The sequence below is a fragment of the Bryocella elongata genome (genome assembly GCF_900108185.1).
In the GTDB taxonomy this organism is placed as follows: domain Bacteria; phylum Acidobacteriota; class Terriglobia; order Terriglobales; family Acidobacteriaceae; genus Granulicella; species Granulicella elongata.
Genome location: NZ_FNVA01000003.1, coordinates 403699 through 460466, shown reverse-complemented (window position 1 = coordinate 460466; position 56768 = coordinate 403699). Strand labels below are relative to the sequence as shown.

Annotated in this window: 52 protein-coding genes and 1 other RNA gene (2 of these 53 only partly in view); 29 read left to right on the top strand and 24 right to left on the bottom strand. The window is 64.4% G+C overall.

Going from position 1 to position 56768, the window contains the following annotated elements; genetic code table 11:
* The 3 genes from C4S68_RS11120 to C4S68_RS11110 all read right to left on the bottom strand — a co-directional run.
* On the bottom strand, nt 1-447 hold the 5' portion of the coding sequence (locus tag C4S68_RS11120) for an RNA polymerase sigma factor (protein WP_103933116.1). Its footprint begins 78 nt before the window's first position; the window shows 447 of its 525 coding nt (coding positions 1-447); its start codon is at nt 445-447; the stop codon falls past the left edge of the window.
* Nucleotides 448-636: 189 nt separating this feature from the next.
* Complete coding sequence (locus C4S68_RS11115; protein ID WP_146072112.1) at nt 637-1476, bottom strand: hypothetical protein; 840 nt, start codon at nt 1474-1476, stop codon at nt 637-639.
* A gap of 116 nt (nt 1477-1592) precedes the next feature.
* Nucleotides 1593-2252, bottom strand: coding sequence for a hypothetical protein (locus C4S68_RS11110; RefSeq protein WP_103933114.1), 660 nt, complete (start codon nt 2250-2252; stop codon nt 1593-1595).
* A gap of 74 nt (nt 2253-2326) precedes the next feature.
* On the opposite strand from C4S68_RS11110, the gene prmC reads away from it, so the two are divergent.
* A complete protein-coding gene (gene prmC / locus C4S68_RS11105; RefSeq protein WP_103933113.1) occupies nt 2327-3178 on the top strand; it encodes a peptide chain release factor N(5)-glutamine methyltransferase in 852 nt (283 codons plus the stop codon).
* Here the strand turns inward: prmC and C4S68_RS11100 are convergent.
* From C4S68_RS11100 to glyA, 3 genes are all read right to left on the bottom strand, one after another.
* Nucleotides 3136-3663 (bottom strand): DUF4126 domain-containing protein, encoded by a 528-nt coding sequence (locus C4S68_RS11100; RefSeq protein WP_200821530.1) that lies wholly within the window; start codon nt 3661-3663, stop codon nt 3136-3138. The two genes, prmC and C4S68_RS11100, sit on opposite strands and share 43 nt — an antisense overlap.
* A gap of 214 nt (nt 3664-3877) precedes the next feature.
* Nucleotides 3878-4108 carry a hypothetical protein gene (locus C4S68_RS11095; protein WP_103933112.1) on the bottom strand — a complete coding sequence of 77 codons (231 nt, stop codon included), beginning with the start codon at nt 4106-4108 and terminating at the stop codon, nt 3878-3880.
* Between the two features lie 181 nt (nt 4109-4289).
* Nucleotides 4290-5552: a serine hydroxymethyltransferase gene (gene glyA / locus C4S68_RS11090; RefSeq protein WP_103933111.1), complete on the bottom strand. Its 1263-nt coding sequence runs from the start codon at nt 5550-5552 to the stop codon at nt 4290-4292.
* A 210-nt stretch (nt 5553-5762) separates the two neighbouring features.
* Between glyA and C4S68_RS11085 the strand changes: the two genes are divergently transcribed.
* The gene (locus C4S68_RS11085) at nt 5763-6146 is read left to right on the top strand and encodes a hypothetical protein (protein ID WP_103933110.1); all 384 of its coding nucleotides are present in this window, start codon (nt 5763-5765) and stop codon (nt 6144-6146) included.
* A 323-nt stretch (nt 6147-6469) separates the two neighbouring features.
* Here C4S68_RS11085 and C4S68_RS11080 read toward each other — a convergent pair whose 3' ends face one another.
* The 3 genes from C4S68_RS11080 to C4S68_RS11070 form a co-directional block, all read right to left on the bottom strand.
* Nucleotides 6470-7720, bottom strand: a complete 1251-nt coding sequence (locus C4S68_RS11080; protein ID WP_103933109.1) for an alpha/beta fold hydrolase — start codon at nt 7718-7720, stop codon at nt 6470-6472.
* A 134-nt stretch (nt 7721-7854) separates the two neighbouring features.
* Nucleotides 7855-9048 (bottom strand): alanine racemase, encoded by a 1194-nt coding sequence (gene alr / locus C4S68_RS11075; protein WP_103933108.1) that lies wholly within the window; start codon nt 9046-9048, stop codon nt 7855-7857.
* A 113-nt stretch (nt 9049-9161) separates the two neighbouring features.
* Nucleotides 9162-9818: a DUF882 domain-containing protein gene (locus C4S68_RS11070; protein WP_235011523.1), complete on the bottom strand. Its 657-nt coding sequence runs from the start codon at nt 9816-9818 to the stop codon at nt 9162-9164.
* Nucleotides 9819-10136: 318 nt separating this feature from the next.
* On the opposite strand from C4S68_RS11070, the gene C4S68_RS11065 reads away from it, so the two are divergent.
* Both C4S68_RS11065 and C4S68_RS11060 read left to right on the top strand, forming a co-directional pair.
* Complete coding sequence (locus C4S68_RS11065; protein WP_103933106.1) at nt 10137-11348, top strand: hypothetical protein; 1212 nt, start codon at nt 10137-10139, stop codon at nt 11346-11348.
* On the top strand, nt 11348-13003 hold the full coding sequence (locus C4S68_RS11060) for a hypothetical protein (RefSeq protein WP_103933105.1): 1656 nt from the start codon (nt 11348-11350) through the stop codon (nt 13001-13003). The genes C4S68_RS11065 and C4S68_RS11060 overlap by 1 nt, the downstream gene beginning before the upstream one ends.
* Before the next feature lie 141 nt (nt 13004-13144).
* Here the strand turns inward: C4S68_RS11060 and C4S68_RS11055 are convergent, their stop codons facing one another.
* Entirely contained in the window at nt 13145-15241 is a 2097-nt protein-coding gene (locus tag C4S68_RS11055) for an ATP-dependent DNA ligase (protein ID WP_103933104.1), read from the bottom strand.
* Between the two features lie 166 nt (nt 15242-15407).
* Here C4S68_RS11055 and C4S68_RS11050 point away from each other — a divergent pair, with 166 nt between their 5' ends.
* The 7 genes from C4S68_RS11050 to C4S68_RS11020 all read left to right on the top strand — a co-directional run bounded on the left by C4S68_RS11050 (nt 15408) and on the right by C4S68_RS11020 (nt 21550).
* Complete coding sequence (locus tag C4S68_RS11050) at nt 15408-16352, top strand: ATP-grasp fold amidoligase family protein (protein ID WP_103933103.1); 945 nt, start codon at nt 15408-15410, stop codon at nt 16350-16352.
* Nucleotides 16353-16394: 42 nt separating this feature from the next.
* Complete coding sequence (locus C4S68_RS11045; protein ID WP_146072111.1) at nt 16395-17309, top strand: glycosyltransferase family A protein; 915 nt, start codon at nt 16395-16397, stop codon at nt 17307-17309.
* A gap of 168 nt (nt 17310-17477) precedes the next feature.
* Nucleotides 17478-18599: a carboxypeptidase-like regulatory domain-containing protein gene (locus C4S68_RS11040; protein ID WP_103933101.1), complete on the top strand. Its 1122-nt coding sequence runs from the start codon at nt 17478-17480 to the stop codon at nt 18597-18599.
* A 62-nt stretch (nt 18600-18661) separates the two neighbouring features.
* On the top strand, nt 18662-19045 hold the full coding sequence (locus C4S68_RS11035; protein WP_146072110.1) for a hypothetical protein: 384 nt from the start codon (nt 18662-18664) through the stop codon (nt 19043-19045).
* 232 nt (nt 19046-19277) lie between these two features.
* Nucleotides 19278-20342, top strand: a complete 1065-nt coding sequence (gene prfA, locus C4S68_RS11030; RefSeq protein WP_103933099.1) for a peptide chain release factor 1 — start codon at nt 19278-19280, stop codon at nt 20340-20342.
* 169 nt (nt 20343-20511) lie between these two features.
* Nucleotides 20512-20919: a hypothetical protein gene (locus C4S68_RS11025; protein WP_103933098.1), complete on the top strand. Its 408-nt coding sequence runs from the start codon at nt 20512-20514 to the stop codon at nt 20917-20919.
* Between the two features lie 226 nt (nt 20920-21145).
* Complete coding sequence (locus tag C4S68_RS11020; protein WP_103933097.1) at nt 21146-21550, top strand: hypothetical protein; 405 nt, start codon at nt 21146-21148, stop codon at nt 21548-21550.
* A gap of 62 nt (nt 21551-21612) precedes the next feature.
* Here C4S68_RS11020 and C4S68_RS11015 read toward each other — a convergent pair whose 3' ends face one another.
* Nucleotides 21613-22185, bottom strand: a complete 573-nt coding sequence (locus C4S68_RS11015) for a DUF1003 domain-containing protein (RefSeq protein WP_103933096.1) — start codon at nt 22183-22185, stop codon at nt 21613-21615.
* Between the two features lie 135 nt (nt 22186-22320).
* On the opposite strand from C4S68_RS11015, the gene C4S68_RS11010 reads away from it, so the two are divergent.
* Nucleotides 22321-24498 carry a S9 family peptidase gene (locus C4S68_RS11010; RefSeq protein WP_160115104.1) on the top strand — a complete coding sequence of 726 codons (2178 nt, stop codon included), beginning with the start codon at nt 22321-22323 and terminating at the stop codon, nt 24496-24498.
* An 83-nt stretch (nt 24499-24581) separates the two neighbouring features.
* Complete coding sequence (locus C4S68_RS11005; RefSeq protein WP_103933094.1) at nt 24582-25514, top strand: hypothetical protein; 933 nt, start codon at nt 24582-24584, stop codon at nt 25512-25514.
* A 73-nt stretch (nt 25515-25587) separates the two neighbouring features.
* On the opposite strand, the gene yiaK is transcribed toward C4S68_RS11005, so the two are convergent.
* A complete protein-coding gene (gene yiaK / locus C4S68_RS11000; protein ID WP_103933313.1) occupies nt 25588-26607 on the bottom strand; it encodes a 3-dehydro-L-gulonate 2-dehydrogenase in 1020 nt (339 codons plus the stop codon).
* A gap of 246 nt (nt 26608-26853) precedes the next feature.
* Between yiaK and C4S68_RS10995 the strand changes: the two genes are divergently transcribed.
* From C4S68_RS10995 to prpC, 3 genes are all read left to right on the top strand, one after another.
* Nucleotides 26854-28335 carry a metallophosphoesterase gene (locus C4S68_RS10995; RefSeq protein ID WP_103933093.1) on the top strand — a complete coding sequence of 494 codons (1482 nt, stop codon included), beginning with the start codon at nt 26854-26856 and terminating at the stop codon, nt 28333-28335.
* 61 nt (nt 28336-28396) lie between these two features.
* Nucleotides 28397-29323: a methylisocitrate lyase gene (gene prpB, locus C4S68_RS10990; RefSeq protein WP_235011522.1), complete on the top strand. Its 927-nt coding sequence runs from the start codon at nt 28397-28399 to the stop codon at nt 29321-29323.
* 97 nt (nt 29324-29420) lie between these two features.
* Complete coding sequence (gene prpC / locus C4S68_RS10985) at nt 29421-30611, top strand: bifunctional 2-methylcitrate synthase/citrate synthase (protein WP_103933091.1); 1191 nt, start codon at nt 29421-29423, stop codon at nt 30609-30611.
* A gap of 288 nt (nt 30612-30899) precedes the next feature.
* Here the strand turns inward: prpC and C4S68_RS10975 are convergent, their stop codons facing one another.
* The 4 genes from C4S68_RS10975 to C4S68_RS10960 all read right to left on the bottom strand — a co-directional run bounded on the left by C4S68_RS10975 (nt 30900) and on the right by C4S68_RS10960 (nt 34010).
* Complete coding sequence (locus C4S68_RS10975) at nt 30900-31232, bottom strand: hypothetical protein (protein WP_103933089.1); 333 nt, start codon at nt 31230-31232, stop codon at nt 30900-30902.
* 208 nt (nt 31233-31440) lie between these two features.
* A complete protein-coding gene (locus C4S68_RS10970) occupies nt 31441-31866 on the bottom strand; it encodes an OsmC family protein (RefSeq protein WP_103933088.1) in 426 nt (141 codons plus the stop codon).
* A gap of 208 nt (nt 31867-32074) precedes the next feature.
* Nucleotides 32075-33382 (bottom strand): NCS2 family permease, encoded by a 1308-nt coding sequence (locus C4S68_RS10965; RefSeq protein WP_103933087.1) that lies wholly within the window; start codon nt 33380-33382, stop codon nt 32075-32077.
* Nucleotides 33366-34010, bottom strand: a complete 645-nt coding sequence (locus tag C4S68_RS10960) for a hypothetical protein (RefSeq protein WP_103933086.1) — start codon at nt 34008-34010, stop codon at nt 33366-33368. The genes C4S68_RS10965 and C4S68_RS10960 overlap by 17 nt, the downstream gene beginning before the upstream one ends.
* 287 nt (nt 34011-34297) lie before the next feature.
* On the opposite strand from C4S68_RS10960, the gene C4S68_RS10955 reads away from it, so the two are divergent.
* Complete coding sequence (locus C4S68_RS10955; RefSeq protein ID WP_103933085.1) at nt 34298-34822, top strand: cupin domain-containing protein; 525 nt, start codon at nt 34298-34300, stop codon at nt 34820-34822.
* Between the two features lie 267 nt (nt 34823-35089).
* On the opposite strand, the gene C4S68_RS10950 is transcribed toward C4S68_RS10955, so the two are convergent.
* Both C4S68_RS10950 and C4S68_RS10945 read right to left on the bottom strand, forming a co-directional pair.
* Nucleotides 35090-35545, bottom strand: coding sequence for a nucleoside deaminase (locus C4S68_RS10950; protein WP_103933084.1), 456 nt, complete (start codon nt 35543-35545; stop codon nt 35090-35092).
* A gap of 9 nt (nt 35546-35554) precedes the next feature.
* A complete protein-coding gene (locus C4S68_RS10945) occupies nt 35555-37009 on the bottom strand; it encodes a bifunctional 2-methylcitrate dehydratase/aconitate hydratase (protein WP_103933083.1) in 1455 nt (484 codons plus the stop codon).
* Between the two features lie 69 nt (nt 37010-37078).
* Between C4S68_RS10945 and C4S68_RS10940 the strand changes: the two genes are divergently transcribed.
* Nucleotides 37079-38254, top strand: a complete 1176-nt coding sequence (locus C4S68_RS10940) for an AAA family ATPase (protein ID WP_103933082.1) — start codon at nt 37079-37081, stop codon at nt 38252-38254.
* A 19-nt stretch (nt 38255-38273) separates the two neighbouring features.
* On the opposite strand, the gene C4S68_RS10935 is transcribed toward C4S68_RS10940, so the two are convergent.
* On the bottom strand, nt 38274-39251 hold the full coding sequence (locus tag C4S68_RS10935) for a cation diffusion facilitator family transporter (protein ID WP_200821529.1): 978 nt from the start codon (nt 39249-39251) through the stop codon (nt 38274-38276).
* A gap of 169 nt (nt 39252-39420) precedes the next feature.
* On the opposite strand from C4S68_RS10935, the gene C4S68_RS10930 reads away from it, so the two are divergent.
* Nucleotides 39421-40152 carry an MBL fold metallo-hydrolase gene (locus tag C4S68_RS10930; RefSeq protein ID WP_103933081.1) on the top strand — a complete coding sequence of 244 codons (732 nt, stop codon included), beginning with the start codon at nt 39421-39423 and terminating at the stop codon, nt 40150-40152.
* Between the two features lie 4 nt (nt 40153-40156).
* On the opposite strand, the gene C4S68_RS10925 is transcribed toward C4S68_RS10930, so the two are convergent.
* The 3 genes from C4S68_RS10925 to rnpB form a co-directional block, all read right to left on the bottom strand.
* Entirely contained in the window at nt 40157-40882 is a 726-nt protein-coding gene (locus C4S68_RS10925; protein WP_200821528.1) for a hypothetical protein, read from the bottom strand.
* 96 nt (nt 40883-40978) lie between these two features.
* On the bottom strand, nt 40979-42943 hold the full coding sequence (locus C4S68_RS10920; RefSeq protein WP_103933080.1) for an NHL repeat-containing protein: 1965 nt from the start codon (nt 42941-42943) through the stop codon (nt 40979-40981).
* A gap of 132 nt (nt 42944-43075) precedes the next feature.
* Nucleotides 43076-43511, bottom strand: an RNA gene (rnpB, locus tag C4S68_RS10915) — RNase P RNA component class A.
* Nucleotides 43512-43787: 276 nt separating this feature from the next.
* On the opposite strand from rnpB, the gene C4S68_RS10910 reads away from it, so the two are divergent.
* The 6 genes from C4S68_RS10910 (at nt 43788) to C4S68_RS10885 (ending at nt 50005) form a co-directional block, all read left to right on the top strand.
* Nucleotides 43788-45041 carry an EAL domain-containing protein gene (locus C4S68_RS10910; RefSeq protein ID WP_103933079.1) on the top strand — a complete coding sequence of 418 codons (1254 nt, stop codon included), beginning with the start codon at nt 43788-43790 and terminating at the stop codon, nt 45039-45041.
* Between the two features lie 177 nt (nt 45042-45218).
* The gene (locus C4S68_RS10905; RefSeq protein WP_103933078.1) at nt 45219-46445 is read left to right on the top strand and encodes an ABC transporter permease; all 1227 of its coding nucleotides are present in this window, start codon (nt 45219-45221) and stop codon (nt 46443-46445) included.
* A 70-nt stretch (nt 46446-46515) separates the two neighbouring features.
* Nucleotides 46516-46908 carry a four helix bundle protein gene (locus C4S68_RS10900; RefSeq protein ID WP_103933077.1) on the top strand — a complete coding sequence of 131 codons (393 nt, stop codon included), beginning with the start codon at nt 46516-46518 and terminating at the stop codon, nt 46906-46908.
* A gap of 72 nt (nt 46909-46980) precedes the next feature.
* A complete protein-coding gene (locus tag C4S68_RS10895) occupies nt 46981-48195 on the top strand; it encodes an ABC transporter permease (RefSeq protein ID WP_327333532.1) in 1215 nt (404 codons plus the stop codon).
* 65 nt (nt 48196-48260) lie between these two features.
* On the top strand, nt 48261-49430 hold the full coding sequence (hpnI, locus tag C4S68_RS10890) for a bacteriohopanetetrol glucosamine biosynthesis glycosyltransferase HpnI (protein ID WP_103933075.1): 1170 nt from the start codon (nt 48261-48263) through the stop codon (nt 49428-49430).
* Between the two features lie 20 nt (nt 49431-49450).
* A complete protein-coding gene (locus tag C4S68_RS10885) occupies nt 49451-50005 on the top strand; it encodes a hypothetical protein (protein ID WP_146072109.1) in 555 nt (184 codons plus the stop codon).
* A 12-nt stretch (nt 50006-50017) separates the two neighbouring features.
* On the opposite strand, the gene C4S68_RS10880 is transcribed toward C4S68_RS10885, so the two are convergent.
* Nucleotides 50018-50884: a DUF1003 domain-containing protein gene (locus C4S68_RS10880; RefSeq protein WP_103933073.1), complete on the bottom strand. Its 867-nt coding sequence runs from the start codon at nt 50882-50884 to the stop codon at nt 50018-50020.
* A 62-nt stretch (nt 50885-50946) separates the two neighbouring features.
* On the bottom strand, nt 50947-53013 hold the full coding sequence (locus C4S68_RS10875) for an ArnT family glycosyltransferase (protein WP_103933311.1): 2067 nt from the start codon (nt 53011-53013) through the stop codon (nt 50947-50949).
* 305 nt (nt 53014-53318) lie between these two features.
* Here C4S68_RS10875 and C4S68_RS10870 point away from each other — a divergent pair, with 305 nt between their 5' ends.
* The 4 genes from C4S68_RS10870 to C4S68_RS10855 all read left to right on the top strand — a co-directional run.
* Nucleotides 53319-54449 carry a Rieske 2Fe-2S domain-containing protein gene (locus C4S68_RS10870; RefSeq protein WP_103933310.1) on the top strand — a complete coding sequence of 377 codons (1131 nt, stop codon included), beginning with the start codon at nt 53319-53321 and terminating at the stop codon, nt 54447-54449.
* Nucleotides 54450-54528: 79 nt separating this feature from the next.
* On the top strand, nt 54529-55566 hold the full coding sequence (locus tag C4S68_RS10865; RefSeq protein WP_103933072.1) for an aldo/keto reductase: 1038 nt from the start codon (nt 54529-54531) through the stop codon (nt 55564-55566).
* 45 nt (nt 55567-55611) lie between these two features.
* Complete coding sequence (locus tag C4S68_RS10860; RefSeq protein WP_103933071.1) at nt 55612-56553, top strand: glycosyltransferase family 2 protein; 942 nt, start codon at nt 55612-55614, stop codon at nt 56551-56553.
* Nucleotides 56554-56606: 53 nt separating this feature from the next.
* Nucleotides 56607-56768 carry the start of a glycosyltransferase gene (locus C4S68_RS10855; RefSeq protein WP_103933070.1) on the top strand. The gene runs 795 nt beyond the window's last position, so the window shows 162 of its 957 coding nt (coding positions 1-162); it begins with the start codon at nt 56607-56609; the stop codon falls past the right edge of the window.

Genomic DNA, 56768 nt, shown 5'->3' with positions numbered 1-56768 from the left:
CGTCGCCAGGGGCTGACCCAGCAGCGACGCAATCTCTTCCGGCATCATGTCCTCCTGGTAACGAAGGACAACAGCCACACGCAAATTCTCCGGCAGGGTCCGCAGCAGCTCTTCGAGCCGCGCTTCCACCTCGGGGCCCACGCTGGCACTTCCAGCACTGGCCGACGGGCTATGCACCTCATCCATCCACTCGTCGGCGTCCGCCTCCGGCTGGCGTTTCTGCCGCCGGAGCGCGTCCGTCGCCCGATGCACGGTGACCCTGCGCAGCCAGAACCGGGCGTGATCTTCGCCGGTAATCCGCTCGCTGCCGCGGTACAACTCCAGAAAAACGTCCTGCGCGACCTCTTCGGCCGTGCCGTATTCGCCGGTGACGCGCAACGCAAGGGAGAACACCATGCGCTGGTGCGCTTCCACCAGTCTTCGAAACTCGCCACTCTCGATGGTCATTCTGCCCGCTCATCTTCCTATACGACCGCGAGGGCGGTCGCGAATGCAGAAAGTTTTCGGGGGTGGAATTCTGGCGTGGGGACTCGGGATCCCGGACGGTCGGGCGCAGTGATGCAAACGAAACCCGGGTCCGAAGATCCGGACCCGGGGCACCCAAACTGACAACTCAGAACGAAGAACCAACCAACCCTACTTCTCCAGCAGCGCCACGGCTTCCGGGATCGTCAGGTTCGACTCGAGGTAGTGGAAGTCCCGGCGGGTCAGGTCCGTGCTCTTGCTGATCGTCTTGAAGATCAGCGCGTGGCCGCGAATATCCGTATGCACCATCACGGTGCGCCAGCGGCCATCCTGGTCGGCGCGATCGCTGGCGAAGTTGCTGCCGGCGCGGATGTTGATGAGCCCCAGGCCCATCGTGACATCCTGCGCGAGCTTGCCTTCGATGTGCAGCAGGCGCATGTCGTGCGCGTCGATGGTGAGCCACCCGCTCATGCCGTGCAGGACGTGCTCTTCGATGCCTGAGGGCGAATAATCCGGGTTCGGCCGGTAATCCATGCGCCAGACGCCGTTGTTCAGTGTCACGTTTTCAAGCAGGAAGCCGCGCGGCAGGCTATCGAGCATCTGGCGGGCGTGCTGCTCGTCGTTCTTCTGGGCGGCCTCGGCGCGTTCAAAGGCGGCGGGGTCACCGGCGATGGCGTCGAGACGACGCCGTTCGGTCGCAACACGCTCCGGGCTGAGCGGCTGACCGTCTTCGGACAACAGCCGCCGGATCTTGCCCTTACCCGTCTCAACCACGCGCTCGGTCCAGAGATGGCCGCCCGTGCGGTCGGAGCGTTCATCGCTGGTGTACTCGTAGAGATCGGTGTGCGGGAGGCTTTCATGCTGCAGCATGTCGTGCAGGAGCTGCTGCGGATTCTGCGGGGAGGTGGTCTCGTCGGCATGGACTGCAAGGCGCGGCCCGGCGGTGAGTGCGGCCATCCCGGCCAGCGCCGCCAGTCCGACGACCGCCGTCCGCAGGACCCTGCCTGCCACGACTCGACCTGTCACAACCCGACCTGTACCGCCCTGAACCATGCGCAATCCCGCTCCTGCTTCTACCTGTGCGATGCAAATTGTCTGGAGTTCCGCTGCATGCAGCCGGAGTTTCTTCAGGATAGACGGTCGAGCGCGGGTTCCGCCTCCCCCGATAGAGGGTCACGGCGCGCATCCCGCCGGCGCTGTCTCCACCATGCGACCGGGGCAACGGCAAACAGCAGAGACCAGACGATGCAGCCGATGGTCCTCGAGATGTCGGCCGCGTCGCCTTGCAGACTGATCATGGAGCCGGCGACCGCCATGAGTCCGCAGAAGAGGAACAGGACGATGTCGCCCGCAAAGAGGAGCCAGTGCAGCCGCCTGCGGCCAAACAGGGCATCCAGCGCAATGCCGGCAAGCCACCACGCCGGCAGCGCGTAGAGCGGATAGACCAGAGCCCGCCAGGTCGCGAGAGCAATGGCGTCGGGGTGCCAGATCTCCGGCCAGCGCGGACCGATGGAGACCAGAGTCTCCATCCCCAGTGCAGGTGGGTTGATGTCCATCAGCGTACGGCTGCGCCAGTCCATGGCAACCTCCAGCTGCTGGGCTGCGACCTCCTGCGGCTGCACATGGAGCTGCTCGTGCTGCGCGACGGCGACGGGGCGATGGTCTTCCTGCGCGTCGGCCAGGAAGCCGAAGTAATAGAGGGTCACAGGGATCAGGGACAGAAAGACCCACAGGGCGAGATCCAGCGCGGGCAGGAGCAGAGAGAATGGAAGTCGGGGTGCCCGCATCCTTGCAGCATAGATGACGCTGCCCCCGGCCCAAACGTGGCGTCCTGATGTGACGTGGAGAACGACCGAGAGCGATGAACCTTCGCGAGACTCTAGACGAAGCAGCCAGAACGATCACCCGGCGCGACGCCGAAGTGCTGGCGCAGCATGTGCTCGCGCGGGATCGCGCCTGGCTGATGGCGCATCCGGACGCTGCGCTGGAGGAGCCGGACCTTATACGGCTGCGCGCGCTCGTCACGAGGCGAGCCGCCGAAGAGCCGCTCCAGTATCTGACCGGCGTGCAGGAGTTCTTTGGTCGCCCCTTCGAGGTGAGCGCCGATGTACTGATTCCCCGCCCCGAGACCGAGCAGCTGGTGGAAGCGGTTCTGGCGTGGGTGCGGGGCCGCTCCTTGGCGAGCCCTCAGATTCTTGACGTTGGCGCAGGGTCCGGAGCCATCGCCGTGACCCTGGCGCTCGAGCTTCCACAGGCACACGTCACCGCTGTGGATCTCTCGCCGGCCGCGCTGCGAGTGGCCCGGCGGAATGGGGAGCAACTGGGTGCGGGCGTCCGCTGGCTGGAGTCCAACCTGCTCGCTGCGCTGGGACCGGAGCCGGACGGCTTTGACATCATCGCTTCCAACCCGCCGTACATTCCGCTCAGCGATAAGCCGACGCTGGCTCACGAGGTCCTGGCGCATGAGCCACATCTCGCGCTCTTCGCCGGCGACGACGGGCTGGAGGTCTATCGGCGGCTGATTCCGCAGGCTCATCACGCGCTGCGGCGTCACGGCCTGCTCGCGATGGAGTTCGGCTTCGGCCAGCGCGAAGCCCTGCGAGAGCTCTTCGCGGCGCAGACGAGTCCCGCGGGTGACGCGTTGTGGAGCGAGCCGAAGTTTCTCGACGACTACGCCGGGATACCGCGCGTGGTGCTGGCCGAGCGGATCTGAAGCATGGTGGACGGCGGATCGACGAGCGCGTGATGCAGGTTCCAGACGACGAACACTGCGAGGCCGACCGTGAGGGCCGACTCCAGGACGCCCACAGGCCAGTCCCTGCCGATTTTGCGCGCTCCCCACATCCGGCCCTTGTAGCCGGCGAGTGTACCGATCGTAGCTCCCACAGCACCTGCGACGACTCCCCCGGCGACCGGTTCCCCGAGCGCGTGCCAGGCCATCGCCACGCTGAGGGCGCCAAAGACGATCCTTGCCCCGAAGGGGCCGGGCGCCTTGCGGCTCGGAGTCATGGGAAGCACATCCGCGACCCACTCTCCGGCCGCGCAGAGTGTAAAGACAATGACCGCGGGGAGCGTACCGGCCCATGAGGCCCACCCGTCCAGCGGAAGATAACCGAGCCACGCAGCCCAACAGACCACAGCAATTGGGGTCATGGTCCGCAGACCATTCGCGAAACCAAGCAGCAACACTACCAGCATGCAACTCTTCCCTCGAGGCAACCGCGAAGAACATCGCAGCGCAACCAGACTGCCCGACGCTATGCGGTCCGCGCGGCAGCCGTACCTTTGGACGCTACCACGCAGCATGGGAAGTCATGCAAATTCGATAGTTTGCGGAGGCATGACTGAGCGGCACGCGCTTGGTCTTCGCTGAATCGCGGAAGAATTCCGCTCGACGGGAGCTGGCGCGGTCCTAGGAGTGCGCTGCCGCGAAGGCGCGCCAGTCCTTGAGGGCTTTGGCCAGACCCACGATCGCGCCCGAAGGCATACAGATCGAGATCAGGCTGATCCGCCACAGGGCTCCGCCGGTGGCGTTGTGGTAGATCGCAAAGAAGAGCACGATTGGCAGGACGAAGCCTGCGAGCACTCCGAGGGCGATGTAACCAAAACAACGGGCGAGAACCTTTGCCTTGTCGTCAGCCATGCGGACTACTCCTCTCCGAACCGCAGATACGAGCCGAGAATACCGCCAGTGGCGATACGGGGCGATCCCACCTTTGTGGCGCTATCACGTCCCGAAAGGCCGCCGGCGCATGGCTCAATTCCGAAGGGCCAAATGCCGAAGGGGCGGAGCCGAAGCTCCGCCCCGTTGGTGCGTGAAGCAGCTAGCCGCGCAGGAAGCCGTAGAGCGGGAACTGCTCGGCAAGCTCGGCAACGCGACCACGAATCTCGGCGAGCTTGCCGGCGTCGGTGCGGTTCTCCAGCGCCTCGGCGATCCACGAGGCGATGGTCTTCATCTCCGCTTCCTTCATGCCGCGCGTGGTCAGCGCTGGCGTACCCAGGCGGATGCCCGAGGGCCGCAACGGCGGGTTCACATCGAACGGAATCGCGTTCTTGTTGACCGTGATGCCGGCCTCGCCGAGAGCGAACTCCGCCTCAGAACCCAGCATGCCCTTCTGGAACACGTCGACGAGCAGGACGTGCGTGTCTGTGCCGCCCGAGACGATGCGGTAGCCCAGCTCCTGCAGCTCCGCTGCCAGGGTCTTGGCGTTCGCCACCACCTGCGCGGCGTAGGTCTTGAACTCCGGCTGCAGCGCCTCGCCAAAGGCCACGGCCTTGGCCGCGATGATGTGTACCAGCGGGCCGCCCTGCTGGCCGGGAAAGACCGAGCGGTCCACGCCAGCCGCAAACTCCTGGTTGCAGAGGATGAGGCCGGAGCGGGGTCCACGCAGGGTCTTGTGCGTGGTGGTGGTGACCATGTGCGCGTGCGGAACGGGCGAAGGATGCGCTCCACCAGCCACGAGGCCCGCGAAGTGCGCCATGTCCACCATGAAGTACGCGCCCACCTTGTCGGCGATCGCGCGCATGCGGGCGAAGTCGAAGATGCGCGGATAGGCCGAGCCTCCGCCGACGATAATCTTGGGCTTCACCTCAATCGCCTGCGCCTCGAGCGCGTCGTAGTCGATGGTCTCGGTGTCCTTGCGGACCTGGTAACCGGCGATCTTGTAGAGCTTGCCCGAGAAGTTGAGCTTGTGGCCGTGCGTAAGATGCCCGCCATGCGCGAGATCCAGCCCGAGGAGCGTGTCTCCCGGCTGCAGCAGCGTCATGTACGCCGCGGCGTTGGCCTGGGAGCCGGAGTGCGGCTGCACGTTGGCGTGCTCCGCGCCGAAGATCAGCTTGGCGCGATCGCGGGCCAGGTTCTCGACCACGTCGGTGACCTCGCAGCCGCCGTAGTAGCGCTTGGCGGGATAACCCTCGGCGTACTTGTTGGTAAAGACCGTTCCTGCGGCCTCAAGCACCGCGCGCGAGACGAAGTTCTCGCTGGCGATCATCTCCAGACCTTCGTGCTGGCGCAGGACTTCCTTCTCGACGAGGGAGAAGATCTCCGGGTCCTCAACTGCGAGTGTGGCGTTCAGATCGATAGGCATACAGGCTGATTCTACTCGTCCGGGGCGCCGTTCTCCTCGCGCGGAGTTTGAGCACTGCGGTCGTTTCGGACAGCCCGTCAGGGTCGCCGCGAACCCTCTGCCGCCTTGGTGGGATTTCCAGCGGAGGTGCTATTGCCGATGCTGGTTCCGGGAGGCTGCATCCGCGAATTCGCACTCGCAGGATGCGCCAGGACCAGGGGGGAGACGACATTGGCTGACCAGATGCTGCAATTCCCGTCGCGATCGTCGTCTGCCGTGGAGCCGAAGCTCGACGCCGCCCCCGAGGAAGTGATGCCGCCCGAAACCTCCTCCGGCGACCAGGCCTGCCGCTACCGCGGTCTCTTCCTGGTCAAGGGAAACCGTCCCGCGGCAGGCACAGCACCCGTGACGGGCCGGAGTTCGCGAGTCTCCCAGACCCGGATGATCGTGGCTCAGGTCGAGCAGGAGATTGCGAACCTTGCCGCCAGGCGACAGGCGGAGCGCTTCGGCCGCGTCCATCCGATGCCCGGAGCAGACTCGAGCAGACGAGAGCTGCGGCGCGATACGCCCTGGGCCGTCGTGGCTCGCCTCCTGCGCTCGCTGGACCGCTCGTAACAGCCGCGCAGCAACGTCCGGCGGCTGATCGACGTCAGCACAACGCGCAGCTCCCACCTCCGTGGCATGACGTTGGTACCCCCCTCGGATCTCCTCCGCTGGCCAAGGTGTAATGGCGGCAGCGTCCCGATTGCAGGATGCTTTGTCCTGCCGGGCCCCACGCGGAAGATGCTGTTCGCGGGGCCCTCGGGAGTCATAGCGATGTATAACCTTTTTCTCTGCACAACCTTCGTGGCGATGATCCTGGCGCCATGCGTCGTGATCTTTTCCCAGGGCGACCGGTAGGAACTTCCCGCGCACAGTGCCGTTTGCTGCGGTGAGCGTCAGCTCCTGGTCATCCTCGAGGTAACAGGCGCAGCAGGCGCTGTCTCCGCCGCTTCCAGCGCCTCGCGCGTGAGCTTCCGGAACTCCCGCCACACGAACGAGCCCATCCACCAGCCATCCATGTACTTGTAGGGGAACTCCCCGGTCACGTAGTGGCCGCAGGGAAGCTCCTTGTGTTCGTAGCTGACGTGGTGCGCGTCGAAGTTGCGCAGCACGTCCAGCGAGAACTCGTGCAGGAAGGTGAGGTCGTACGTCGCATGAATGATCAGCGTGCGCCGCTTCGCCGCGGCAAACTCCGTCATGTAGCTCATGGGGCTGATGCCCGTAAAGAGCTCGCGCGTGGTGTCCTGCGTGAGACCCGCATGATCCAGCGCGGCCCGGATATGCCGCGTGCTCTGGCCGGTGTAAACCACGTCGCCGAACCATGTCGAAGCGTGATTGAACGTGCACACGCGGATGCGTGGGTCCATGGCCGCGGCAACAAAGCCATAACAGCTGCCCAGGCTGGTGCCCAGCACGCCGAACTGCTCGTACCCCTGCGCAGAGAGCCAGTCGATACAGGCGCGAATGTCCGCGACAGCCTGGCGGCACGCAGCGATGGTGCGGCCGATGTTGGCGCTCACCGCGTAGTCGGAACGCTCCAGCTCTTCGGGGCGGCGGATGTCGTGGTACGGCTTCGACAATCGCAGCGATGCCACGCCGAACTTCTGGAAGATCTCGCAGAGCGCGTTGTGTGAGAAGGCGTCCGCGTTCCACTGGGGCATCACGATCATCGCCTGCTTCGGCTTCTTCGCGCTGCCGGGTTTGGGCGGGTTCTCCGGGTACCAGCGGGCGTTGACGAGGTCATTCTCCGGATACGGTGTGCGCACGGGCGAGGTGAAGCGCAGGAACGGTTCGCGGCGCAGCTCACCAGCCTCGGCCCGGCGATGCCACTCGCGCTCGGCCTCCAGGGTCTCGGGACGCACGTTGGTCGGGAACAGCTCCGGGTGCCGCATCTCGACGCGAAAGTCGGTGGGCGTGACGTAGTCAAAGAAGCTGTGCGGATTGGCCACGATGCGCTGGTTCAGCTCGACCATGGCGTCGAAGCTTGTCAGCTCGCCACGTTCGACGCGCTGCGCGAGCTCCAGGCCACCGAAGTCGGCCAGATGATCGAATCCCCACTCGAGCGGACGCTCGATGCGGTTCTCATCGCGCGTCGTCAGCGCGGTCTCCCAGGCAAACATCCACCTGGCGTAAAGCCCCATACTCATTGACTTAGTCTATCGCCCGAAGGGTGACGGTGAGGTTGCAGCGGCCGATTGCAGCACAACGCTGCGGCGGCTCTTCCCGTTAACTCGTAGCTCGCAGCTCAAGACTCGCAACTCGATCATTGTCTTTTCCCGCTCTACGCCCGCAACACATGCTCCGCGCGAATGCCGCAAAGAATCTCGTAGCTGATCGTCCCCGCCCACGCCGCGTGGTCGTCCGCCGTGACACCTTCGCCCAGCAGCGTAACCTCGGCTCCGACGATGGCCTCGGGGATGTCGGTGACGTCCACCACCGTCAGGTTCATCGACACCCGCCCCAGCACGTAGGCCCGCCTGCCTGCGATCATCACCCAGCCCCGCTGCCAGTCGGGCGGCGCAGCAGACGAAGCCGAGCGGCGAAAACCATCCGAGTAGCCAATGGGCAGCAGCGCCGTGCGCATCGGAAGATGCGCCGTGAAGGACGAGTTATACCCCACATGCTGCCCGGCAGTGAGCTCGCGCAGAGCCATGATGCGGGTCTTCCACGTGAGCACGGGCTGCAGCTTCGCCGCGACCGCGCCCTCGATAGGAAGCTCATCCCCTTGCTCGTCGCGCTGATTCTCGATGGGCAGGATGTAGCCGTAGAGCGCGATGCCGGGCCGCACCATGGGCTGAATGCCATACTGCGCGCAGGTCTCGCGCAGCCAGCGCAGAGTCGACCCTTCGTCGATGGCGTTGCTGTTGGCCAGGTGCAGATACTCCGGGTGCAGTCCTGCGGCGAGGACCTGCTGCAGCGCTGCTTCGAAGGCCGCGACCTGCTTTGCCGTGAAGCGCCCCCGCTCGACCTGCGAGTTGGCGAGATGCGTCATCAGGCCTTCGAGCACGAGCCAGCGCGAGGCGGTGAGCTGAGCGAGGATCGCAGCGAGTTCAGCGCCCGGGGCCGCACCCTGGCGGGCCATGCCGGTGTCGATCTCGAGGTGAATGCTGATGGGCTGCTTCGCTGCTGCGGCAGCTTCTTCGAGCGCAGAGAGCTGCGCCGCAGTCCACACGATGGGCGTAAGCCGATGCGCCAGCACGGCCCGCGCGTCCGCTGCCTCGATGCCGCTCATGATAAGGATGGCGGGCTCGGTAAGGCCGCCTTCTTCACGCAGCCGCGCAGCTTCCTCCACATCAGCGACGCCCAGCATCGCTGCGCCGGCCTCAACCAGCACGCGGCCGCAGAGCACAGCATCATGCCCGTAAGCATTGGCCTTGATGACGCCGAGTGCGGCGACACCTTCTCCCGCTGCGGCCTTGAGCGCAAGGTAGTTGGAGCGCAGACGCGCAGCAGAGATCTCAGTCCAGGACTTCATGGGTTCCTCGATTCCATTATCGAGGAACGAAGTGAGGAGGCACCCGTGCGAAGTGAGTTGAGTAGAGAGAACTCTACTCACTGCTCACTGTCCTCTACTCACTCTTCACTGCTCTACCGAAAGCTCCACTGCCGCACCGGGCCAACGTCCACGTGGACGAACTGGCTGACGGGGTAGTAGCCCACGCCGCCCGCGTGCAGGCTCAGGGCAGCGTCGCGGAGGGCGCGCGTTCTGACGCCGGGGATGCGAATGTCGATGGCCTTGGAGAGCATGTGCTGAGAATGCTCGGCAACACCTGTCTGCGCCGGCGAGGCCTTACCGCCCAGCGTGCGCAGGAAGCTGTTCGACTCCGGTGTGCGATAGCCGCAGACGATATCGATCTCGCCGTTGGGCTTGTGCAGGCGGCCCAGCAGGTTGTGCAGGAGATCGAACTCCTTCGGGTCGTAGTCGGCGGTGTCCTGCGTGCGGTGGTCGCGGAGGAAGTGGTTGAGCTTGTCCATGGCCTCGGGGATGTACTCATCGCCGATGCGGTAGACGACATCGAGCGTCTCGCCGGTGTGGAGGTGGTGGAGATGAAGCTCATATCGCGTGGCCCCCGGATGCGACGCATGCGAGATGGAGGCATTGCCGGCGGGATCGGGCGAAGTGGGAGCTGCCGCGCGAGCGGGCTGCAGAAGCATAAGAGCGCCCAGAGCGAGCGTGGCAGACGCCGTCGCAAAGCGGCGGGCGGTGTGGCGAAGAGCGGAAAGCGGGGCCGGGAGGAACGTCAACGAAGGATTCTCCTGATCGAGGAACTGCATAAGGGAGATAGCCGGCAGACGTCCAGCGCGGCTTCTGGGACCGGAACAGCGAATCGGGATTCGCAATTGCCATTTCCTACTACTCATTCTATCCGCCGGGTTGCCTTGCGCTATTGCCTATCCGGGTAATCTGTTTGTCACCGGAGTGGGAGCACCCGATTCTGGAGGTGTTTCGGCCCCGAAAGGGGTGCAGAAGCCGCTCCGCCCGTCACGATTCCTGACAAATGTCAGCTAAACGGGCGCATTTTGCCCGGTAGGATCGTTTTCAACAGCACGGAGGATAAGCGGATGGCATCGACAGCGGCAGCAACAGGCGTTCTGGCAGGCTCGCACGCAGCAGCCCCGGCGGTACGAACCCGACCGGCGGTGGTGCCCTGGTACCTGTGGACGGGCGTGGTCGCCGTCACCTCAGCATCGATCGGAGGGTCGTGGGATGTCGCGTGGCACCGCTCGATCGGCCGGGATACCTTCTGGACCCCGGCCCACATGGCGATCTACCTGTGCGGCGTGCTGGCCGGAATCGTGGGCTTGGTGCTGGTGACGCGCGCCACCTTTGGCCGCAGCGCGGGCGCCGCCGAGCTTCGCGCTGAATCCGTTAGTGTGTTCGGCCTGCGCGCTCCGCTGGGCGTCTTCCTCGCCGGCTGGGGCGGCGTCGCCATGCTCACCTCCGCGCCCTTCGACAACTGGTGGCACAACGCCTATGGGCTGGACGTGAAGATCGTCTCGCCGCCGCATACGCTGCTGATCTTCGGCATCCGTGCCGTGAGCCTCGGCATGATGTTCCTGATCCTGGCCGCGATGAATCGTGCAGCGGACTCCGATGCGGCAGTCTTCCCCAAACTCCAGAAGCTCTTCCTCTACCTCGGCGGCATCGCCGTGGTGGGGCAGATGTTCTTCGTGCAGGAGTACACGTGGGACATCGTGCTGCACCAGGGATCGGCGTACGTGGCGCTGGCCATCGCCGTGCCCGTGATCCTGGCGGTGCTCTGGCAGGCCTCGCGATACAAGTGGGCCGCGACGGTGTGCTGCACCATCTACATGGCCTTCGTCATCGGCGAGATCCTGATCTTCCCGCTCTTCCCCGCGCAGCCGAAGCTGGGCCCGGTGTACTTCCCCGTGACGCACCTGGTTCCGGCCAAGTTCCCCGTACTGCTGCTGCCTTCCGCCTTCGCGCTAGACCTGTTGTGGCAGCGCACAAAGAGCTGGAAGCTGTGGCAGATCGCCATCGTCTCCGGCATCGTCTTCATGGCGATCCTGGCGCCGATCGAGTGGAACTTCGCGAACTTCCTGCTCTCGCACCACGCGGACAACCGCTTCTTCGGCTCGATGTACTTCGACTACACCGCGCGCCCCAACGGCTACGAGCGCGCGCGCCGTTTCTTCCAGCCGGTGTGGGGCGAGAAGCTGGCCATCAGCCTCACCCTCGCGACGGTCTACGCAATGATCTCGTCCTGGCTGGGGCTGGCGTTTGGCCGGTGGATGCGCGGGGTGCAGCGGTAATGTCCCAGCGTCTTCGCAACTCGTTCGCGCTCCTGCTGGCACTCCTCGTTCTGAGCTTCACGCCGCCAGCCCGCGCCCATGTCGGTAACAAGGACATCTTCGAGCAGGTCCAGGCCGGCCCCTACACGCTCTTCGTCACGATCCGCACACCGCAGGTGATTCCGGGCGTGGCGACCGTCGAGGTCCGTACCTCGGGCGCGGCCGTCAGCTCCCTGACCATCGCGCCGATGATGCTGACGGGCGAGGCCTCGAAGCATCCTCCGACAGCAGACACCCTCACACGCTCGACGGATGATCCGAGCTTCTTCTCGGGGTCGGTGTGGCTGATGGCCACGGGCTCGTGGCAGGTGCGGCTCACGGCAGACGGTGCTTCCGGCCCTGCGACAGCCAGCGTTCCTGTTCCGGCGGCTGCGCTGAGCATGCTCCGCATGGACAAGGGCATGGGCACGATCCTCGCGGCGCTGGGTCTCCTGTTGATCGTGGGTGCGGTGGGCATCGTGATGGCCTCTACGCGTGAGGCAAGGCTGGAGCCTGGAACGCAGCCCACGCCGGACCGCAACCGGCTCGCGATCAGCGCAGGCATCACCACGCTGGTGCTAATGCTGGGTGCGGTCTGGCTCGGCGGCAAGTGGTGGAACGTCGAAGCTGCCGACTACGCCAGCGGCATCTGGCATGCGAGCGAGATGCGCCCGGTGTTGCACGGCAGCCTGCTTACCGTCACTATCGGAGACCCCGACAAGAAAGCCCGCGGCGGCTGGCGCGCCGTCGAGGCCGAAGACCTGTTGCCAGACCACGGCAAGCTGATGCACCTCTATGCCATCCGCATACCTGAGATGGACGCCGCTTTCCACCTGCACCCGCAGCCTGACAACACCATCATCCTCACGCCAGAGCAGACCGAGGCCGTTCGTCGCGCCATCGCACAGGGTCGCCCGCCGATGACCGCCCTCTCGGGAAAGAACGGAGCGCTGCAGCGCGGCCTGAGTGAATCCCTCCCCGCCATGCCTCCGGGCACCTACAAGCTCTTCGCCGACATCGTCTACCGGAATGGCTTCCCGGAGACCGAGACAGCGACCCTCAACATCCCCGCCGGCTTGTCTACTGCGCCGCTCGCAGTGGACGATGCCTCCGCCGCACCGCCGCCACTCTCGGCAGGTGAGCTCGGCACGAGCTACAAGCTTCCCGACGGCTACTCGATGGTGTGGGCCAAGCCTGCGACCATCGACGCGAACCGGGGCTACGCCTTCCAGTTCACCCTGCTGGATAAAACCGGCAAACCCGCCACCGATGTCGAGCCGTATCTCGGCATGCCAGGCCACGCCGCCTTCGTCAAGACCGACCTGACTGCTTTCGCGCATACGCATCCGGAGGGCTCGGCGGCGATGCCCGCGATGATGCTCGCCAACGCCTCCACGAGCGCGGGCCAGACCGGATCGGACATGACGCTGGGTTCGTCTCAGAGCATGCCCGACATGCCAGGCATGGTCATGAAGGGTGCGGACATGAGCTCGATGCCAGGCATGGCACACACGGCGCTTTCGCCCATGGTGAGCTTTCCCTACGGCTTCCCTTCCCCGGGACGCTATCGAATCTTCATCCAGATGAAGCATGCCGGCACCGTGGAGACAGGCGTGTTCGATGCCGAGGTGAAGTAGCTCTCCGGCACATCTCTGCGGCGCGTTTCCTCATACCCGCCAATCCTCATCCCTCAAACCTCTACAGAAACAACTTCGCTGTGGAGGTTTGAGGGGGTGAGTTGCAGGAGGGCAGACGTGTATCGGGCCAATGAGACTTCTTCACGACTCCTGCGGCCGATCGGGCTGCGAGAGGTAAATCTCTTCGACGCGCTCCAGCGTATCGATCTCGCCGACGGGCTTGTCATCACGCACGCGCAGGATGCGCGGGAAGCGCAGGGCGTAGCCCGAGGCGTGGCGGTCCGAGCGCATGATGTTGTTGAACGCGACCTCCAGCACGCGCAGCGGCTCGACCGTGCGGAAGTGGCCGTGCTCCTCGAGCGTGTGCGCTTTAAGCCAGCCGGTGAGCTCTGCGATCTCCTGGTCCGTAACCCCGCTGTAGGCTTTGCCGACGTTGAGCAGCTGCGGCTCGCCATCGGGGCCAGCCGCGCCCTGCACCGCGAAGGTGTAGTCGGAGAGCAGACCCGCCCGCCTGCCGTGGCCGAACTCCGCGCCCGTGATCACGACATCCAGCGTGGCAAGCTCGCGCTTGAGCTTCACCCACGCCAGGCCACGCCGTCCGGGGAGATAGAGCGAAGCCGCGCTCTTGATCATGACGCCTTCATTGGCGCGGGCGCGGGCTTCGGCATACGCCAGGTCGATGGCCTCGGCGCTCTCGACCAGCTTGGCGGGCGAGAGCATCAGGCGCGGCACGTGATCTTCATCGGTGGCGAGCGCGGCGAAGAGACCTCCCGGCGCGAACGCCGTGTGCTGATCGAGCGGGGCCGTCGCCAATGGAGCGAGCCGGGCGACGACCTGCTCCAGTCGCTCCCGGCGTTCGCGCAGGGGCCGGGCGAGCAACAGCTCGCCGCGCTCGTAAAGCAGGTCGAAGGCCATAAAGACCACCGGGATGCGGGCACGCAGCTCGTTATCGACCTTCTTGCGGCCGATGCGCTGACCAAGGATCGCGAAGGGCAGCGCCCTGCCCGCTTCCATGTCCCAGCCCAGGATCTCTCCATCGAGGATCAACCCGCCGCTGAGGCCGGGCGGAGCATCTTCAATCACCCCATGGAAGGCCTCGACCAGCTCCGGATAGCTGAGCGTGATGTCTTCGCGATTCCGCGAATACAGAACGACACGACCGGGCGCGGCGGGGTCTCCGAGGTGGATCTGCGCGCGCATGCCGTCGTACTTGTCTTCGAGGAAGGCCTGCAGGACGGGTGTGGGGTGTTCGATGTCGGGCGTTGGGTTGGGCACTTGTCCTTCCCCTGATTTGTCATCCTGAGCGGAGCGAAGGACCTGCTCGGCCTCTGCCTCGACGTCCTCCGCGAGTTCGTCCTCATCGCAGATCGTCAGCGCTTCGGGGCCGTTGAGATCCTTGAAGTCTTCTTCGTCCGGCGAGGATTCGTCCCTGGCTGGTTCGGAGTCGACCGCAGCCTTCCCCTTCGCAGGCTTCTCGGTGAAGCGGGCGATCGCCTCTTCCGGGCTGCCGACCGGAGAAGCGAGCATGAAACCCAGCGGATGGAATAGCCGCATGCGCGCCTGGTCCAGGGCGCCACGAAAGGCCAGTGCCGCGGCCCGGCCGAGGTCTGCTTCCAGCATGACGGCGTGTCGCAGTTCGGCGGCCTCTGCGCCTGCAGCCACGGCCACGGCTTCTTCGATGAGGCTCTGTTTTACGCCGATGCGCATGTCGCCGAGCATGAGCTTGATGAGGTACTTGGCCTCGAGCGCGGTGGCGCGGCGCAGCAGGCCCTCCACCAGCGCGGTGCGCGAGGAGGACTCTCGAGCAGAGGCCATCGCGGTGAGCACATCACCCACAGCGGACAAGGTGAGCATAGGCTCGGTAGGAGCGTTGCCGTAGGGCGGGATCAGCAGATCGTGCGCCGCCGAGCCGAGGTCGCCGTGGCGGCGGTAGGCCGCGGTGAGGGCAGCGTCCGTACATCCCGAGACGGCCTTGACCGCACGCGAGAGCAGTGCCCCGCCGGTGTTGAGCTTGCGGGGATCGGCCTCTGAAAAAGGCGTGCCCGCGAGGTACATGCAAAAGCGTCCGAGGTCAGCCTCCACCTCCGCAGAGAGAACCGGCGGAGCTTCACCGGGGCGCACCTGAGCGACACCAGCAACCGCGGCGACGGCCTGTGCAATTAAGGCGCGCTTCTGCAACCGGCTGCTCTGGTGCGACAGGTCTTCAGCCAGCCGCGCCAGTGCGGCAAACAGGGCCATCCGGTGGGTCCTCACGGCAACTGTGGGGTGGCCGTGACGGAAGTGCCGCGGCTGGTTGCTTTGGGGATTCTAGCGTCTTGCCCTCACGGTGTGCGCCTGCGCCGCCAGACGGCGCCCCGGGCTCTGGTATGTTGCCTAAAGCTATCCGAGAGGCTCCCAGAGGTCGATGAGTCCACCATCTCCAGTCCCGCCGGCCGGCCTGTCCTGGTTTGGGCGCAGGAAGAAGGCGCTTCTGCGCTGGGGCAACGCGCGGGTCTGGCACCGGTGGCCGGTGATCGTCCGGCCGCTGGTGAAAGACTTCCGCCGCTACCACGGCTATGCTCCGCACATCTTCCGGCCTCGCACCCTGAGTGAAAAGGTGCTGCACCGGATGCTCTTCGACCGCCGCAAACACCTGCATGTGCTCTCGGGCAAGCTGGAGTCACGTGGGTTCGCACAGCGTCGCACAGGCAGCGACCAGTGTCTCGTGCCGCTCGTTGCCTGCATACGCAACCCAGCTGAGTTGCGTGAGGTCGAGCTGCCGGAGAAGTTCGTGATGAAGGCCAGCCGCGGCAGCGAGATGACCTACATCCATCGCGGCGAAGTTCCTCCGGACATCCACCACCTCGAGCGGCTCTGTGACCTCTGGCTGAAGGACCAGTTCCCCCGGGGCACGCTGGAGTGGTGCTACGAACATGCTGAAGACGTCGTCCTCATCGAAGAGCTGCTGCTCGATGAGAACGGCAAGCTCCCGGTGGACTACAAGATCTTCTGCTTCGACGGCATTCCGAGGTACATCCGGACCTGCGAAGCCCGGTTCAGTGACCAGGTCACGAACATATTCCTCACTCCGGAGTGGGTTCCCCTCGAAGACCAGACACCGTACTTCAAGCCGGCGCTTGCACCCCCTCCACGACCGCCGCACCTCGCGGAGATGCTGGAGCTCGCCGCGACACTCTCGCGTGGAACGGACATGCTGCGCGTCGATCTGTACGACGTGGGAGGCAAGGTCTACCTGGGCGAGCTGACCAACACGCCCAGCCGCGCGATGATGCCCTATCCGCCGTTCGAGTTCGACCTGTTCCTGGGCAGCTTCTGGAAGGTCGATACGCGGACGCCGCTGGAGCTCTAGGACACGTCGGGATCTCCAGCTCCTGGCCAGGGCAAGGAAGCTGTGCACCTGGTCGTACGCGACCATCTCCCGGCGTTGCTATACTTTGCCGACACGCCACAACCTATGCCTCTTGCTGCAAAGGTCCGCCACGCCGCGCTATGGCGCTGGGAGTTTTACGCCGAACCCCGCTGGATTCGCGTGCGGGCCTATGCGCGGTGGGCGGTTCCAAGGTATCGCCGGCCCCATGGGCTTCCAGGGACGCTGATCCTGTCGTTGACCTCGCACCGGCGCCGGTTTCCCACGTTGCTGCCCGCCTTGCGGTCGCTGCTGGCTCAGACCGTGCGGCCCGATCGGACGATCCTCTGGATCGCGAGGGGCGACATGGAAGAGCTTCCTGACGAGGTGCGCGGGCTTCAGCGCCATGGGCTCGAGATCCGCCCAGCCGAGGACCGCGGAACCTATACGAAGATCCTTCCCGCGCTGGACGCGTTCCCCGAAGCCTACATCTGCATCGCCGACGACGACGTGTACTACTGGCCAACGTGGCTGGAGGAGATGGTGGCGGGAGTGCGGACGTCCGTGCCTGCTACCGTCTGCCATCGTGCTCACCGTATCCTCCTCGAGAACGAAGGGTTTGCTCCCTACGGGTCGTGGCCTCATCAGGTCGAAGCCACCGGAAGGTCGCTCGACTTCTTCCCCACCGGGATCGGCGGCGTTCTGTATCCCCCGGGAAGCCTGCAACACACTGCGGCTGACCTCGAGGCCATCGGAGGCCGGAGGTTCGGCGACGATCTCTGGCTCTACTGGATCTCCCGGCGAAATGGCTTCATTCCCTGCAAGGTGAGCGGCAAACGGCAGTTCGACTACATCGGCGATTCGCAGGACGCCGGGCTCTGGCGGGAGAAGAACAAGGGCCCCAAGGACGAGTGGATTCTGGAGCTGGGCAAACGGTACGGCTACCCCTCGGTCTCCTGAGCGAATTTCCCGAAAATACTGTGCGGCTGTCGCAACGTCCGGCTGTGGCGCCTCCAGCCGGCCGCTAAGCTGTGTGAAATGACTTGATTGTCATGGCACGGTTGGGCTGCTGCGGCGTCCAAACGCTGTACGGCAGGCGCGTGCGTCTCGCCAACAAAGGGACATCTCATGGAACACTTGCTTCGCCCGGCGCGGATCTTCGCGCTGACTTCTCTTGTGATCTGCTGCCTGGACTGTCCAGCCCAGCGCCTCGTCTCCACCTCCATCGACTCGCTCTCCGACTCGCCGGGTTTCCTGTTGCAGGCCGCGCAAGAGGCTGAACCCGCGCCGAACAAGGCCGGTGTCATCAGCGGTGTCGTCACCGACGGGCACGGCGGCGTGATACCGGCAGCCAAGGTGACGCTTTCGGAGCAAGGCCACGCCGGATTGCTCGAAACGGCCTCGGACAGCACCGGCCGCTTCCGGTTCCGGGGGCTGGATGCGGGCTCGTACACCCTGCTGATCTCGGCACCGCAGTTTCGCACCCTGCTCACACCATCGGTGGAGCTGCGAGCCGGCGAGCACTCCGAAGTGCCGCCAGTCACGCTCGTCCCCACGGCTGAAAGCGAATCCATCACGGTATCGGCGAACTCCAGCGCCGTCGCCGAGCAGGAGCTGAAGATCGAGTCCCAGCAGCGCATCATCGGACTGCTGCCGAACTTCTACACCAGCTTCGTCTACGACGCTGCGCCGATGAACACGCGGCAGAAGTTCAAGCTGAACCTGCGCAGCGTAACCGACCCGGTGATCATTCTCGAAGTCGCCGCCACCGCTGGTGCCGAGCAGTACAGGAACACCTTCCCGAGCTGGGGCAACGATGATGCCGAGTCCTACGGCAAGCGCTTTGGGGCAGCGCTGGGCGATGAGCTGCTGCGCCACACCTTCAGCAACGCGCTCTATCCCTCGATCTTCCACCAGGACCCCCGCTACTTCTACATGGGGCCGACGAACAAGACGAGCACCCGTATCTGGCATGCGCTGGAGTCCGGCATCATCACGCGCGGGGACAACGGCCACCAGCAGCTGAACTACTCACACCTGCTGGGCAGCGCCTCGGCTGGGGCCGTTTCGAGCCTCTACCATCCGCGATCCGACAGCGCAGGCTACCTCGCGGGACTCAACGTCGGCATCGGGATTGGCACAAACGCCTTCCAGGCGCTCCTGCGCGAGTTCCTGTGGCCGCACCTGACGACCCACGTCCCCGCGTATGCCACCGGGCGCACCGCGCAGACGCATCCCGACACCCCATAAGTTCGCCCCGGAGGGCGTCCTGGAGAGATATGGGCTCGTCTCCAGCGACAGAGGATTCCGCGATGCGCCGACTCACACTGGCCACGACCTTTGCTGCTGGGCTGCTGCTGGCCCTGCCGATGTGGGGAAGGTCGAAACCGAAGCCCAATCCCGCCGACTACCCCGTCAAGGTGCATGTGGTGGTCTCGCGGCTCCGCTTCTACAACGGCTTCGAGCACGAGGTGATCGAGGCCTACGTCGACGGAAGGTACGAGGAGCTGTCCAGCTCCAACGCGGCGCTGGCTCTGCTCGCGCCGGGGGATTATGTCGCCCAGCTGGTCGACGCGGACAAGCACCCGAAGGCGTACGAGGCGATCACCTCCTACTCCGTGCTGTTCCCGGATGGGTCCACCCGTAGCTTCGACGTTACGGGCGTCGGCATTCCTCCAGCTGCGAATCCGCAGTGATCGCGGTACCATCAAACGTAGTGATGGTTTCCTCCAGCGCAATTCCGGTTGCCGTTCGACGCGTCCCCGCTCCCGCGGTGTGCGACCGTCACGACTTTGCCTAGCCGGGCCTGCTGATCTTTCCAATAGCAGCTGCGCTACCCTGCGCGCGATCCACCATGAATTCCGCTACAAGATTCCCGCAACAGATTCCGCTCACCCTTACGGGTTGGAGCGATGGAGACCTAAAGTCATGTTCGACAAGCTTGATCAACTCGAAGCCAAATACGAAGAGCTGGGCCAGCAGCTGGGCGATCCCGCGCTGCTGAGCGACCAGAAGAAGTTCCAGGCCGTCGCCAAGCAGCATCGCGACCTGGAGCCGACCGTCGAGAAGTTCCGCCAGTTCCGCAAGCTGCGCGACGGCATCGCCGAAGCGAAGGCCATGCTGGCCGACCCCGACATGCGCGAGATGGCCGAGATGGAGCTCGCCGAGCTGGAGCCGAAGCTGCCTACGGTCGAGGAAGAGCTGAAGGTCCTGCTGCTGCCCAAGGATCCCAACGACGACAAGAACATCGTCATCGAAGTCCGTGCCGGCACCGGCGGCGACGAGGCCTCCCTGTTCGTGGCCGAGGTCTTCCGCATGTACCTGCGCTTCGCCGAGCAGCATCACTGGAAGGTCGAAGTCCTCTCCCAGACCGACTCCGACGTAGGCGGACTGAAGGACATCACGGCGATCTTCGAAGGCGACAAGGTGTATTCGCAGATGAAGTACGAGAGCGGCGTCCATCGCGTGCAGCGCGTTCCGGCCACCGAGACCCAGGGCCGCGTCCACACCTCCGCCATCACCGTGGCCGTGCTGCCGGAGGCCGAAGAGGTCGACATCAAGATCGAGCAGAAAGACCTTCGCATCGACACGTTCTGCTCCTCGGGGCCGGGCGGACAGAGCGTGAACACCACCTACTCCGCGATCCGCATCACCCACCTGCCGACCAACACGGTCGTCAGCTGCCAGGACGAGAAGTCGCAGATCAAGAATCGCGAGAAGGCCATGCGCGTGCTCCGCTCACGGCTGTATGAGGTGGAGGCGGAGCGCGTGCATCAGCTGCAGGCGCAGGATCGTAAGGCGCAGATCGGCTCGGGCGATCGCTCGGAGAAGATCCGGACCTATAACTTCCCGCAGAACCGCCTCACCGACCACCGCATCGGGCTGACGAACCACCAGCTCGCGATGGTGATGGAAGGACTGCTCCAGCCGACGGTCGACGCGCTGATCGCGCACGACACCGCGGAGCGCCTGAAGGCTACTGCCGAGGCTTGATCGTGCCGGGAGTTAGCCGGGTGGGCTCGTCCTGAACCACCCAGGCAACCCCGGACAGATTACATCGTGTAACCTCCGAAGAATGTTTGCGTTGCGTGCAACAACCCGGGGGCGCAGGTTGGTGTCCTACACCCAGGGGCCGAAGACGGCTCAAAGTGAGGAACCAACCATGAAGACCTTTTGGAAGAAATTTGCTCTGTTGGCTGTAATACCTGCGGTAGCGCTGGGTGTAAGCGCGACGCAGGCCCATGCGGCTCCTGCGCCGGGCCAGATCTCCATCGGCGTAGGCGTCGGGCAGGAAGGCCCGTGGGATGCTCCGCCGCGGGAGTTCGACGACATGAACCGCCGCGCCTTCCATGAAGGCATCGACGCGGCGCGCTGGGACTTCCAGAATCACCGCATGCTGGCCGTGGACCGCTCGCAGAACTTCCGCCATCCACCGGTGCCCCGTCCGTTCCGCGACCAGTACCGCAACTCGTTTGCCCGGGGCTACCAGGCAGCCCAGAACCGCATGATGTCCATGCGCGATCACCCGGGTCAGAACTGGGATCACGACCACGATCACTGGCACTACTAGGATTTGCCTGGACCAGCAGGATGGTCCGCTGCTTCAGCCAGAAGGCCCGCCACCCCGGCGGGCCTTTTCCTCGTGCGGTACACCGGGCCAATATCGCCGGAACCGTTTGGGGCAAGGCTCATCGAATCTTCACCCTGCGGCCTTGCGCCCTACGACTCATCAGTTCATGCTGGTGACCGCAGTTGATTTGTCCCCGGAGATCCGGGCTGAAAGTGAGGAACTGGTTGTGAAGAAGTTTGCAATGAAATCGGCCTTGTTTGCTGTGATTCCCGCTGTGGCGTTGAGCCTCGGTGTTACCCGCGCCCATGCTGCCCCTGCGCCGCATGCTCTGTACGCCGAAGGCGCCGGCCAGGACCGCCCCTGGGATGCCCCACCGGCGGAGTTCGATGACATGAATCGCCGCGCCTTCCACGATGGCATCGATGCCGCCCAGTCGGACTTCCTGAGCGGCCGCCGCATGGAGCCGGGCGGATCGCCCGCGTTCAAGCACCCGCCCGTACCGAAGGAGCTTCGCGATGCGTATCGTGCGGCCTTCGCACGCGGCTATGAAGCCGCCCGGCTGCGCAGCGTGTACATGAAGGAACACCCCGGTTCGGGCTGGGACCACGACCACGCTCACTGGCGCCAGTAAAGCTCGAGGAGCAAACAGCAAGAGGGTTGCCGAACGGGCAGCCCTCTTGCCATTGAGGCAGCTTATTCCAGATCGGCGCCACGCTCCCCACTGAGGCCGAGTCCGATCACAGGCTGCGGGCCGTCGCCGCCGTTCTCGCTTTCGGTAATGGTCTGCTGGATGTTCTGCGCGACCTCTTCGATAGGAGTATCGCGGGAGAGCTCCCTTACCTCCGGCGAGTCCGCGAATCTTCCCAGTCCCATCTGGCGAGCCATCTGGCGCTCCAGGTTGAGCACAGTGGTGATCTCCTTCTCGCTGAGTAAAAGGATCTGCAGCATGAGGTGATCGCGCTCGTCGGCCCGGCGAGCCAGGCGCGTCTGCCGGATGAGAATAAAGCTCGCGGCCAGCAGGGACTCCATGGCGACGACGGTCTGCAGCAGAGAAAAGGGAGGTGGGTCGAAGCGCCGGAGACCGGGCAGAAGATTCCATACGATCCACACCGTGAAGATGGTGAGATGGATCAGCACGAAGCGGATGCTGCCGATAAACCCTGCGATAGCGTCGATGCGGCGTTCCGCCGGGGTGCGCCGCGCAAGGAACTCCTGCTCGTGCCGTGCGATGAGCTCGATATGTTCCTGGACGTGCGCGTGCGGCATGGGTTCTCCCTGCTGAGGTAGACGGCTTGCACGGCGCAGGAGATGTTCGGCAACGTGGTTGACTCCTCAGCCTCTTGCCGTTTCCGCTATCCTTTCCGCATGCGAAACAACTGGTTGTGGCTGGCGGCAGCGGGCTTGTCTTCTCTCACGTGTCTTTCGGCGACCGCGCAGGCGAATCCGACGGCAGCGAAGCCTGCCTTCTCGCTGGAGCAGGCTCTGAGTGGCCCCTACTGCACGAACCTGACCGCTGCTCCGAGTGGCGATCTGTTCGCCTGGGCCGAGCACGTCTCCGGCCGCAATAACCTGTACGTCGGCGGCCCCAGGTCTGCGGCGCGCGCTCTGACCCACAACACCTCTGATGACGCGATGGACATCCTCGAGGTGAGCTTCGCTCCCGATGCGAGCGCTGTGGCCTACACCTTCGGCCCGGATGACGACGATCCCACCCCAGATGGCAAGCCCGCCAACCCCGCGCACCTGCAGCGCAACGTGGCAGCGGAGATCTACGTGCAGCCGCTTGCCGCTGGCGCTCCCGCGGTGAAGCTCGGCGAAGGCCACGGGCTTACCTTCACGCGCGACGGCAAGGGTCTGCTCTTCGTGCGCGGCGGGCAGGTGTGGATGACGGACCTCACCGCCAAGGACCCCTCCTCGAAGGATGCCTCGAAGCAGATCGTGTGGGACCACGGCAGCGCGGGGTCGCTGACGCTCTCCCCCGACGGCAGAGCGCTCGCCTTCGTCAGCCGCCGCCGCGAGCAAGGCCAGCCGGGGCATGCCTTCATCGCTGTCTTCGACTTCGCCTCGCACACCATTCGCTATGCGTCGCCTTCCACGGGTGTGGACTCGGCCCCGGCGTTCTCTCCTGACGGGAAGACGCTGGCGTGGATTCGCGCGCCGTTCCTTCGTCCGGGACGTCTGGACGCAGGCCGCGTGAGCCCGACCGTGTGGTCGATCGAGACAATGCCGTTGGCGGCCACTGACTACAGCTCGGGCGCGAGCCGATCGATCTACCGCGCAACACCCAACCAGCCGGGCAGCGTGCTGCCGCATCTCGCCACTGGCTCTCCGAAGCTCTTCTATGCGGCCAACGATCGCATGGCCTTCTTCAGCGACGCCGATGGCTTCGTGCACCTGTACGCGATCAATCCCGAGGCCACGAAGCCCGAAGCGACGCTGCTGACGCCCGGCGAGTACGAGGTGGAAGATGCGACGCTGACGCCGGATCACAAGGCGATCTTCTATGCGTCGAACGATGCGCCCAAAGACCCGCTGGATGTGGATCGGCGTCACATCTGGTCGGTGACATTTGGCGCCGCGCATCCGCAGCAGTACAGCTTTGGCGCGGGCATCGAGACGCGGCCGACGATCAGCGCCAGCGGGGCCGTCGCCGCGCTCATCGCGGATACGCGCGTGCCCATGCATCCCGCCCTGCTGGAGTCGCATGGCGGCTCGACGGACCTCGACCCCACGGCGATGCCGGCGGACTATCCCGGCAAGGAGTTCGTGACGCCGAAGCAGGCGCTCTTCCCGGCCGCGGACGGCTTCATGCTCCACGGCCAGCTCTTCCTCCCCGCGCACCTCGGCGAAGGCAAACACCCCACGCTGATCTTCGTGCACGGCGGCCCGCGCCGGCAGATGCTGCTGGGCTATCCCGCGATGGACTATTACTCCAACGCGTACGCCATGAACCAGTACCTGGCCTCGCGCGGCTTCATCGTGCTGAGCGTGAACTACCACTGCGGCGTGGGCTATGGCATGGACTTCCGTCAGTGCCTCCACGGGGGCCCGGCGGGCGGCGACGAGTTCAGCGACGTGATGGCCGCGGCCAACTATCTCCGCGCGCGCAAGGACGTCGACCCGAAGCAGCTCGGCATCTGGGGCGGAAGCTACGGCGGCTACCTGACGGGCATGGCACTGGCGCGGGCCTCCAACGTCTTCGCCGCGGGCGTCGACTTCCACGGCGTCCACGACTGGAACCTCGAGGACAACGCGGCCGACTGGCTCTCCGGCAGCTATGCGGAGAAGGACCAGCAGGCGGCGATCGGGCTCGCCGCGTCGCCGCTGGCCGACATCAGCCGCTGGCGCTCGCCCGTGCTGTTCATCCACGGAGACGATGACGGCAACGTCGCCTACGCTCAGACGCCCATCCTCGCCGACAAGCTGCGCATCCTCAACACAACCCTGCCCGCCAACGAACAGATCGAGATCCACGAGCTGATCTTCCCCGACGAGATCCACGGCTTCCTGCTGCATTCCAGCTGGCTCGCCGCCTACAAACGCGGCGCGGCGTTCTTCGAGGAGAAGTTCAAGCCGTAGTTGGTGGATTGGCGGTTCGGAGCCGTGAGACCGTGCCAAAACCGGTAAAATGGGGATGCCAATTTTTCTTCGAAGGATCCCCGATGTCCACGCTCTCCGCTCCCGCCGCTACGCTTGAAACCGCTGCCAAGGCCGCTGGCCTTGTCCTCACCCCGCTGGAGCCGGGCAAGGACTTCCACGGCGAGCCCACGGTTCGCGCGAGCCTGACGCTTGCTGCGGCTCCGGGCAAGTCGGTGACGCTGGAGCTGAGCCAGGGCTTCGACGCCGCGAATCCCAAGTTCGCTGCGGGCATTGCGGAGTTCTTCGCTGAGGCCGCGGTCCGCCTGCTGAACCCAAATCCGGACGCCACGGTGACCTTCCACGGTCTGCCGCTGACCTTCGCCAACTTCGCGTGGCCGTTCCATGGCTCGAGCTCGGGCGCGGACACGTTCATCGTGCACGGCGATGTAAAGCTCGCCGATGGCCTGGATTCGCCGCTGCACGCAAAGGTCTCGGGCTCCCTGACGCGCACCTTCGCCGAGGTGCTTCCGGCGCTGGAGCAGCCGTTCGCCGAGAGCTTTATCTACAACGCCGTCCGCAAGGTCCTCGACCAGGGCCAGCTCGAGATGGTCAAGAGCGGCAACCGCCAGCCGGTGCCCGTCACGACGCGCTACTACTCGGCCAAGCAGAAGAAGTTTATCTTCAACGACGCTTCCCCCGAGCTGCGCAGCCGCTTTCTGGACATCAAGACGTACTGGCTGAGCTATGTGCTGACCGGTGGCACGCCGACGCCGATCTGGATCGCCGACCCGCGCGATGCGCAGTACCTGAACACCACCACGGCGGACCTCCGCAAGCTGGCTCAGGGCCTGCAGGCGGAAGGCAAGCTGAAGCTCTCTCCCGACGGCGACTGGGCGACCGCAACCCAGGCCACGATCGACCGCGGCGAGTACTTCCGCGGCCTGATGGAAGAAGCTCTGAGCTTTACGCGGCCCAGCTTCAACGAAGACATGCGCGCCGGCAACACGAACATGTAGTCCGTATCGGCTGCAGACTCCAACGCCCCATGCGAGTTTCGCGTGGGGCGTTTTGCTTGTGCCGGTGGGCTTCCTACGCACCCGCTTCCAGCTTCAAGAACGCCTCCCAGGCAGCGTCTTCGATGGCGCAGCCCTCGCGGAGGCTCTCGGCCCGCACGGCAATCGTGCCTTCCCCGGGGTAACGGGCGGGCTTGCCTTCGGTGACCGGTGTGGCGTCGTGGACCTTGTCAATCGCCCCCTGAATCATCTCGCGTGCTCCCGCCTCATCGGCCTTCATCGCGAGGAAGATCTGCGACTGGCCGACCTCCTGCAACGGGTCCGCGCCGAACTGCCAGGTCGCCTTGCCGCCGGAGAGCATCGCGCCCATGGTGTCGAGCACAAACGCCAGGCCGGAGCCCTTCCAGAAGCCGATGGGCAGCGCCCGTTTGCTCTCCTCGATCGCTCCCGCGTCGGTGGTCAGCTCGCCGTGCTCGTCATAGCCGCCCGGGACCGGGAGCGGTACGCCGCGCTGGCGGTAGGAACTCAGGCTGCCGTAGGAGAACTGGCTCATCGCAATGTCCAGCACGATGGGCGCCTGTTGGCCGGACTCGTCCACATGCGGAACCGCAAGAATCAGCGGGTTGTTTCCGAGCGCCGGGGTCGTCGCCCCCCATGGCGGCAGGTTGGGCAGCGTGTTGGACCAGCACATCGCGGCGAAGCCCTGCTCCGCAGCCAGCCAACCGAAGGCGCCACCCCGCATCCAGTGGGAGGTGTTGCCAAGCGCCACCGCGCCGATGCCATACTCGGCGGCCAACTCTATGGCACGGGTCATCGCCGCGTGGGCAGCCAGGTTGCCCACCCCCCGATGCCCGGCCCAGCGCTCCATCGCGCCCAAAGACGCTACACGTTCTGGCTCGGCAGTAGGAGAGATGTAGCCTAAGCGGATGCCCTCGGCCAACCTGGGCAGGCGGGCAACGCCGTGCGTGCGTACGCCGTCGCGATCGGTCTCCGCGATGAGCCTTGCGCCCAGCACCGCTCGCGGCGGTGTAAGGCCAAGTCCAAGGAGCACGCTCTCGATACGCCGGGTCAGTTCGTCAAACGGAACGCGAATCATGACACCCATTAGAGAGCATCGCGAGCCGGACAGAGAACGTGGCAGGCTGGGAAATCAAGCCGGCGGACGGGCCGATTGGCCTCCGGTACCCTGGGGGCGCTCGTTTTCCCCGCGCGGAAGGGGCGGAGCTGAAGGCAGTGGGCGATTGTCACCCAACGGTGCGGCTGAACCGTCCAAAGCCACGCACCGGGAGTCCCCGGCGTCGTACACTCAACGTGTTGCACTGTGGAGTGTCCGGACCTGAGGATGGATCGACTGCTTTCGCTGCTCCTGCTGGGCGGTGCCTGCACCGCAGGTGCGGCGGCCCACGCTTTGCCGGCCGAGCCGGTGAAGGCGGTGATGCTCTCCGACATCCACTTCGATCCTTTTCATGATCCGGCCAAGTTCGCGCAGCTGGAATCGACCACGGTTGATCGCTGGGCGACGATTCTGAGCGAGCCGGACTCCCGCACCCAGCCCGAGGACTTTGCCGCCCTGCAGAAGACCTGCAAGGCCAAGGGGATCGACACGCCGTGGCCTCTGCTGAAGGCGAGCCTGGCGGAGGTCTCGTCGAAACAGCCCGCGCCGCTGTTCCTGACCGTCTCCGGCGACCTGATGGTGCATGGCTTCGACTGCCGCTATCGCGCGCTGGTAAAGGACTACACCCCCGAGGAGTACTCGCGCTTCGCCGCGCGCACCGTCACCTTTGTGGCACTGGAGCTGAAGCTCGCCTACCCCAAAGTCCCGGTCTACATCGCGCTGGGCAACAACGACTCCGGCTGCGAAGACTACAAGGAGACGCCCAACAGCATGTTCCTGGTGACCTCCGCATGGGTCGCCGCCGCCGCCGCCGGGCAGGGCGTCAACGATTCGATCGCGATGGAGGCCCAGCACCTGGGCGACTGGAGCGTCGTGCTTCCCAAGCCGCTGCACCACACGCGGCTGCTCGTGATGCAGGACATCTTCGAGTCAAAGAAGTATGAGTCCTGCCCCGGGGGCTCGCCGACGTTGAAGCGCGATGCCGCGGCGCAGCTGCAGATCCTGTGGCTCAAGACCCAGCTGGAGGATGCTCGCAACCACCACCAGAACGTGTGGGTGATGGGACACATCCCGCCCGGCGTGGATCCGTACCAGACCATCAAGAATGGCGCCGATGGATGCACTGCAAAGAGCGCTCCGCCAGAGCTCTTCCTAGACTCCGAATCGATGCTGAATACCCTGACGGCCTATCCCGACATCGTGAGGCTGGCATTGTTCGCCCACACTCATATGGACGAGATGCGGCTCCTGAGCGGCGTGGGGAACACCGGTTCGATCGCCATGAAGATGGTGCCGTCGATCTCACCCGTGAACGGCAACAATCCGGCGTACACGGTGGCCGAGATCGACCCTGAGACCGCAACGCTGAAGGACTACACGGTGTTCGCGGCATCGAACCAGGCAGCCTCCCGTTGGGAGAAGGCGCCGACCTGGTCCGCCGAGTACACCTACTCGAAGACTTACCATGAGCCCGATTACTCGGCCGACTCGGTGAAGGCGCTGATGGGCGAGTTCGTGGCGGATCGCGCTGGCAGCTCCGACGTGAGCAAGGCCTACCAGCAGCACTACTTCGTCGGCGACGTGGGCATCAGCGGCAACCTCAAGGCTGCGGCAATGCAGATGCTTTGGCCTGTGTACTCCTGCGCGATGGCGAACCCCCGCTCGACGGACTTTTCTTCCTGCGTGTGCGGTAAGAGCACAGCGAAGTAGCCAGACCGACTCGTCGACCGACCAGACGGAACCTCAAACTGCTAGCATCGATTCCACCTTTATGGACGATTCTTTGCAGACCGCTTCGCCAGCAATGACTCCCGGGGCCCGGCTGCATGCCGCCGTCGCAGCGGAACGTCCGCTGCAGATCGTGGGTGCGACCACGGCCTACCACGCACTGCTGGCGGAGCGGAGCGGCTTCAAAGCTCTCTATCTCTCCGGCGGCGGCGTGGCCGCTGGTTCGCTGGGGCTGCCCGACCTCGGCATCTCCACCATCGACGACGTACTGACCGACGTTCGGCGGATTACGGCAGTGTGTACGTTGCCGCTGCTGGTCGATATCGACACGGGCTTTGGTGGAGCGTTCAGCATTGCACGCTCCATCCGCTCGCTGATCCAGGCTGGCGCAGCCGGTTGCCACATCGAAGACCAGGCCGCGCAAAAGCGTTGCGGGCATCGCCCGAACAAGCAGATTGTCTCGACGGAAGAGATGGTGGACCGCATCAAGGCCGCGGTGGACGCGCGCGCCGGATCTCCCGACCCGCACTTCGTCATCATGGCTCGCACGGACGCGCTCGCCAGTCTCGGAATAAACGCCGCGCTGGACCGTGCAGCAGCGTGCGTGGAAGCGGGAGCCGATATGGTCTTCCCCGAGGCCGTCGCCAAGCTTGAGGACTACACGTCCTTTGTTCGTCGCGTGAACGTGCCCGTGCTGGCCAACATCACCGAGTTTGGCGCGACCCCCATGTTCACCATAGATGAGTTGCAACGCGCCGAGGTCTCGATCGTGCTGTACCCGCTTTCGGCCTTTCGTGCAGCCAATGCGGCGGCTCTCAACGTCTATCAACACATCCGCACCGATGGAACCCAGAAGAACGTGCTGCGCACCATGCAGACACGGTCCGAGCTCTATGACGTGCTGGGCTACCACGCATTCGAGAAGAAGCTGGATGCGCTCTTTGCACGCGAAGCGAACGACAAAGATTGAGGCGTTGTACGTGAACCGTTCTACGTTGTACGTTCAACGGGGACCTGACGCAGAACGTACGACGCAGAACCTACAACGAACCCAACGGAGCCAGTTCATGAGCGACACCAGCGGCACCAGCGACACGACAGTCACGCCCGTTCCCTTCAAGCCCAAGAAGTCCGTCGCGCTCTCCGGCGTGGTCGCCGGCAACACCGCGCTGAGCACCGTGGGCCGCAACGGCAACGACCTTCACTATCGCGGCTACGACATCTACGACCTCGCCGCCAAGGCCGAGTTCGAAGAGATCGCACACCTGCTGCTCTACGGCACACTGCCGACGGCTACGCAGCTTGCCGGCTACAAGGCGCGCCTCAAGACCCTGCGTGGCCTGCCTGCGGGCGTGAAGGTCGCGCTGGAGCAGTGCCCGAAGTCCTCGCACCCCATGGACGTGCTGCGCGTGGGCGTCAGCGTGCTCGCCACGCTCGAGCCCGAGAAGCACCTCGAGAACCTCACCCATGCTCCCGGCACCGGCGCCGCCGTAGCCGACCGCATCATGGCTTCCATGGGATCGATGCTCCTCTACTGGTACCACTTCGCCAACGCAGGCAAGCGCATCGAGGTCGAGACCGACGACGACTCCATCGCATCGCACTTCCTCACCCTGCTCCACGGCTCGAAGCAGAGCGCCGAGTGGATCCAGGCGATGCAGGTCTCGCTGATCCTGTACGCCGAGCACGAGTTCAACGCCAGCACCTTCACCGCCCGCGTCATCGCAGGCACCGGCAGCGATATGTACTCATCGATCGCAGGAGCCATCGGCGCGCTGAAGGGCGCCAAGCACGGCGGAGCGAACGAGGTCGCGCTGGAGATCCAGCAGCGCTATGCCAGCCCCGACGAGGCCGAGGCCGACATCCGCGAGCGTGTCGCCCGCAAAGAAGTCATCATCGGCTTCGGGCACCCGGTCTACACCATCACCGACCCACGCAACGTCGTCATCAAGAAGATCGCGCACGACCTCTCCGCGACCGCTGGCGACATGAAGATGTACGACGTAGCCGAGCGCCTCGAGAGCACCATGTGGGAGATCAAGAAGATGTTCCCCAACCTCGACTGGTTCTCCGCCGTCGCGTATCACGTGATGGGAATCCCAACGGCGATGTTCACGCCGATCTTCGCGATCGCACGCACCAGCGGCTGGGGCGCACACGTGATCGAACAGCGCGAGGACGGCAAGATCATCCGCCCGACAGCAAACTACATCGGACCCGACGATACGGAGTGGGTGGCGATCGAAGCGCGAGGTTAGCCCGACATGCAGACATGTGGCATCTGCGGTCGAGTCTTGAACGTCGAGGCCGATCCCCTATCCGGCGATTGCGGTGGCGACTGCTGGGGTTGCATCGGCTTGATTGAGGCCAAGCACGGATGGCAGCAATCTGTTGACTTCGTTGCTGCTGAGATCGCAAGTGGCCTTCGTGATGCTGACGGCAAGCCCAAGCCGCCCGAACAGCCATTGCCGAAGTCGTGAGTCCAAGCGCGGAAGCTCACTCCAATAAGGTCCCGCAGAGGCAAATCTCACTGCGGGACCAGATTGTTAGTACCCCGGCGGAGGAGGCGGCGGCCCCTGGTGCAGGAAGCGCTCATACCCATCCCGGAAGCCGTTGCGATAATCATTGATCGCAGGCGGCGGCACAGGCGGGTTGCGGAAGCGCGGATGATGATCGAAGCGAGGCGGTCGGCCTTCCGCCACATCGTGGCGCGCGGCCTCAAAGCCATCATGCACGCCCTGCTGATGGATGGCCTGCATGTCCAACATGGGCGGCGGTGGTGGAGCGTACACCGGCTGGGGATGCGAGCATCCGGTAAGTCCTGAGCCCGCGAGCCCAATCGCCGCAAGCAGAGCGGATGCATAGAGCGTGTTCTTCATACGTCACCTCAAAATTCGGGTCTAGGCCGCGGGCCACACAAGGGCCTGCACGCCCGCTTTTGAGGACCATCCGATGGCGCCATCATCCAGCCCTGCGCGTGATGACCCAGGGCCCGCCGCGAAGTTGCGACGTTCGTCCCACATACCGTTCAGCAAACAAAAGCCCCCGGACGCGTCCGGGGGCTTTGCCTTACACACGCGATACGGCTTACACCAGCTGCGCGTCCAGCGTGATCTCCGCAGCCTTGAGCAGGCGCGAGATCGGGCAGCCTTCCTTGGCCTTCTTCGCCAGCTCCGCAAACTTCTCCGCGTCCAGGTTCGGAACGCGCACGCGCGTGATGAGATGGATCTTGGTCACGGTCGGACCGTCGTCCGTCTTCTCCATCGTGACGGTTGCCGAGGTCTCGATGCTCTGGGGCGGGTGCTCGACGCTGGTCAGCTGGCCGGAGAGCGCCATGCTGAAGCAGCCCGCGTGCGCCGCCGCGATCAGCTCCTCGGGGTTGGTCCCGATGCCGTTCTCAAAGCGCGTCGTGAAGCTGTATTGAGCGTCCTTCAGCACGCCGCTCTGGGTGCTGATCGTGCCGTTGCCATCCTTCAAACCACCGTGCCAGATGGCAGATGCTGTGCGGTCCATGTGAGTTCCTCCGATGCGAATTGTACCTAGGCTGAGATGCGCGATGCGAGAGCCGCGTCCGACTTTGACCGTGCTGTCACGGTAATCGATGCCGCCCTACCTCACCACAGACGACCGTCCCGCCCCAGGAGTCTCGGAACAGGAGTCTCGGAACAGGAGTCTCGGAACACGTACAACGTAGAACGCACAACGTAGAACCCGACCCGCCTCACCCCGCGTGCATCCACACAAACCGCGCCAGGAACAGCAGCGCCAGCAGATAAAGCATCCAGTGCTGGCGCCGAGCCCGTCCCGTCGCGATCTCCAGCACCGCAAAGCTGATGAGCCCGAAGCTCAGCCCCGTCGCGATGGAGTACGTCAGCGGAATCGTGATCAGCGTAAGGAACGCCGGAATCGCGACCCGTGGCTCCTCCCAGTCGATCCGCGCGGACCCCGCGACCATCAACGCACCGACGAGCACCAGCGCCGGTGCCGTAGCAAAGTCCGGGATAGGCCCCACCAGCGGAGCGATAAAGATCGACACCAGGAAGAGCAGTCCGGTGACGATGGCTGCCACGCCAGTGCGCCCGCCCGCCGCCACACCGGCCGAGCTCTCGATGTAGCTCGTCACCGTCGACGTGCCCGCCAGCGACCCCACCACCGTCGCCGTCGCGTCCGCGAAGAAGATCCTGTCCAGCCGCGGAATCGTGTGGTCCTCCGCGATCAACCCCGCGCGTTCCGTCACCGCCACCAGGGTGCCGATGTTGTCGAACAGATCCACGAACAGGAAGACGAAGATGATCTCCAGCGCATTCATCTTCAGCGCGCCGCGGATGTCCAGCTGGAATCCCGTCGCCTTGATCGACATGGGGTTGATCGTCGAAGGCTGCCAGTGGACTTGATGAAACAGGATGCCCACGATCAGCGTCCCCAGCACGCCGATCAGCATCGACGCCTTGACGCGATGCGCCTGCAGGATGGCAATGAAGATGATCCCGAAGATGGCCAGCTGCGCGTCATGTTGGTGCAGGTCGCCAAGCGTCACCGTCGTGGCCGAGCTGCGCACGATGATGTGCGCGTTGATGAGACCGATGAACGCGATGAACAACCCAATGCCACCCGCGACCGCAGCATGCAGCTGGTAAGGAATCGCCGCGACCAGCCTCTGCCGGATGCCCCCAAACGTCAGCAGCAGGAAGATGACGCCGGAGAGAAACACCGCTCCCAGCGCCGTCTGCCAAGGCACGCCCATGCCCTTCACCACCGTGTAGGTGAAGTACGCGTTGAGCCCCATGCCCGGGGCGAGCGCCAGCGGATAGTTCGCCAAAGCGCCCATCATGATCGACCCAAACGCCGCGCAAAGACACGTCGCGACCGTGACCGAAGCCAGCGGCATCCCCGTCTGCGACAGGATCGACGGGTTCACGAAGATGATGTACGCCATCGTGATGAAGGTCGTCACGCCGGCCAGCGTCTCCGTGCGCCAGTTGGTCTGGTGCTCGGCAAAGCCGAAGTGGCGTTCAAGTCTTTCGCGCATATTCGTGTCCTGTTCGTGGCGGCGGCTGATGATACGAGGGAAATGGATGCCTGCGAATCTGGCTCTTGATGAGTTCAGCGACTTCGTCGACATCATCGATGTCGACGAATACAGGTGTCTTCCAATCGAGGCCGAGGGCGCTGCCGCTGCGTTTCGGGGCGCCCACATGGAGAAGACCCTTGCTGACGGTTGGCGCTCCAATGCCGAAGTCGAGGGTGCCTACGCCATTCCACCGACTCGACGTCAGGACGTCGGGGAGATTCCCAAGGTAGCTGGAGATGACCTTCGCACCTGGGCGCCGCACAATGGTCAGTACCCGCTCAGTGGTGACGGCGTAAAGGATGCGTCGTTTCAGCCACGCGACGCGGATGAAACGTCCCCAGATCATGTACTGCCCCACGAGGACAAAGGGGATCCCCCAGATCGTGCCAAGGTTCCACCCATCCTTGGAAACGCTAACCTCCCAGAAGATCGCGAATCCGCCCCATAACAGGCTGAATGGAATCGTGTAGAGGTCCGAAGCATGGAAGATCACGCGCGGGTTCGGCTTCCCCGCCCAGAGCAGGGACTCGCCGCGTGACAGTTCTCCTTCGAGCAGCCGCTGCTCCTCGGGGGACAGATTTTCCATGAGGTGGGTAAAGAATAGCGCACCTCCAGACCGGCCACGCGTAGGGGCACCGCGATCTCGCCTCGCGAAGCGGAGTAGCAGCGCGCTTCAGCGCGGAAACAGCAACCCGATCACCGGGCTTCAGCCCCCGCCAAAGAACCACAACGCCGACCACAACGCCGAGGGCCAACGGCCCGACAACATAACGGCCTGGGCCGAAGGCCCAGGAAAGCATTCACGAAACGATCGAGGGCTGAAAGCCCGACACAACAGGTTCGCACTCCGGTCCCAGCCGCTACCATCTCTCCATGGCCGCTCTCACTGCTTCGGACGTCAAGGCTCTCTTCAACCTCCAGCCCCATCCCCGCGAAGGCGGCTGGTACATCCGCACCTGGGAGAGCGAAGAACTCATCGCGCCGGAAAGCTTCAGCGACGGCCGTTACAACAGCCCTCGCCGCACCTCCACCGCCATCTACTACCTGCTCGAGCCCGGCACCTTCTCCGAGATGCACATGCTCCAGAGCGACGAGATCTTCCACCACTACCTCGGCGACGCGGTGGAGATGCTGCAGTGCTTCGCCGACGGGACGAGCAAGCGCGTCGTCCTCGGCAAGGACATCGCCGCAGGCGAGCTGCTGCAGACCGTCGTCCCCCGCGGCGTATGGCAAGGCTCGCATCTGCTCAAACAGGACGATCCCAACGCCTGGGCCCTCCTCGGCTGCACCGTCACACCCGGCTTCGAGTTCGAAGACTACGCCGACGCTCCCCGCGAAGAGCTCATCGCCAGGTGGCCCGGCCAGCATGAGCTCCTCACGAAGCTCACGCACGAGTGAGCCGCAAGCCGTGTCAAGCCCCCGGACTTCCCCGCGCCGGCGAAACCCGCGCCAATACTGGCGAAATCCGCCTCCCCACCCTGGCGCATCCACTCGATCCAATCCCTTAAAATGGAGAGTAGTGCTTCCGCTCCGGGCGCCGGAGCTTCTCGCCGCGCAGACCCGCTGTAGGGTCGCGCTCGAAGAAAGCAGATACCCACCCTCAACATCCATGAATTGAATATTTTGGCCACCCCCCCACAAGGAGGGGGGGTAGGGAGTACCCCCTTAATCCACCCCGATGTCCTCGTTCCAAATCTCAGGATGCTCCGTGATGAACCCATTGAGCAGCTCGATGCACTCGCGGCTCTTCAGGTCGATGACCTCGATGCCCAGCGCGCGCAGCTCGTCGATGCCGCCCTGGAAGGTCTCGCTCTCACCCACCACCACCGTGCGGAAGCCAAACTGCCGCACCAACCCCGAGCAGTAGAAGCACGGCGCCAGCGTGGTCACCATGATCAGGTCGCGATAGCTCTTCTGCCGGCCCGCGTTGCGAAAGGCGTCCGTCTCGCCGTGGACGCTGGGATCGCCGTGCTGCACCCGCCGATTGTGCCCACGCCCCACCAGCGTGCCATCGTGCCGGAAGATCGCCGCGCCAATGGGAATGCCGCCCTCGGCAAGGCCGGTCTTCGCTTCATCGATGGCGACGGCAAGCATCGCGTTGTAGTCAATCACTTCGGACATCTGTTTCCCCTAAACCTTCACGACAAACATGGAAACGAACTCATCCACAGGCATCGCTTCGAGCTCCGCCTGATCGTTGCAGACGGCCAGAATCGTCCGCTGTTGCGCTGCATCGAAGCGCCGCGCGAGGTTGCGCTGGAACTTCTCGACCAGCAGCGGAATCCCATCGATGCGCCGCCGCTTGTGCCCGATTGGATACTCGACGACGACCTCAGGCAAGACCGTTCCATCGGTAAGCTCGAGAGTCAGAGCATTCGCAATCGAGCGCTTCTCCGGATCGTGATAGTCCCGCGTAAACTGCGGATCCTCGACACACACGATGCGCGAACGCACCTCGTCGATGCGCTTGCCCCACACGGGATCGAGCGCGACGGCATCCTCATAGTCCCCAGCCGTCAGGCGGCCAAAGATCAGCGGCACAGCCACCATGTACTGGATGCAGTGGTCGCGATCTGCAGGATTGTTCAGCGGGCCCTGCTTGTCGATGATGCGGATCGCCGCCTCATGCGTGCGAATCGTTACCTTCGCAATCTCCGCGGCCGTCTTGCCCATCGCCGCCAGCTGCCGGTGCAGCGTCATCGCGGCTTCCACCGCCGTCTGCGAATGGAACTCCGCCGGGAAGCTGATCTTGAACAGCACGTTCTCCATCACGTAGCTTCCATAAGGCCGCTGGAACTTGAACGGCTGGCCCTTGAAGCTCACGTCATAGAAGCCCCAGGTCTTCGCGCTCAGGACGCTGGGATAACCCATCTCTCCGGTCTTCGCGATCAACGCCAGCCGCACAGCACGCGAGGTCGCATCGCCTGCCGCCCAGCTCTTGCGGGAACCCGTATTCGGCGCGTGACGATAGGTGCGCAGCGACTGGCCATCCACAAACGCCAGCGACACGGCATTCAGCGTCTGCTCGCGCGTGAGGCCCAGCAGCTTCGCCGCGACGGCCGTGCTCGCGACCTTGACCAGGATCACGTGGTCAAGACCCACCTTGTTGAAGCTGTTCTCCAGCGCGAGGCAGCCTTGAATCTCGTGGGCCTGGATCATCGCAGTCAGCACATCGCGCATGGTCAACCGAGAACCGTTGCGCGTAAGCCAGTCAGCAACAGCAAGGATCGCGCCAAGGTTGTCGCTGGGGTGCCCCCACTCCGCGGCCAGCCACGTGTCGTTGAAGTCCAGCCAGCGGATGATGGCGCCGATGTTGAACGCAGCCTGCATGGGATCCAGCTCATACGCCGTGCCCGGCACGCGCGCCCCGTTGACCATCGTGAGCCCCGGCACCAGCGGCCCCAGCAGCTTGGTACAGGCCGGATAGTCCAGCGCCTCAAGGCCGCAGCCGAGCGTGTCCATCAGGCAGTAACGCGCTGTCTCGTAGGCCAGCTCGCTGGTGACGTTGTACCCCAGCACGTAGTCGACGATGTCGATGATGGGCTGGTCGAAGGGAGGGCGCTCGTTGCTGATGTGTCCAGACATAGGAAAGCTCTTAGCTGTTAGCTTCTAGGTTCTGGCCTCTGCTTGCAAGCGGACGCTATTCTGCTGCCTATGATCCGCACCGTCGCCATCGAAGGCTATCGCTCGCTGCGCAGTCTCGTTGCGCCGCTGGGACAGCTCACGTTGATCACCGGAGCGAACGGCAGCGGCAAGTCGAGCTTCTATCGTGCGCTGCGGTTGCTGGCCGATACATCCCAGAACGCGGTCGTGGGTTCGCTGGCGCGTGAGGGCGGGCTGCCTTCGACGTTCTGGGCCGGGCCGGAGACCATCGCGCGCAGCCTGCGGCTTGGGGAGCATGCCGTCGAGCCGCTGGCCTCCCGCAAGGTCGCGAGTCTGCGCATGGGCTTTGGCAGCGACGACTACAGCTACAGCATCGATCTTGGCTACCCTCCGCCGGCGCCGTTCCCGACGATGTTCCAGCTGGACCCACACATCAAGCGGGAGTGCATCTGGCATGGGCCGGTATATCGCAAAGCCACGGCGCTGGTCGACCGGCGCAACAACTTCGCGTGGCTTTCCACCACGCGCGATGAAGAGCCCGTGATGCTAACCCAGAAGCTCGCCGACACCGACAGCATGCTGGGGGTCGTCGCCGACCCGCAGCGTGCACCCGAGATGCTGGCCGTTCGCGAGGCGCTGCGCGGCTGGCGCTTCTACGATCACTTCCGCACGGACGCTGACGGCCCGGCGCGGACCGCACAGATCGGCACCTACTCCCCGGTGCTCAACGCCGATGGCAGCAACCTGGCCGCGGCGCTGCGAACGATCCTCGAAGACCGCGTCGAGAGCGAAGCCCTGCCAAACACGATCGAAGATGCCTTCCCGGGAAGCCGACTGTGGATCGAGGACATCCAGGGCCGGTTCGAGGTGCGGCTGGAGCAGCATGGCCTGCTGCGCTCACTGTCTTCAGCCGAGCTTTCGGACGGCACGCTGCGCTATCTGCTGCTGGCCGCAGCGCTGCTGACTACGCGGCCTCCGGAGCTGATGGTGTTGAACGAACCGGAAACCAGCCTGCACCCCGACCTGCTGCCCGCGCTGGCGAGGCTGATCGTGAAGGCTGCCGAAGGGACACAGATCATCGTGGTGTCGCATGCAGCACGGCTCATCGAGGAGCTGACTGCCGATGCTCGCTGTACACGGCTGCATCTGGTGAAGTCCTTCGGCGAGACGACGCTGGAGGGCGCGACACTCTTCAACAGGCCGCAATGGAAGTGGCCCGCCCGCTAGCCAATGCTCAGGCGGCCACTCAATGCGCGTGGGCGTGGCCGTGATCGTGGCTGTGGCCGCCGGGGCCGTGGTGGTGGTGCGAGTGGCCGTCGATGACCATGGGCTCGGGGGGCGAGCAGCAGCCATCGACGGTGGCGCAGTCGGTGACTTCGAGCTGGATCGTTGTGTGGTGGATGCCGAAGTGGTCGCGGACCTCGTGGTTGAGGCGGGCGAGGACAGCTTCGCACTCGGCAAGGGTCATCTCGGTGACCTGCACGTGGCAGGCGAGCGCGTGGCTCTGCGAGGTGAGGCTCCAGACATGCAGGTCATGCACGTTGATTACACCCGGAGCCTTCTGCATGGCCGTGCGAATCTCATCGAGATCGATAGAGCGCGGTGTGCCTTCCAGCAGGATGTGCAGGGTCTCGCGCACGATGCCGTAGCTGCTCCACAGGATGAGTGCGGAGATGATGAGCGAGAGCACCGGGTCGATCCACTGCATATGCGTGAGCTGGATGACGAAGCCACCGACGATGACCGCCGCGGTGGAGACCGTATCGCCCAGCATGTGCACGAAGACGCTACGGATGTTGACGTCGCCGGAGAACTTCCAGAGCAGCGTGGCGATGAGTCCATTCATCAGGACGCCGGCTGCGGCGACGGCCATCATCAGGTGCGGCTCGACCGTGACAGGGTGCAGAAATCGGCCGATGGCCTCGATGCCGATCCATCCTGCGAGCACCATCAGGCTAAGGGCATTCACGAAGCCCGCGAGCACACCGGCGCGCTGATATCCGAAGGTGCGTTTGTCCGACGGCTTGCGACCCTGCAGCCAGACGGCGACGAAGCTCAGTGCGAGGGCGGCGAAGTCCGAGAGGTTATGGCCCGCCTCTGACAGAAGTGCCAGGGAATGAGCACGAAGTCCGAAGTAAAACGTCGCGGCAATGTACATTGCTGTAAGAGCCAGCGAAACCTTCAGGATGCGTTGCACAGCGCCGTGGGTGGTCGATTGGGCCATCAGAGACAGTGTACGCCGCGGTGCAATCTCGCCGCCGTTGCTGCTGGGAATGGTATTACCCGACACGAGACAGGATGTGCATGGGCCGGCCGACGCGCCGGGCTAAATGTCCTGCACTCTTCATGTTTAAAACCGCGAGAAATGATCGCAGAGCGGAGAGTATGTCTAAGTGAGGATCAGGGAAGTCTCCGATCACGCCTTCCAGCTGACCCGGATGGGGCTGGTGAACTGCTATCTCCTGCGGGAGTCGGACGGCTATACGCTGATCGACACCGGCATCGGGGGATCGGCAGAGGCGATTCTTGTCGCGGCGCGGAAGTTAGGCGTCGCCATGGAGATCCAGCGGGTCCTGTTGACGCACGCCCACGCCGACCACATTGGCTCGCTGGACCAGCTCTGCCACCTGCTGGGGAACGCGGACGTGGCGATTGGAGCGCGCGAAGCTCGCCTGCTGCCCAAGAAACCTGCGCAGGACCGTTCACGCGACGAAAACGAACCCCAAGGCAAGCTGAAGGGGATGTATCCGGGCGCGACTTCCCAGCCGACCCACCTGGTGAGCGACGGAGAGCTGTATGGCTCGCTGCGCTGCCTCGCGACGCCAGGCCACACGCCTGGGCACTTCAGCTTCCTCGACGAGCGGGACGGCACCCTGTACTGCGGCGATGCCATGACCACCGTAGGGGGACACCTGCACATCTCGGGCTGGGCGCCCTGGTACTTTCCTCTGCCGAACTTCGCTACCTGGGACAAGCCCACGAACCTGGAGACTGCGCGCAAGCTGTTCGAGCTCGCCAGCCTGACGCAGATGGAGCAGGTCGCTCCGGGCCACGGGCCGGTTTGCCCGCTGAACTCCAAGATTCTGGCTGTCGCGATCGTCGAGGCAGAGCACACGCAATCATGAAGGCCTAGCGCGACTTGGGCGTCAGCTCCGATTGCGAGAAGTCCCGGCTCAGCCCGAGATGTTCCGCGGTCGCATCAAGTTGGCGTTGTTCGCGGAAGAAGAGCTGGCGTGGGTTGGAGTGCGGGAAGAACCGGATGACCACCTCGGCGTGGGTCACCGACTCATCCTTGCCGTCTTTGAAGGGATAGCCCAGATCCTGCAGCAGGTGCAGCGAACCTTCATTGCCGCTGGGATTGCCGTCGTCCGCCACGATGCCGAAGACCGCGCGGTGCGTGCGGTGCGAATAGACGGCCACGAAGTCGCCCAGCTGCGCTCCGCGGCGGCGGCCCTCGTCGCCCAGCACAACGTAGTTAATGCGCGTGGCGTCCACGTAACGGAGCGGATCCTCTTCGCGGGTGCGGGCGGGATCGGTGAAGGCTGTCTGCGAGATGTAGTAGCCAGGAGCGGGATCGTGCGGCCCCTGGATGACAGGCTTGGTGGGGTCATCATCGTCGGTGAGGAAGCCGACGATGGGGGCGTTCGGCCGGGCGCGATAGTGAGCGTTCTTCAGGTAGTCCAGCGTCTTCTTGCCACGTGGACCGTAGGCCGTGGGGGCGCCATCGACGTCAACGTCCATGCGCCGGGTCAGGATCTCGAAGGCCGGATGCTGCTGTTTCAGGATTGCTGGAGCAGCCACCCCTGGGAGGGCGGCGGCGAACGCGACAGACAAAGCGAAGCGGCAAAGCGGCACGGGAGAAACCCTCCAGTTCTTGGACGAATCGCAGCCTCGCGCGGACGCCTGCGTCCCTGGCGGGGAGAATACCTGACTCGCGTGACGGCCGCGTGGTTACGGGGCGGAGGGGGTTCCCAGCAGCGGCGTTGCGGTGGGTGTGGCCAGGCCGAAGAACATCGTCAGGTGGCTGGTGCCGAAGCTCGAGACCCAGAGATCCCCCGAGAAGTCGGGAGCGATGGAGATCGGCTCGCTCAGGGCTGCATCGAGGCCGTAGCCGCCCGGCTGGGTCGCCGAGACGTAGGCCGGGGTGATCCCGGTGCCAACGGTCGTCGTGCCACCATTGCCTGCCAGCTCCGTGATGGTGCCCGCTGACGTCGTGGCGTAGTAGTTGGTCACCCAGATGTTGTTGCCCGCGTCGACGGCGATGGCGGCGGGCTCGGTGAGGCCGCCGTTGGTGGTGTTGTGGATCAGGATCGTGCCGCTGGAGCTGACCTCGCTGACCGATCCGGAGCCGTAGTTGGCGGACCAGGCGTTGCCCTGCTGATCCACGGCGACGCCGTTGGCCGTGTCGCAGCAGTTGGGGTTCGCGAGGATAGATCCATCCGAGGCGAGGTGGGTGACGGTGCCTGTCACCGAGGTGCTGTCGCGGTCGTTGTTGGCGATCCAGAAGCCGCCGGAGCCATCCGCCGCAACCGCAACCGGTGCGGCGATCTGCGGCACACCGAGGTTGCCGGAGACGAACGTTCCCGAGGTGAGGTAGATGGAAGCTGTGGAGTTGTTGTAGTCCGCGATATAGAGATGGCCGTCCTTCGAGGCCGCGATGCCGATGGGGTAGTCCATGGTGCTGTCGACGACGAAGTTGCTGCCACCATGCTGGATGATCGTTCCAGGGCTGGAGGTGGAGGCGCCGTTGAACTCGGTGATCGAACCGAGGGAGCCGCCAGCGTAGAAGTTGGTCGCCCAGACGTTGCCGCTGGAATCCACGGTGACGCCGAAGGAGCCGTTGAGCACTCCGGTCCCGTAGCCCGTGGAGCTGAGCGCGACGCCCTGCGGCGTAAACCCGGAGAGCACGCCCGGCTGGCTGACGACCCAGACGTTTCCCGAGCCATCCAGCGCAAGGGCGCGAGTGTATTGCATACCGCCGCCGGTGACGCTGAGGGTCATCGTCCAATCCCTCGGCGCGACGGACAGGACCGGCGAGAAGACCGCCGTAGCCGGGGCAATCGCGTAGATCGTCGCGACGTTGTTGCTGGGATGGCGCACGATGTCCAGCGCCGCAGTGAAGGTGTCGGACGGTGCGGTGGCGCCCGAGGGCGTGGCCGCAGTGAACAGGGCGCTGCAGACCGTGGCGCCATCCGAGGCGGCGCAGGCATGCAGGATGTTCGCGAGGGTGCTCAGCTTGGCGGTCTCGACGACCTGGGCGGAGCTGAGCGTGGCGAGCTGGCCGGTCGTCGCATTCGCCAGCAGGCCAGCGTTGAGGAAGGAGTTGGCCATGCCTGCAGCGTTGGTGGAGCTGGAGCTGATCGCCGTGGCGGATGTCGTGAACGGCGCCAGGGCGTAGGCCACAGCGACGCTGGTGAGCTCGTTGACGATGACGCTGGGCACGGTGGCGCCAGTAAGCTGCGAGCAGCTGCCGATGGCCGCGACGAGCGACAGCGCGTGGTTGGTGGCGCTGCTCGGCAGGCCGGGGCTTCCGCCGGTCGCTACCACGTAGACCTGATCCTTGCCACTGGAGCACGACAGCGTTCCGGTGAGCGTGAAGGTGCCGTCGCTGGCGGTCACGGTCGAGCTGGTGAGAACGGAACGGGCCGCGGCTCCGTTACCGGAAGTTCCAGCGGCGTAGAGAGTGACCGTGGCTCCCGCGACGGCGATGGAGCCGGCCAGCACCTTGCCGCTGAGCACGGCTGCGCCAGTGCTGCCTCCGGTTCCGCTGCCGCCCGTCCCTCCTGTGCCGGTGCCGACGGATACAAAGGAGCCGGATCCGCAACCCGTGAGCATCGCAACCCCGGTGATGGAAGCGAGGAGCGATACGACTGCCGCACAGCAGCGACGAAGCGAAGGGTCCGGGATCTGGGCCATGGTATTCGGATTCTAGCCAATGAACCCGCCCGGGAGTGTTGGAGCGCGGAGGAAGGATAGAGATTGCCCGGCTTCCTTCCCGAAGCGATATCGGCAGTGGGGACGGAGACCGCTGGAATCGCGTTTGAGAATTTGTGCAGGCGGCCCGTAAGCCGAATTCTGTTTTAGACGGTCATTCCTCTAGGCGCAGCATTACTGATGCGCTCCAGCAACCTACCCGCAGGTTCCGACTTGTGCTCGCGCACATCCCTTCGTCTTGCCGTAACGGGCCGCTACGTGACATCGCCTGAAGAGGAGCGATTGTCTCCCTGCCTATTTGGTCTTGCTCCGTGTGGGGTTTACCGTGCCGTTGTCATTACTGCCAACGCGGTGGGCTCTTACCCCACCGTTTCACCCTTACCTTGTGTCCTTGCGGCCACCTGGCGGTCTGTTTTCTGTTGCACTGGCCGTCCACGAGCCTTGACGCTCGCGTCCCGGACGTTATCCGGCACACTGCCCTGCGGAGTTCGGACTTTCCTCCCCCCGGTGTAGCTTGCGCCCACCGGGCGGCGACCATCCGACCGCCTGCACCTCTCCAGTGTAGCAAGCGGGTTGGGTGGGCTCGACTGGCAGGATGCGCAGACGGCTGTGCAGGCCATCCCGGGGGTGACCCGCGCGAAACTGCGCTGCCAGTGGCTCACGGAGGATGTCCCATATTGGGAAGGAAATGGGCCTGAAAGCGTACTCCAACCCGGTTGGTGCACGCGACTGGTTACTGTCTGGTAGTGTTCGCGCGGATTCCTTACGACCATCGGTCGGGCGCTGACCCGCACGGGCCTTGTTCTTGGCGTTAGTCTGAAAATCTATGCTGGCCAAGCTGAGCGATCTGATCCGGGCTCTCGAAGACGACGAGATCGTTCCCTACTTTCAGCCGATCGTCGACCTGCGCTCCGGTGCGCTGCGGGGCTACGAGGTGCTGGCCCGGTGGATGCATCCTCATGACGGGCTGATCCTGCCGATGAACTTTATCGGCGTGGCCGAGGACAACGGGCTGATCGGCGAGCTGACCAACCAGGTGCTCCGCAAGGCCTTCAAGGAGACCCGCGAGCTTGGCCTGACGCCGCGGCTGGCGGTGAACATCTCGCCGCGACAGATGCGCTACACCAGCCTCCCGCTGCAGATCAGGAACTCGGCGGAGGAGCAGGGCTTCCCGCTGGACAAGCTGACCATCGAGATCACGGAGAGCGCGCTGATCGGGAACATCGAGCAGGCGACGCAGATTGCAAACGCGCTGAAGGACCTCGGCTGCCGGCTTTCGCTGGATGACTTTGGGACCGGGTATTCGTCGCTGGCGCATCTGCAGGCTCTTCCGTTCGACCAGTTGAAGATCGACCGCAGCTTTGTCGCATCCATTGCCACGCGCCGCGAGAGCCGCAAGATCGTCGCGGCGATCCTGGGCCTGGGCCACAGCCTCGACCTGGTGAACCTCGCCGAGGGCGTCGAAGAGGACGCGCAGGCGGAGATTCTCTTGCGCCTGGGTTGCGAACTCGCGCAGGGCTGGCGTTATGGAAAGCCGATGCCGTCCCAGGCGATGCCGCATGCCGAAGCCGCCGAACCCCATTCAGTCGCGCTGGGTAGCCTGCACGGCCACAGCGGTTCGGTGCTGGAGGCTCTGCCCGCCGAACGGCTGGCGCAGATGCAGGCGATCTACGACGGCGCTCCCGTGGGCCTTTGCTTCCTGGATCGCCGCCTGCAGCTGGTGAGCCTGAACCGCAGGCTGGCGGAGATGCTCGGCCGGCCCGTGGAGTGGCACCTGGGCCGCAAGGTGAGCGAGCTATACCCCGAGACCTTCACCCTGACCGAACCCTACCTTCGCCGTGCTCTCTCCGGCGAGGCGGTGAGCGACGTGCGCATTCGCGGCGAAGCCGCCTCGGGACGCGATACCCTCGTGAGCTTCCAGCCCGCGCGCGACGAGGCCAACGAGGTGATCGGCGTCTCGATCGCCGTGCTCGAGCTGACGCCCACCACGCAGCCACTGAACGAGCGGGACGAGCGCCGAGAGACGAGTCAGCGCCGCAATCCGGCAGGCTGGTTCCTGTCGGGTGTCGAGCAGCAGTAAGCCTTCCCACTGCCGATCTTGAGGCCCCGGCCGGGGCTTTGGAGGCGGATGGAACCGAACTCCCACAAGGCGCGTATCTCCCGGTGCAGGTACACGTGTGTCCGGCGGCGGGTCCGGTAGCACTGTCCGCCGCACAGGATAGACTCGGAAGGGCAAGCTCTCTGCCCGGAAAGTCCGATGGAAACCAAGGAAGCATTCCGGATCGCGGTCCAGTCGCTGTGGGCCAACAAGCTGCGCAGTGTGCTGACGCTGCTCGGCGTTGTGATTGGCGTGGCCAGCGTGATCGCGGTGGTGACCCTGATCAATGGCGCGAACAGCTATGTCGCCACCAAGATCAATAAGCAGGGCGCGGACGTCTTCACGATATCGCAGCAGCCGGCGTTTACGACCAGCTACAAGGAATACCTGAAGTTCCAGAAGCGCAAGGTCATCGGCCTGGATCAGTACCATGCGATCCAGCAGGGCTGCACGCTATGCAAAGAGGTGGGCGCGCTGCAGTCGACCACCGGCAAGATTGTGTACGGCACGCAGTCCAGCACCGACACCCAGATTCGCGGCTACACGGCCTACATGCCGGAGATGCAGAACCTCGACATCGCCGAGGGCCGCAGCCTGACCCAGTCTGACGAAGAGCACGCCACGCGGGTGTGCATCGTCGGCTCCGATATTGAAGAGAATCTGCTGAAGTTCGCGGACCCCATCGGCAAGGAGATCCGCGTCGACGGCGTGCCGTGCACGATTGTGGGCCTGGGCGAAAAGCAGGGCAAGACGCTGGGCCAGAGCCAGGACAACTGGGTAGCGATCCCGTTGACCGCGTATCAGAAGACCTACGGGACGAAGAAGTCCGTGACGATCTACGCCAAGGCCGGCAGCGGAGCCGCAGCGATGCAGGCCGCCAGCGACCAGGGCCGCGTGATCATGCGGCAGATCCGGCATGATCGACCGGGCGAGGACGACAGCTTCACGCTGGAGACCTCGAGCGCGCTGGCCGGGCTGTTCTCAACGATCAGCAACTACATCGGCGGCGTGGCCGTGGCGATTGCAGCGATCTCGCTGGTGGTTGGCGGCGTGGTGATCATGAACATCATGCTGGTGAGCGTGACCGAGCGCACCCGCGAGATCGGCGTGCGCAAGGCTCTGGGGGCCAGGCGCAACGATGTGCTGCTGCAGTTCCTGATGGAGAGCGGAACGCTTTCGCTGATCGGCGGAATCTTCGGTGTCATCGGAGGAGTCGTCGTCGCGAAGGCCGTGTCGATCCTGCTGGGTTTCCCTGCCGAGATCGCTCTGTGGAGCGTGTTTGTGGGGCTGTTCGTGGCACTGTCGACCGGCGTGTTCTTCGGTGTGTACCCCGCGCGCAAAGCCGCGGAGCTGGATCCGATTGTGGCGCTGAGGAGCGATTTCTAGAAGCAAGTGAGTAGAGTTCAGTGAGTAGTGAGTAGAGTTCGACTATCCGTGGCCGCTGAGAGGTATCGCCATGACCAGAGCATCTTTCCGGGAGTCAATTGCTTGGCAACGAGCCATGGAGCTCTCGCAGGTTGTGTATCAACTTACTCGATCCTTTCCCAAGGAGGAGCTGTTCGGTCTGAGCAGTCAGCTTCGGCGATCAGCGGTTTCTGTTGCGAGCAACATCGCTGGAGGTCAGGGGCGGATCACGACGGGAGAATTTCTGCAGTTTCTTGGAATCGCTCGCGGCTCGGCGCTGGAGGTAGAAACGCAGCTCGAGGTTGCCCTCCGCGAAGGCTATGGTCCGCCGGACATGATCCTTCGGGCAGAAGCACTGGCGGAAGAAGTTGTAAGAATCTTGAATGCGTCCATTGCCACCACGCGCGAACGACGTAAGCGTCAACGGTCCGCTTCCGCCACATAACCCACTACTCTCTACAGTCTGACCTCTACCCACTTTCCTATGCGAACTACAGACCAACGCGAATCCGTCCGAATGGCGCTCGATACGCTGCGCACCAACAAAGTGCGGTCGGGGCTGACCATTCTTGGCATTGTCATCGGTGTGATGACGGTGATCACCATCTCTTCGGTCATCAACGGACTCAATGGGTCGATCTCGAACCTGGTCGCGTCCTTTGGCACCAATGTGCTGTGGATCTTCCGCTTCCCTGTGATTGGTGTGCGGCCGACGGCAGAGATGCTGGCGCGCAAGCAGATGACCTACGAGGACATGGAAGAGATCGCCAAGCTGCCCCATGTGGTCGCCGCGTCTGCCTCGCTGCAGTACACCAACTACCAGTTCAACGCCGGGTCGGTGATTGCCAAGTGGGGCACCCGCAAGGTCGACAATGTGTCGCTGGATGGCGATACAGCTTCGACGGCGGAGGTCTATGACCGCATCCTGACGGAAGGCCGATACTTCACGCAGATGGACCAGGACAGCGCCGCGGACGTCACAGTCATCGGCAGCGATCTGAGGGAAGGTCTGTTTGGCCCGGTCGATCCGTTGGGCAAGGAAGTGATCATCGATGGCCGCACGTTCACCGTCGTGGGAGTGCTGGACAAGCAGAAGACGGCGTTCGGCGGTGGCAAGAATCCCGCCGACAGCTATGCGTACTTTCCGATCTCAACCTTCAGAAAGCTGCATCCGGAGATCCTGGATTACTGGCTGAGCGCGAAGTTCGATGACCAGAAGAACAAGGGCCTCGTCGAGGATGAGATTCGCGAGCTGCTGCGGCGGCGACGCAAGGTGCGGAACTCGGCAGAGGACAACTTCTCTATCTTCGGTTCGGATTCCATTACGCGCTTGTGGACGCAGATCACCGGCAGCCTCTTTCTGCTGATGTTTGGCCTGAGCGCGGTGGGCCTGATGGTCGGCGGCGTGGGCGTGATGAACATCATGCTGGTGAGCGTGACGGAGCGGACGAGAGAGATTGGCGTGCGCAAGGCCATCGGCGCGACGCGAGGCGTCATCCTGATGCAGTTCACGCTGGAGGCCATCGTGCTGTGCGCGGTGGGTGGAGCGATTGGCATCGTCGTCGGCTCCGGCGTGGCGATGATTGCGCGCTTCTTCATCTCGGCAACGGTGAGCCCGATCTGGGTCGCGGTGGCGTTCATCTGCTCCTGCGGCATTGGCCTGATCTTCGGAATCTATCCGGCGTACAAGGCGGCCAACCTGAACCCGATCGAAGCGCTGCGGTACGAGTAGAGTTGCCGGTATTCGCATGACGCGGATCACCAGCTCCTCATCGGCTGGATGAGACGATAGAGAGAATGGATCCGTTTGCCGTAACCGTAGAGGCCGTCGCCGGGGGCATGACCGCGGCGGGGATCGCTTACAGCGCGCTGGCGCTGGCTGGAGCACGATCCTTCCTGCGCGACTCGAACAAGACCGCCCCGGCACAGCCACGCGAGTTCTCTCCGGGTGTCTCGATTCTGAAGCCCGTGAAGGGGCTGGACCCCAACATGTACGCCGGTCTGGTGAGCCACTGCCAGCAGCGCTATGCGGGGCCGTTCGAGCTGGTCTTCGGCGTGAACTCGCTGGAGGACTCTGCGGTGAGCGCGCTCGCGCGGCTGCGGGTGGAGTATCCCGAGGTGCCGATCCAGTTGATCGAGTGCACCGAGCGGCTGGGCAGCAACGGCAAGGTCTCCAACCTGGTGCAGATGCTGCGCGCTGCGAAGTACGAATACGTGATCGTGAACGACTCGGACATCGTCGTGGGGCCCGATTACCTGACGAACGTGCTGCGGCCGTTCGCGGAGCACAAGGTCGGGCTGGTGACAGTCCCCTACTTCGGCCGCGCCAGCGACACACTCTGGTCGCGGCTGGAGGCGCTGGGAATCTCCACGGACTTCCTCGCAGGCGTGCTCACGGCGCGCAAGCTCGAAGGCGGCATCAGCTTCGGGCTGGGCTCCACGCTGGCGACGACGAAGACGGCGCTGGGCACCATCGGCGGCTTTGAGACGCTGGTGAACCAGCTGGCCGACGACTACGAGCTGGGGGCGCGGCTGCACAAGGCCGGCTGGAAGATCGAGCTGATCCACGAGGTGGTGGCGACCAGCCTGCCAGCCTATGGATTCCGTGGCTTCTGCGACCATCAGCTGCGCTGGTCGCGCGCGGTGCGGGACTCGCGCAAGGCGGGTTATGTGGGCCTCTGCTTTACGTATGTGCTGCCATGGGCGCTGGCCACGGTGCTGGCGTCGGGCTGCTCGCTGTGGAGCGTGACGCTGCTGAGCGTGGCTCTGGTCATGCGGGTCGCCGTGGCGCTGCAGGTCGGTGTGGGTGTGCTGCGCGATGCGCAGGTGCTGCAGGACCTGTGGCTGCTGCCTCTGCGCGATTGCTTCGGGCTGTTCTTCTGGGCCTGGAGCTACGCGAGCAACACGATTGTGTGGCGTGGCGAGCGGTTCCGGCTCAAGGATGGCGAGCTGGCGCCGGTACGATGATCGCGGCGCGCCGCAGTGGAGTGCGACAGAGGGAGACTATCCCGTGCGCCTCCGCGGCGGGGCGGCTGGCGAAAGGTCCAGCTGCGGGCCTCGGCGCAGCGAACGCCATCGCGCGTGAATCGCTGGCGGATGGAGCGAAGCTCAACGAGCTGGTGGAGGCACTTGCCGATGCGCGGGGACTGGTGCGGCATCGCGCTGCTAATGCGTTGAAGAAGATGCAACGAGAAGACCCAGTGGTGCTGGAGCCTTTCACGAAGCAGATCCTGGATGCAGCAGCGAAGGAACAGGATCTGCGGGCGCGCTGGAACCTCGTTGAAGTGCTGGGACACTTGCCGCTGAAGGGCCGCAATCGAGCGCTCGCGCTTGAACTGCTGTTTGAGGCTATGAGGGACGAGAGCGCCATTCTGCGCGCCAATGCGATGCAGTCGCTCGCCGACCAGGCCATCTTGGACCCAAAACTATTGCCCAGGATGTTGCCGATTGTGCGAGCTGCGCTGGAGGATCCAGGTGCAGCAATGAGGGCACGAGCGCGACGTCTGCTGCGATCACTTCAGAGACTTCCATCCCAGAGATAGAAGCGCAGCCATCTACTCGTGGTGTTCCTTGCGATGAAGCTCAAGCCCGCTGCGAAGCTCGTCTTCGACATCCGCCATCTTGTCGGTGAGGAAGTTGAGCTTGCGGGTGAGGGCCTGCACCTCGGCTTCGGCGCGGCGGTTGACCGCGAAGTTGTGCTCGGAGCGGAGACGGTCGCGGGTATCCTGGCGGTTCTGGCTCATCATGATGACCGGCGCCTGGATGGCAGCAAGCATCGAGAGGAAGAGGTTGAGCAGGATGAAGGGGTACGGGTCCCACGAGGTGCCGTGGAAGTGGACCAGCGCGATGGAAAGCCCGGTATAGCCCAGCAAAACGACGGCGAATGTGATGATGAAGGTCCAGGAGCCGCCGAAGCTGGCTACGCCATCGGCGATGCGCTGGCCGAAGGTCTCGGTCTCGTCGATGAGGTCTTCGGGGTTGCGCGCGGCGCGTTCGCGCACCAGGCTCTGCGCGGAGTGGATGTCGCGCGCCAGCACAGTGAGCATGTCGAGCCCGGCCATGGGCTTCTTGGAGAGCAGCACCTCGATGTCGTGACGATCGATCTCGACACACGTCGTGGCTTCGAGCGCGATGGCCGTGGTGTGGTGCGGCACGTTCTCCAGTAGCGAAGCAAAGCCGAAGAAGTCACCGTGGTGCGGCTCGGCGAAGGGGACTTCCTGGCCGTCTTCATCGATCAGCGTGACGGAGACCGAGCCATCGATGACGACGAAGGCGCGCAGGGCCTCATCGCCGGCCTTGTAGATACGCTGGCGTGCGGTGAAGTTGCGCAGCTCGACCTGTTGCGCGAGGACGTCGAGCTCGTCGTCATCGAGCAGGGAGAAGAGCGGGACGTGGCGAAGTTCGGAAGGGGTACAGGGCATAGGGCAGATGCGAGATGCGAGATGCGAGATGCGAGATGCGAGATGCGAGCCGTTAGATCACTTTAGCGGTTTGGGCGGTTGCTGACGATCTCTTTGCCGCCGGACCGGGCGATGACATATACCGGACTAATGCCCGAGGGTAGCTGATTGGGCGGATCGGTAAGTGACTGCCACATGAAGATGCGATGCGGTCCGGACCAGAGACCTTCGAGATCCTCGTGCGAGGGGAAGATGTGCGGCGCATCTGGGAAGAAGCTGCCGTACCAGAGATTGGAGCTGCGGCCTTCGTAGATGCCGATGGGAGCGATCGCGCGCAGATGCGGCCCCGTACCATCGCCGCTGGCGAAGTTAGCGCGGCCATAGCTACGCGGACGTTCCAGGTAGAAGCCCAGTGTCGAGCCGGCCTCGTATTCGCCGTGGATGATGACGACGTCGTCGGGCTGGAGCTGCTTCTGGATGGCCTCAGCCAGCTGTGCAGAGCTGAGCACTGGTGCAAACGTGCGCAGGCCCAGGTGCGCGGCGAGCAGGAAGGTGAAGGCTCCGGCGGAGAGCAATAGCGTCGCGGTGTGCGGATGCTTGCGGCGGCGCAGCATCAAGGCCATCACCGGCCCCAGCAACAGTCCACAGGCCGCCAGCACCAGTGGCACACGGAACATACCCAGCGCGCGCATGTCGAGGTCGAGGAAGTGTCCGAAGCTGAGGGCGTACTCACCGGGATTCTGCGAGAGCAGATCGCTGAGGTCGGTGCCGGGCGCGGGCTGGCGGGTGTGCAGCAGCAGGTAGACCGTCACCGCCGTGAAGAGTGCGCCGAGGGCGGCGAGGATCAGCAGCGGCATGCGGGCGGGATCGCGCAGTCCCTTGCTCTCGCACTCGGCGCGCTGTGCCTGCACCGTCGCAAGCCAGCCGGCGATGAGGATGGCAAGCGCTGGCAGTGCGGGGAGCACGTAGTACTCCTGCCGCGTGGAGAAGCTGAAGAAGAACAGCACGAACGCTGCCCAGATAACGAGCAGAAGCTGGCCGCGCTGCTTCAGCGGGAGGTCGTGGCGGCGGAGCTGGCTGCGCCACTTCGCCGAGTGGACCGGCAGCGCCCAGCGCACGGTCTGCGGAAGGAACGCCGACCAGGGCATCATCCACACGAAGCACAGGCCGAGGAAGAGCACGAGCGGGACGGTGTCGTAGTCATGCGGCACGCGCAGGTTCAGGTAGCGCAGCAGGTGCTCGTTCATGAAGTAGAACCACGCCCAGCCGCGCACGTTGCCGTCGGTGGGCAGCGGCACGATCCAGTGGCCGAAGTGGAACGGGAAGATGTACTCGGTGACGAAGCGGAAGGGCTCCGGATGGCCCTGCCCGGGGTTCGCGAGCGCGGCGAGGATGTGCCACGGCGCGGCGATGAGCAGGAAGACCGTAAAGGACCGGGCGAGGTGGAAGTCGCGAATGCGGCGCAGCGAGCGCTTCAGGCCGCGCGTGAGCAGAAGATAGATCGTCGCGATGGCCACCGGGAACACGAGACCGATAAGGCCCTTGGTGAGCACGTTGAGGGCGCAGGCGATCGCGAAGCCATAGCAGCTGTGGCGATGGGCGCGGGGGTGGCGGGCGGGATCGAGCAGTTGGGGGTTGAGCGCGATGCGTTCCAGCAACCAGAAGAAGTACAGCGCCATCGCGAGCCACAGGCAGACCATCGCGTCCGGGATGGTGATGCGCGTGAAGATGAAGATGCCGAAGCTGGAGAGCAGGATGAGCGCGGCATAGAGGCCGGCATAGACGCGACGGAAGAGCCTGCGCGCGAAGGCCTCCGCCAGCAGAGCGAGCGCTAGCACGGTGAGAGCCAGTGGGAGGCGCGCAAAGGCCACGAGGGCGCGCGGCGAGTGGAGGCCCAGGGTCTCGGCGACGCGCATCGAGGCGGCCATGGACCAATAAAGCAGCGGTGCCTTCTCGAGATAGCGGATGCCGTTGGCGTAAAGCGTAACCCCGCTCTCGCGCATCAGCATCTCGCGGGCGACCTCGACGTGGACGGAGTCGGCATCGTCCAGCAGCGCGGGCGTGAAGAGCGTGAAGCTCGCATAGAAGGCCAGCCATGCGGCGATGACGCACAACAGCGTGGAGCGTGGCCTGGCGAGGGTGCGGGTCATGTCCATCCAGTGTAGTGGGGTAAGTTCTCTGCTCCGTGAGATGTCAGAAGGTCGTCGGCTGGATAGCCTTGGGACTCGATCGAATCTGCAGTTCTCTGGCTAGCGGAATGCCACCACCGGCGCGGTGACGAAGGACACGCGGCGTTTGGGCGGTCTGGGCGGATGATGAGGCCAATCTCCAGCCGTACACTAGAGGCGCGATGAGTTCGACTTCCAACCGAGCAGACAAGGCTGCTAATCCGTCGGCCCAGTGGGCCAACATGCGGCCCATCCGTGCGCGAGATGTGCATGCCGACCTGCTGGCCATGCCCGATGCCCGCACCGGGCCGCCGGCCGAGATGGTCTTCGGCGACTGGTACCCTGCCCTGCGCGCGGACCAGATGAAGACTCGCGAGACAGCGCTGGCCACGCTGCTGGGCATCCCGATGTTGATTGGCCGCAAGAAGGACAACTCGCTGTTTGCGATGCGTGACCTTTGCCCGCATCGTGGCATACCGCTCTCGGCCGGATGGTTCGATGGCGAGACCGTGCAGTGCAAGTACCACGGCTGGCGCTTCGAGCCCTGCAGCGGACGCTGCGAAGAGATTCCTTCGCTGACGCAGTTCGATATCCTGGAGCCGACGAAGATCTTCGCCAACAGCTTTCCGGTGGTGGAGCGCGATGGCTATGCGTGGGTCTACGTGCCTGAGGCAGGTGCCGGACGCCTTCCGTTCGACGTGCGCGGTCAGTTTGATCTGAGCGCTCTGCCTCCCGTGCCGGAGCTACCCAAATTTGGCAAGCGGTTTCGCTCGGCGCACCTGCAGGCCGATCTTCCCTGCAACGTCGACCACGGCATCATCGGGCTGATGGACCCGGCGCATGGGCCGTTCGTGCATCGCGCGTGGTGGTGGCGCTCGGCGGAGAGCATCCACGAGAAGACCAAGCACTTTGAGCCGATTGTGGGTGCCAGTGAGCCTGCGCGTCGCGGATTCAACGACGGCTTCCGCATGAGCGCGCATGCCCCCAGCTCCAACAGCCTGCCGTATCGCATCCTGGGCAAGCCGATCACGACCATCGACTTTGTGCTGCCGAATCGCCGCACGGAGACGATTCGCGCGAAGAACGACAAGGGCGTGGAGCGGTGGTTCTCTTCCCTGACCACCGTGACGCCCGTGACGCCGACGAGTTGCCGCATCGATGTGATCGCGGCGTGGGATATCGGGTATCACGTGCCGTTAGTGCTGCCGATCGCGAAGTACTTTGGAGCGAAGTTCGTGGCACAGGACCAGCAGACAATGGTGGAGCAGGCGCGGGGTCTGCGGTCGCACCCGGGGCTGATGCTGATCGACGATGCGGACAAGCCGGCGAAGTGGTACTTCGCGCTGAAGCAGCGCCGGCTGAGTGGCCAGGGCGAGCATCCGCTGCCGGGGCCCGTAGAGCTGCATTGGTACAGCTAGCTCTGGGCGGTTCATGCAGGATGCGCCGATCATCAGCTAAGCTCGCATCATCGTTCTACGAGGGAGCATCTGAAGCGCTATGAATACTCGATTCCTCGGCCGTTCCGGCCTACGCGTTCCCGAGCTGTGCTTTGGCACCGGTACCTTTGGTGCAGGCAATGAGGTCTTCGCCGCCTGGGGCAATACCCAGGATGACGAGGCCCGGAAGCTGATCGACCTCTGCATGGAGGCGGGTTGCAACTTCTTCGACACGGCGGACATTTACTCCGACGGCAAGAGCGAGTCGGTGCTGGGCTCGGCCGTGAAGCACCTGAAGCGCGAGGACATCCTGATCTCGACCAAGGCGACCTTCCGTGGCGGGTTTGAAGGCCCGAACAGCGTCGGCAGCTCGCGCTACCACCTGCTGCAGGCCGTGGAAGGCTCGCTGAAGCGGCTGGGCACGGACTACATCGACGTCTACCACATGCACGGCTTCGACGCGTCGACGCCGGTGGACGAGACACTCTCCACACTGGACCTGCTGGTGAAGCAGGGCAAGGTGCGCTACATCGCCTGCTCGAACTTCTCCGGCTGGCACCTGATGAAGTCGCTGACGGTCTCCGAGCGCTATGGATGGTCGAAGTACGTTGGGCACCAGGTGTACTACTCGCTGGTGGGGCGCGACTATGAGTGGGAGCTGATGCCGCTGGGCATCGAGCAGGGTGTCGGAGCGCTGGTGTGGTCTCCGCTGGGCTGGGGACGCCTGACCGGCAAGCTGCGCCGCGGAGCGCCGAAGCCCACGACCAGCCGCCTGAACAATCAGCTGGCTACCGACATCGGACCGCAGATCGAGGACGAGTACCTGTACAAGGTCGTCGATGCGCTGGATGAGGTTGCGGCCGAGACGGGAGCGACGATTCCGCAGATCTCTCTGGCTTGGCTGCTCTCTCGTCCCACGATCTCTACGCTGATCATCGGGGCTCGCAACGAGGAGCAGTTGAAGGGCAATCTTGCCGCAGTGAACGTGAAGCTGACGACCGAGCAGATCGCGAAGTTGGATGCGGCGAGTGAACGGCCGCTGGCCTACCCCTACTGGCATCAACGGCAGTTTGAAGAACGTAACCCAAGGCCGGTGTAAACGCTTTTGTTGCACTAGAATGGTGCGGGTTTCCACAAGCGCCTTATGTCGAACTTTCTTGAAGCTGGCCGCACCGGTGCGTCGGAAGACCGTGCGGTCAGCGTGATCATCCCGGTTTATAACGGCGCGGTCTTCCTGGGTGAAGCGATTGAGAGTGTGCTTCGGCAGACTCTGCCCGTGCAGGAGATCCTGGTCATTGACGATGGGTCGACGGACGGCTCTGCGGAGCTGGCGCGTTCCTATCCGGGTGTTCTTGTGCTTTCGTTTGAGAACGCTGGCTTGTCCACGGCACGAAATCGTGGAATCGCTGCGGCCACGTCGCCCTGGGTCGCGCTGTTGGACAGCGATGACATATGGGTGCCCGAAAAGATCGAACGCCAGATGAAGTTGCTGGGCGAGAATCCCACAGCCGATGTCTGCGTGACCGGCTACCAGCTGCTGCAGAATGGCGGCCTCGGCAAGGTCATGCGCGCACCGGAGGACTTCGGACCTCGTCTGGAGCTGGGGACGTTCAGCATGCCCAGCTGCTTCGTGCTGCGCCGGTCCGCCCTGCTTGCCGTCGGGGGTTTTGATCCCAACGTGACGAGTGCGGAGGACTGGGACTGCTGGCTGCGTCTGAAGCGCGCCGGCGCAACCTTCGTCAGCTGTCCTGAGCCGCTGATGCACTATCGCCGCCATGGAAACAACCTCACGAGCGACGCGGCCTTTATCTATCGCGGGGATCTGGACATCTTCGATCGATTCCTGCTTCCAAAGGTGCCTGCGCCGCTCCGGCCGATGGCACGCTGGCTGCGAGTTTCGCGCCTGCTGTCGGAGCAGGCGGTCCAGGCGCGTGAAAACGGCCAGCCCGGGTACCTTCCGCTGATGCTGCGATCGATCCTGATGTGGCCGGTGGGCGACTGGCGGCGTTACAAGGTAGCCGCGCACATGTCTTTGAAGAATCTGGGGCTGGTAGGGCGTGGCCAGCGATCTGTCAGTACCGGCTAAGTTGGCTTTGCACGCGCGGCTGCGTTGGTTTTGGCATCAATCAAGAGCAGGGGATGTGTTTCATGTATGAGCTGGTGCCGCCGGAGGCCATGGATGTTGCCGCGGACTCCGCGCCCTGGAGTGTCACCGCGGTCGTTGCGGTTTACAACGGCGCGCGGTTCCTTCGCGCCGCCATCGAAAGCATCCTCAACCAGACCAGGCCGGTCGACGAGATC

Bases quoted from the DNA above. Each gene is read 5' to 3' on its own strand.
- C4S68_RS11110 (WP_103933114.1), bottom strand. From the start codon at position 2,252: ATGCGGGCACCCCGACTTCCATTCTCTCTGCTCCTGCCCGCGCTGGAT.
- prmC (WP_103933113.1), top strand. From the start codon at position 2,327: ATGAACCTTCGCGAGACTCTAGACGAAGCAGCCAGAACGATCACCCGG.
- C4S68_RS11100 (WP_200821530.1), bottom strand. From the start codon at position 3,663: ATGCTGGTAGTGTTGCTGCTTGGTTTCGCGAATGGTCTGCGGACCATG.
- C4S68_RS11095 (WP_103933112.1), bottom strand. From the start codon at position 4,108: ATGGCTGACGACAAGGCAAAGGTTCTCGCCCGTTGTTTTGGTTACATC.
- glyA (WP_103933111.1), bottom strand. From the start codon at position 5,552: ATGCCTATCGATCTGAACGCCACACTCGCAGTTGAGGACCCGGAGATC.
- C4S68_RS11080 (WP_103933109.1), bottom strand. From the start codon at position 7,720: ATGAGTATGGGGCTTTACGCCAGGTGGATGTTTGCCTGGGAGACCGCG.
- alr (WP_103933108.1), bottom strand. From the start codon at position 9,048: ATGAAGTCCTGGACTGAGATCTCTGCTGCGCGTCTGCGCTCCAACTAC.
- C4S68_RS11065 (WP_103933106.1), top strand. From the start codon at position 10,137: ATGGCATCGACAGCGGCAGCAACAGGCGTTCTGGCAGGCTCGCACGCA.
- C4S68_RS11060 (WP_103933105.1), top strand. From the start codon at position 11,348: ATGTCCCAGCGTCTTCGCAACTCGTTCGCGCTCCTGCTGGCACTCCTC.
- C4S68_RS11055 (WP_103933104.1), bottom strand. From the start codon at position 15,241: ATGGCCCTGTTTGCCGCACTGGCGCGGCTGGCTGAAGACCTGTCGCAC.
- C4S68_RS11050 (WP_103933103.1), top strand. From the start codon at position 15,408: ATGAGTCCACCATCTCCAGTCCCGCCGGCCGGCCTGTCCTGGTTTGGG.
- C4S68_RS11040 (WP_103933101.1), top strand. From the start codon at position 17,478: ATGGAACACTTGCTTCGCCCGGCGCGGATCTTCGCGCTGACTTCTCTT.
- C4S68_RS11035 (WP_146072110.1), top strand. From the start codon at position 18,662: ATGCGCCGACTCACACTGGCCACGACCTTTGCTGCTGGGCTGCTGCTG.
- prfA (WP_103933099.1), top strand. From the start codon at position 19,278: ATGTTCGACAAGCTTGATCAACTCGAAGCCAAATACGAAGAGCTGGGC.
- C4S68_RS11025 (WP_103933098.1), top strand. From the start codon at position 20,512: ATGAAGACCTTTTGGAAGAAATTTGCTCTGTTGGCTGTAATACCTGCG.
- C4S68_RS11015 (WP_103933096.1), bottom strand. From the start codon at position 22,185: ATGCCGCACGCGCACGTCCAGGAACATATCGAGCTCATCGCACGGCAC.
- C4S68_RS11005 (WP_103933094.1), top strand. From the start codon at position 24,582: ATGTCCACGCTCTCCGCTCCCGCCGCTACGCTTGAAACCGCTGCCAAG.
- yiaK (WP_103933313.1), bottom strand. From the start codon at position 26,607: ATGATTCGCGTTCCGTTTGACGAACTGACCCGGCGTATCGAGAGCGTG.
- C4S68_RS10995 (WP_103933093.1), top strand. From the start codon at position 26,854: ATGGATCGACTGCTTTCGCTGCTCCTGCTGGGCGGTGCCTGCACCGCA.
- prpB (WP_235011522.1), top strand. From the start codon at position 28,397: ATGGACGATTCTTTGCAGACCGCTTCGCCAGCAATGACTCCCGGGGCC.
- prpC (WP_103933091.1), top strand. From the start codon at position 29,421: ATGAGCGACACCAGCGGCACCAGCGACACGACAGTCACGCCCGTTCCC.
- C4S68_RS10975 (WP_103933089.1), bottom strand. From the start codon at position 31,232: ATGAAGAACACGCTCTATGCATCCGCTCTGCTTGCGGCGATTGGGCTC.
- C4S68_RS10970 (WP_103933088.1), bottom strand. From the start codon at position 31,866: ATGGACCGCACAGCATCTGCCATCTGGCACGGTGGTTTGAAGGATGGC.
- C4S68_RS10965 (WP_103933087.1), bottom strand. From the start codon at position 33,382: ATGCGCGAAAGACTTGAACGCCACTTCGGCTTTGCCGAGCACCAGACC.
- C4S68_RS10960 (WP_103933086.1), bottom strand. From the start codon at position 34,010: ATGGAAAATCTGTCCCCCGAGGAGCAGCGGCTGCTCGAAGGAGAACTG.
- C4S68_RS10955 (WP_103933085.1), top strand. From the start codon at position 34,298: ATGGCCGCTCTCACTGCTTCGGACGTCAAGGCTCTCTTCAACCTCCAG.
- C4S68_RS10950 (WP_103933084.1), bottom strand. From the start codon at position 35,545: ATGTCCGAAGTGATTGACTACAACGCGATGCTTGCCGTCGCCATCGAT.
- C4S68_RS10945 (WP_103933083.1), bottom strand. From the start codon at position 37,009: ATGTCTGGACACATCAGCAACGAGCGCCCTCCCTTCGACCAGCCCATC.
- C4S68_RS10940 (WP_103933082.1), top strand. From the start codon at position 37,079: ATGATCCGCACCGTCGCCATCGAAGGCTATCGCTCGCTGCGCAGTCTC.
- C4S68_RS10935 (WP_200821529.1), bottom strand. From the start codon at position 39,251: ATGGCCCAATCGACCACCCACGGCGCTGTGCAACGCATCCTGAAGGTT.
- C4S68_RS10920 (WP_103933080.1), bottom strand. From the start codon at position 42,943: ATGGCCCAGATCCCGGACCCTTCGCTTCGTCGCTGCTGTGCGGCAGTC.
- C4S68_RS10910 (WP_103933079.1), top strand. From the start codon at position 43,788: ATGCTGGCCAAGCTGAGCGATCTGATCCGGGCTCTCGAAGACGACGAG.
- C4S68_RS10905 (WP_103933078.1), top strand. From the start codon at position 45,219: ATGGAAACCAAGGAAGCATTCCGGATCGCGGTCCAGTCGCTGTGGGCC.
- C4S68_RS10900 (WP_103933077.1), top strand. From the start codon at position 46,516: ATGACCAGAGCATCTTTCCGGGAGTCAATTGCTTGGCAACGAGCCATG.
- C4S68_RS10895 (WP_327333532.1), top strand. From the start codon at position 46,981: ATGGCGCTCGATACGCTGCGCACCAACAAAGTGCGGTCGGGGCTGACC.
- hpnI (WP_103933075.1), top strand. From the start codon at position 48,261: ATGGATCCGTTTGCCGTAACCGTAGAGGCCGTCGCCGGGGGCATGACC.
- C4S68_RS10880 (WP_103933073.1), bottom strand. From the start codon at position 50,884: ATGCCCTGTACCCCTTCCGAACTTCGCCACGTCCCGCTCTTCTCCCTG.
- C4S68_RS10875 (WP_103933311.1), bottom strand. From the start codon at position 53,013: ATGACCCGCACCCTCGCCAGGCCACGCTCCACGCTGTTGTGCGTCATC.
- C4S68_RS10870 (WP_103933310.1), top strand. From the start codon at position 53,319: ATGCCCGATGCCCGCACCGGGCCGCCGGCCGAGATGGTCTTCGGCGAC.
- C4S68_RS10865 (WP_103933072.1), top strand. From the start codon at position 54,529: ATGAATACTCGATTCCTCGGCCGTTCCGGCCTACGCGTTCCCGAGCTG.
- C4S68_RS10860 (WP_103933071.1), top strand. From the start codon at position 55,612: ATGTCGAACTTTCTTGAAGCTGGCCGCACCGGTGCGTCGGAAGACCGT.